The 52,146-nt window shown below is 63.2% G+C and carries 49 protein-coding genes and 2 pseudogenes; 21 read left to right on the top strand and 30 right to left on the bottom strand.

The window, feature by feature from the left end:
* Positions 1 to 823, top strand: an 823-nt coding sequence (locus tag ACZY0Y_RS14195; protein WP_463958633.1) for a transposase, incomplete at its 5' end; no start/stop codon positions are given.
* Between the two features lie 181 nt (positions 824 to 1,004).
* On the opposite strand, the gene ACZY0Y_RS14190 is transcribed toward ACZY0Y_RS14195, so the two are convergent.
* From ACZY0Y_RS14190 to ACZY0Y_RS14120, 15 genes are all read right to left on the bottom strand, one after another.
* A complete protein-coding gene (locus ACZY0Y_RS14190; RefSeq protein ID WP_463958631.1) occupies positions 1,005 to 1,724 on the bottom strand; it encodes a maleate cis-trans isomerase family protein in 720 nt (239 codons plus the stop codon).
* Between the two features lie 2 nt (positions 1,725 to 1,726).
* Positions 1,727 to 2,344: a cupin domain-containing protein gene (locus ACZY0Y_RS14185; RefSeq protein WP_463958630.1), complete on the bottom strand. Its 618-nt coding sequence runs from the start codon at positions 2,342 to 2,344 to the stop codon at positions 1,727 to 1,729.
* Positions 2,345 to 2,457: 113 nt separating this feature from the next.
* Positions 2,458 to 3,180, bottom strand: coding sequence for an aldolase/citrate lyase family protein (locus ACZY0Y_RS14180; RefSeq protein ID WP_463958628.1), 723 nt, complete (start codon positions 3,178 to 3,180; stop codon positions 2,458 to 2,460).
* A gap of 61 nt (positions 3,181 to 3,241) precedes the next feature.
* Positions 3,242 to 3,667 (bottom strand): cupin domain-containing protein, encoded by a 426-nt coding sequence (locus ACZY0Y_RS14175; protein WP_463958626.1) that lies wholly within the window; start codon positions 3,665 to 3,667, stop codon positions 3,242 to 3,244.
* Positions 3,664 to 4,611 carry a polysaccharide deacetylase family protein gene (locus ACZY0Y_RS14170; protein WP_463958624.1) on the bottom strand — a complete coding sequence of 316 codons (948 nt, stop codon included), beginning with the start codon at positions 4,609 to 4,611 and terminating at the stop codon, positions 3,664 to 3,666. The genes ACZY0Y_RS14175 and ACZY0Y_RS14170 overlap by 4 nt, the downstream gene beginning before the upstream one ends.
* Before the next feature lie 42 nt (positions 4,612 to 4,653).
* Positions 4,654 to 5,478 (bottom strand): MBL fold metallo-hydrolase, encoded by an 825-nt coding sequence (locus tag ACZY0Y_RS14165; protein ID WP_463958622.1) that lies wholly within the window; start codon positions 5,476 to 5,478, stop codon positions 4,654 to 4,656.
* The gene (locus tag ACZY0Y_RS14160) at positions 5,475 to 6,242 is read right to left on the bottom strand and encodes an MBL fold metallo-hydrolase (RefSeq protein ID WP_463958620.1); all 768 of its coding nucleotides are present in this window, start codon (positions 6,240 to 6,242) and stop codon (positions 5,475 to 5,477) included. Before ACZY0Y_RS14160 ends, ACZY0Y_RS14165 begins: the two co-directional genes overlap by 4 nt.
* A 34-nt stretch (positions 6,243 to 6,276) precedes the next feature.
* Positions 6,277 to 6,951 (bottom strand): cysteine hydrolase family protein, encoded by a 675-nt coding sequence (locus ACZY0Y_RS14155; protein ID WP_463958618.1) that lies wholly within the window; start codon positions 6,949 to 6,951, stop codon positions 6,277 to 6,279.
* 78 nt (positions 6,952 to 7,029) lie between these two features.
* Positions 7,030 to 8,622, bottom strand: coding sequence for an ABC transporter substrate-binding protein (locus tag ACZY0Y_RS14150; RefSeq protein ID WP_463958616.1), 1,593 nt, complete (start codon positions 8,620 to 8,622; stop codon positions 7,030 to 7,032).
* A gap of 27 nt (positions 8,623 to 8,649) precedes the next feature.
* Positions 8,650 to 9,480, bottom strand: coding sequence for an MBL fold metallo-hydrolase (locus tag ACZY0Y_RS14145; RefSeq protein ID WP_463958614.1), 831 nt, complete (start codon positions 9,478 to 9,480; stop codon positions 8,650 to 8,652).
* A 9-nt stretch (positions 9,481 to 9,489) separates the two neighbouring features.
* On the bottom strand, positions 9,490 to 10,317 hold the full coding sequence (locus ACZY0Y_RS14140) for an MBL fold metallo-hydrolase (RefSeq protein WP_463958612.1): 828 nt from the start codon (positions 10,315 to 10,317) through the stop codon (positions 9,490 to 9,492).
* A gap of 57 nt (positions 10,318 to 10,374) precedes the next feature.
* Positions 10,375 to 11,448, bottom strand: coding sequence for an ABC transporter permease (locus ACZY0Y_RS14135; protein ID WP_463958610.1), 1,074 nt, complete (start codon positions 11,446 to 11,448; stop codon positions 10,375 to 10,377).
* Positions 11,445 to 12,248, bottom strand: a complete 804-nt coding sequence (locus ACZY0Y_RS14130) for an ATP-binding cassette domain-containing protein (RefSeq protein WP_463958608.1) — start codon at positions 12,246 to 12,248, stop codon at positions 11,445 to 11,447. Before ACZY0Y_RS14130 ends, ACZY0Y_RS14135 begins: the two co-directional genes overlap by 4 nt.
* Positions 12,249 to 12,250: 2 nt before the next feature.
* Entirely contained in the window at positions 12,251 to 13,108 is an 858-nt protein-coding gene (locus ACZY0Y_RS14125) for an ABC transporter ATP-binding protein (RefSeq protein WP_463958607.1), read from the bottom strand.
* Positions 13,105 to 13,992, bottom strand: a complete 888-nt coding sequence (locus ACZY0Y_RS14120; protein ID WP_463958605.1) for an ABC transporter permease — start codon at positions 13,990 to 13,992, stop codon at positions 13,105 to 13,107. The genes ACZY0Y_RS14125 and ACZY0Y_RS14120 overlap by 4 nt, the downstream gene beginning before the upstream one ends.
* A gap of 459 nt (positions 13,993 to 14,451) precedes the next feature.
* Here ACZY0Y_RS14120 and ACZY0Y_RS14115 point away from each other — a divergent pair, with 459 nt between their 5' ends.
* The 3 genes from ACZY0Y_RS14115 to ACZY0Y_RS14105 are packed head-to-tail and all read left to right on the top strand — an operon-like array spanning position 14,452 to position 17,837.
* The gene (locus ACZY0Y_RS14115; protein ID WP_463958604.1) at positions 14,452 to 15,426 is read left to right on the top strand and encodes a branched-chain amino acid transaminase; all 975 of its coding nucleotides are present in this window, start codon (positions 14,452 to 14,454) and stop codon (positions 15,424 to 15,426) included.
* A 10-nt stretch (positions 15,427 to 15,436) separates the two neighbouring features.
* The gene (locus ACZY0Y_RS14110; protein WP_463958602.1) at positions 15,437 to 16,420 is read left to right on the top strand and encodes an acetamidase/formamidase family protein; all 984 of its coding nucleotides are present in this window, start codon (positions 15,437 to 15,439) and stop codon (positions 16,418 to 16,420) included.
* Positions 16,413 to 17,837: an amidohydrolase family protein gene (locus tag ACZY0Y_RS14105; RefSeq protein WP_463958600.1), complete on the top strand. Its 1,425-nt coding sequence runs from the start codon at positions 16,413 to 16,415 to the stop codon at positions 17,835 to 17,837. The genes ACZY0Y_RS14110 and ACZY0Y_RS14105 overlap by 8 nt, the downstream gene beginning before the upstream one ends.
* A 1,299-nt stretch (positions 17,838 to 19,136) precedes the next feature.
* On the opposite strand, the gene ACZY0Y_RS14100 is transcribed toward ACZY0Y_RS14105, so the two are convergent.
* The 3 genes and pseudogenes from ACZY0Y_RS14100 to ACZY0Y_RS14090 all read right to left on the bottom strand — a co-directional run.
* Positions 19,137 to 19,841, bottom strand: coding sequence for a phosphonatase-like hydrolase (locus ACZY0Y_RS14100; RefSeq protein WP_463958598.1), 705 nt, complete (start codon positions 19,839 to 19,841; stop codon positions 19,137 to 19,139).
* Positions 19,838 to 20,356, bottom strand: a complete 519-nt coding sequence (locus ACZY0Y_RS14095) for a GntR family transcriptional regulator (protein WP_463877747.1) — start codon at positions 20,354 to 20,356, stop codon at positions 19,838 to 19,840. Before ACZY0Y_RS14095 ends, ACZY0Y_RS14100 begins: the two co-directional genes overlap by 4 nt.
* Before the next feature lie 75 nt (positions 20,357 to 20,431).
* Positions 20,432 to 20,608, bottom strand: a pseudogene (locus tag ACZY0Y_RS14090) (GntR family transcriptional regulator); the annotation flags it as partial.
* Positions 20,609 to 20,773: 165 nt separating this feature from the next.
* On the opposite strand from ACZY0Y_RS14090, the gene ACZY0Y_RS14085 reads away from it, so the two are divergent.
* The 4 genes from ACZY0Y_RS14085 (at position 20,774) to phnE (ending at position 24,501) form a co-directional block, all read left to right on the top strand.
* Positions 20,774 to 21,967 (top strand): TIGR03364 family FAD-dependent oxidoreductase, encoded by a 1,194-nt coding sequence (locus ACZY0Y_RS14085; protein WP_463958597.1) that lies wholly within the window; start codon positions 20,774 to 20,776, stop codon positions 21,965 to 21,967.
* A 64-nt stretch (positions 21,968 to 22,031) separates the two neighbouring features.
* A complete protein-coding gene (locus ACZY0Y_RS14080; protein WP_463958595.1) occupies positions 22,032 to 22,949 on the top strand; it encodes a phosphate/phosphite/phosphonate ABC transporter substrate-binding protein in 918 nt (305 codons plus the stop codon).
* A complete protein-coding gene (locus ACZY0Y_RS14075; RefSeq protein ID WP_463958593.1) occupies positions 22,946 to 23,701 on the top strand; it encodes a phosphonate ABC transporter ATP-binding protein in 756 nt (251 codons plus the stop codon). Before ACZY0Y_RS14080 ends, ACZY0Y_RS14075 begins: the two co-directional genes overlap by 4 nt.
* Positions 23,698 to 24,501: a phosphonate ABC transporter, permease protein PhnE gene (gene phnE / locus ACZY0Y_RS14070; protein ID WP_463877637.1), complete on the top strand. Its 804-nt coding sequence runs from the start codon at positions 23,698 to 23,700 to the stop codon at positions 24,499 to 24,501. Before ACZY0Y_RS14075 ends, phnE begins: the two co-directional genes overlap by 4 nt.
* Before the next feature lie 198 nt (positions 24,502 to 24,699).
* Here phnE and ACZY0Y_RS14065 read toward each other — a convergent pair whose 3' ends face one another.
* The 5 genes from ACZY0Y_RS14065 to ACZY0Y_RS14045 all read right to left on the bottom strand — a co-directional run bounded on the left by ACZY0Y_RS14065 (position 24,700) and on the right by ACZY0Y_RS14045 (position 30,675).
* A complete protein-coding gene (locus ACZY0Y_RS14065; RefSeq protein WP_463958591.1) occupies positions 24,700 to 25,188 on the bottom strand; it encodes a hypothetical protein in 489 nt (162 codons plus the stop codon).
* Positions 25,189 to 25,341: 153 nt separating this feature from the next.
* Positions 25,342 to 25,818, bottom strand: coding sequence for an integrase core domain-containing protein (locus ACZY0Y_RS14060; RefSeq protein WP_463958590.1), 477 nt, complete (start codon positions 25,816 to 25,818; stop codon positions 25,342 to 25,344).
* A 286-nt stretch (positions 25,819 to 26,104) separates the two neighbouring features.
* On the bottom strand, positions 26,105 to 26,725 hold the full coding sequence (locus ACZY0Y_RS14055; protein WP_463958588.1) for an isochorismatase family protein: 621 nt from the start codon (positions 26,723 to 26,725) through the stop codon (positions 26,105 to 26,107).
* A complete protein-coding gene (locus tag ACZY0Y_RS14050; protein WP_463958586.1) occupies positions 26,722 to 28,593 on the bottom strand; it encodes a hydantoinase B/oxoprolinase family protein in 1,872 nt (623 codons plus the stop codon). Before ACZY0Y_RS14050 ends, ACZY0Y_RS14055 begins: the two co-directional genes overlap by 4 nt.
* 3 nt (positions 28,594 to 28,596) lie before the next feature.
* Positions 28,597 to 30,675 (bottom strand): hydantoinase/oxoprolinase family protein, encoded by a 2,079-nt coding sequence (locus tag ACZY0Y_RS14045; RefSeq protein WP_463958584.1) that lies wholly within the window; start codon positions 30,673 to 30,675, stop codon positions 28,597 to 28,599.
* Between the two features lie 353 nt (positions 30,676 to 31,028).
* Between ACZY0Y_RS14045 and ACZY0Y_RS14040 the strand changes: the two genes are divergently transcribed.
* From ACZY0Y_RS14040 to ACZY0Y_RS14030, 3 genes are all read left to right on the top strand, one after another.
* A complete protein-coding gene (locus ACZY0Y_RS14040) occupies positions 31,029 to 32,246 on the top strand; it encodes a CaiB/BaiF CoA transferase family protein (protein WP_463958582.1) in 1,218 nt (405 codons plus the stop codon).
* On the top strand, positions 32,243 to 33,193 hold the full coding sequence (locus tag ACZY0Y_RS14035; protein ID WP_463958580.1) for a hydroxymethylglutaryl-CoA lyase-like TIM-barrel protein: 951 nt from the start codon (positions 32,243 to 32,245) through the stop codon (positions 33,191 to 33,193). Before ACZY0Y_RS14040 ends, ACZY0Y_RS14035 begins: the two co-directional genes overlap by 4 nt.
* Before the next feature lie 206 nt (positions 33,194 to 33,399).
* Positions 33,400 to 34,083 (top strand): GntR family transcriptional regulator, encoded by a 684-nt coding sequence (locus ACZY0Y_RS14030; protein ID WP_463958578.1) that lies wholly within the window; start codon positions 33,400 to 33,402, stop codon positions 34,081 to 34,083.
* Positions 34,084 to 34,815: 732 nt separating this feature from the next.
* On the opposite strand, the gene ACZY0Y_RS14025 is transcribed toward ACZY0Y_RS14030, so the two are convergent.
* Positions 34,816 to 35,184: a hypothetical protein gene (locus ACZY0Y_RS14025; RefSeq protein WP_463958576.1), complete on the bottom strand. Its 369-nt coding sequence runs from the start codon at positions 35,182 to 35,184 to the stop codon at positions 34,816 to 34,818.
* 189 nt (positions 35,185 to 35,373) lie between these two features.
* On the opposite strand from ACZY0Y_RS14025, the gene ACZY0Y_RS14020 reads away from it, so the two are divergent.
* From ACZY0Y_RS14020 to ACZY0Y_RS14010, 3 genes are all read left to right on the top strand, one after another.
* Positions 35,374 to 35,889, top strand: coding sequence for a flavin reductase family protein (locus tag ACZY0Y_RS14020; RefSeq protein WP_463958574.1), 516 nt, complete (start codon positions 35,374 to 35,376; stop codon positions 35,887 to 35,889).
* A 64-nt stretch (positions 35,890 to 35,953) separates the two neighbouring features.
* A complete protein-coding gene (locus tag ACZY0Y_RS14015; protein ID WP_463958572.1) occupies positions 35,954 to 37,054 on the top strand; it encodes an LLM class flavin-dependent oxidoreductase in 1,101 nt (366 codons plus the stop codon).
* 88 nt (positions 37,055 to 37,142) lie between these two features.
* Positions 37,143 to 38,165 carry an AraC family transcriptional regulator gene (locus ACZY0Y_RS14010; protein ID WP_463958570.1) on the top strand — a complete coding sequence of 341 codons (1,023 nt, stop codon included), beginning with the start codon at positions 37,143 to 37,145 and terminating at the stop codon, positions 38,163 to 38,165.
* A gap of 116 nt (positions 38,166 to 38,281) precedes the next feature.
* Here the strand turns inward: ACZY0Y_RS14010 and ACZY0Y_RS14005 are convergent, their stop codons facing one another.
* The 3 genes from ACZY0Y_RS14005 to ACZY0Y_RS13995 all read right to left on the bottom strand — a co-directional run bounded on the left by ACZY0Y_RS14005 (position 38,282) and on the right by ACZY0Y_RS13995 (position 41,960).
* Positions 38,282 to 39,958 (bottom strand): thiamine pyrophosphate-binding protein, encoded by a 1,677-nt coding sequence (locus ACZY0Y_RS14005; protein ID WP_463958569.1) that lies wholly within the window; start codon positions 39,956 to 39,958, stop codon positions 38,282 to 38,284.
* Positions 39,955 to 40,731 carry a cyclase family protein gene (locus tag ACZY0Y_RS14000; protein WP_463958567.1) on the bottom strand — a complete coding sequence of 259 codons (777 nt, stop codon included), beginning with the start codon at positions 40,729 to 40,731 and terminating at the stop codon, positions 39,955 to 39,957. Before ACZY0Y_RS14000 ends, ACZY0Y_RS14005 begins: the two co-directional genes overlap by 4 nt.
* 266 nt (positions 40,732 to 40,997) lie before the next feature.
* Positions 40,998 to 41,960, bottom strand: a complete 963-nt coding sequence (locus tag ACZY0Y_RS13995; protein ID WP_463958565.1) for a PaaX family transcriptional regulator — start codon at positions 41,958 to 41,960, stop codon at positions 40,998 to 41,000.
* An 82-nt stretch (positions 41,961 to 42,042) separates the two neighbouring features.
* Between ACZY0Y_RS13995 and ACZY0Y_RS13990 the strand changes: the two genes are divergently transcribed.
* A complete protein-coding gene (locus tag ACZY0Y_RS13990) occupies positions 42,043 to 42,489 on the top strand; it encodes an acyl-CoA thioesterase (protein WP_463958563.1) in 447 nt (148 codons plus the stop codon).
* Between the two features lie 38 nt (positions 42,490 to 42,527).
* Here ACZY0Y_RS13990 and ACZY0Y_RS13985 read toward each other — a convergent pair whose 3' ends face one another.
* The gene (locus tag ACZY0Y_RS13985; RefSeq protein ID WP_463958634.1) at positions 42,528 to 42,926 is read right to left on the bottom strand and encodes a RidA family protein; all 399 of its coding nucleotides are present in this window, start codon (positions 42,924 to 42,926) and stop codon (positions 42,528 to 42,530) included.
* Positions 42,927 to 43,051: 125 nt separating this feature from the next.
* On the opposite strand from ACZY0Y_RS13985, the gene ACZY0Y_RS13980 reads away from it, so the two are divergent.
* The 6 genes from ACZY0Y_RS13980 to ACZY0Y_RS13955 all read left to right on the top strand — a co-directional run bounded on the left by ACZY0Y_RS13980 (position 43,052) and on the right by ACZY0Y_RS13955 (position 51,058).
* Positions 43,052 to 43,945, top strand: coding sequence for a fumarylacetoacetate hydrolase family protein (locus tag ACZY0Y_RS13980; RefSeq protein WP_463958562.1), 894 nt, complete (start codon positions 43,052 to 43,054; stop codon positions 43,943 to 43,945).
* Between the two features lie 5 nt (positions 43,946 to 43,950).
* The gene (locus tag ACZY0Y_RS13975) at positions 43,951 to 44,433 is read left to right on the top strand and encodes a cupin domain-containing protein (RefSeq protein ID WP_463958560.1); all 483 of its coding nucleotides are present in this window, start codon (positions 43,951 to 43,953) and stop codon (positions 44,431 to 44,433) included.
* Positions 44,434 to 44,439: 6 nt separating this feature from the next.
* On the top strand, positions 44,440 to 45,366 hold the full coding sequence (locus tag ACZY0Y_RS13970; RefSeq protein ID WP_463958559.1) for an acyl-CoA thioesterase: 927 nt from the start codon (positions 44,440 to 44,442) through the stop codon (positions 45,364 to 45,366).
* A gap of 19 nt (positions 45,367 to 45,385) precedes the next feature.
* A complete protein-coding gene (locus ACZY0Y_RS13965) occupies positions 45,386 to 47,044 on the top strand; it encodes an AMP-binding protein (protein ID WP_463958557.1) in 1,659 nt (552 codons plus the stop codon).
* A gap of 12 nt (positions 47,045 to 47,056) precedes the next feature.
* Positions 47,057 to 49,450 (top strand): bifunctional salicylyl-CoA 5-hydroxylase/oxidoreductase, encoded by a 2,394-nt coding sequence (locus ACZY0Y_RS13960; RefSeq protein ID WP_463958555.1) that lies wholly within the window; start codon positions 47,057 to 47,059, stop codon positions 49,448 to 49,450.
* Between the two features lie 237 nt (positions 49,451 to 49,687).
* A complete protein-coding gene (locus tag ACZY0Y_RS13955) occupies positions 49,688 to 51,058 on the top strand; it encodes an MFS transporter (protein ID WP_463958553.1) in 1,371 nt (456 codons plus the stop codon).
* Between the two features lie 105 nt (positions 51,059 to 51,163).
* Here ACZY0Y_RS13955 and ACZY0Y_RS13950 read toward each other — a convergent pair whose 3' ends face one another.
* Positions 51,164 to 51,610, bottom strand: coding sequence for an alpha/beta fold hydrolase (locus ACZY0Y_RS13950; RefSeq protein WP_463958551.1), 447 nt, complete (start codon positions 51,608 to 51,610; stop codon positions 51,164 to 51,166).
* 81 nt (positions 51,611 to 51,691) lie between these two features.
* A pseudogene (locus ACZY0Y_RS13945) lies at positions 51,692 to 52,146 on the bottom strand (hypothetical protein); the annotation flags it as partial.

The raw sequence follows: 52,146 nt of genomic DNA, 5'->3' as shown, positions 1-52,146 counted from the left end.
GGACGTGGAGCCAGCCGAGGACTCGGACGGCACGGACGGGAGGTGGCGGATCGCCCGCAAGGCCGCCCCGGACCGGCTGATCTCCACCGTTGACCCGGACACCCGGCACGCTCATAAGACCCAGTCCCGGCAGCAGGACGGATTCAAGGCACATATTGTCATCGAGCCCGACACCGGGCTGATCACCGCCGCGGAGCTGACCACGGCCTCCGGACCGGAGAACAGCGACGGGACCGTCGGTGCCCGGCTGATCGGCCTGGACCCCACGATCGCCGACACCAGCGTGGACGTCCTGGCCGACTCGGCCTACGGTTCCGGGGAAATGCTCGCCGCCCTCGCCCGCACCGCTCACACCCCAGTGATCAAACCCTGGCCGCTGCGCCCAGCCGTCGAAGGCGGATTCACCCTCGATGACTTCACCGTCGATGAGGCCGCCGGCACTGTGACTTGCCCGAACGGCATCACTAAGACCATCACCCCCAAACGCAATGTCACGTTCGGCGCAGCATGCACCGGCTGCCCCCTCCGGGACCGGTGCACCGCCTCAGCGCGGGGACGCAAGCTCGATCTCCACGAACACGACGCGCTACTGCGCGAACACCGCCACCGCGCCACGGACCCGGCCTTCCAAATCGACTACCGCACCCACCGGCCGATGGTTGAGCGGTCCATCGCCTGGCTCACCCGCGGCAACCGACGCGTTCCCCACCGCGGCATCAACCGAAACGATGCATGGCTGCAGATACGGGTCGCAGGACTAAACCTGCGACGAATGCTCGCCCTCGGACTGACCGTGAAGCAGGGAACATGGGCGCTGGGATAATCCACCGCTGAAACCCGGCGCATCCATAAAGCCACTGGATGACACCCCAAATCCGAGGCAGAATAAACGCAAGCGGGCGGAACGACCCCGTTGTCGCACCCAAGGTGCTGACCAGAACACGCCGCTAGACGGCCATTGGTGGCGCTCCGCCCGCCCCACAACCGCGTTGTTCAGCAGCCTCCTAGGTCGCCGCGAGCAGCGTACCCCACCCGGGGATCGGGCGTGAAACGCCCGCCAAGTGAAGCAGATGCCACAGGGTGGCGATGGCGCTGTCCACTACGGGGATGCCGAACTCCTGCTCAAACCCCTCCACCAGATAGCCCGAGCGCAGGTTTGTACCCACGCACACCACCGCATCAAGGCCGGGCACGAATGCCGGGCACATCATGGCATCGATGGCGGCGGTGTCTAAACGGGCGATCTCGGGGTTGCTCAAGGCCGCCAGTGGAACAGAAACGGACTGCACTTCGAGGCCGTGCCTGGAGAACTCCCTCTGGATCCCCGCAGCGATAAATCCGGGGCCGGGAAAAACGAGGCCGATCCGCGTTGCCGACAACGCGCCGAGGGCCTCGACGACGGCCACGGAAGCGGTGGTCGCGGGTGCGCCGCACATCGCCGCGAGCTCGGCACAGAGGGTCCGGTCGCTGGTGATCCCTGTCCACGAACCGGACGTGCCGTGGAACGCGATAGCGTGCGGATCGGCGTCGTTCAGCAATGCCGGGGCTTCGCCGAGAACACCCAGGTCCACCGGGTCATCAAGGCTCGGCGGAAGGCGGAACCGGCTGTAGTGGACACCCAGATCCGGCTGCCCCGCGAGGATCGACGCCGTCAGCGTCTCCGCATTCGAATTGCTCGACGGGACAAAGATCCCCAGCCGCGTCCCCGGCCCGGGAACGCCCACCCTTAGTGCGCCTTGCCGAGGGACGGCGGCGTGGAAATTGCCAACATGACGGCGGCCGAATTCGTCTGGTTGCTCCACCAGTGCGGCAAGGAAGCGTCGTAGGTCAGGCTGTCGCCGACTTCCAGCACAAAGTCCTGGCCGCCAACCGTCGCCACCAGCGTGCCAGCCTGAAGGATGACACATTCCTCGCCCTCATGGGAGTGCGGAACGTGGGCGCCGTCGAAGTTGGCGGGAATGGTCATGCTGATGACCCCCAGCTTGCGCTCCGAGTCGGGGACGATCAGCTCCATGATGATGCCCTGCGAGGGGATTTCGATGCGACGCCGGTCAGCCCGGCGGACCAGCATGTGGCCCTGGCCCTCATTCGGATCCGTGAACATGCTGGACAACGGCAGTTCGAGGGAGTTGGCCAAGCGCAGAAGCGTGGCAAACGACGGGTTGCCGATTCCGCGCTCGATCTGGCTGATGAGACCCGCGCTGACGCCCGCACGTTCGGCGAGCTCCTCCACAGTGAACCGGCCGAGACGCTGCTGCTTGATCATCGTGCCAAGATGGGCGATCCAGAAATCGCGTTCCAGGGACCCGGTTGCTTCGCTGCCGGCTGTGTCCGTGGCTTCCACAACGACTCCTTCATTAGTCCTAGGTTTTGCGTCAGTATATCGAAGATGATTTCGTGTTGGAGATCTTTTGGCCACCCTGGATTCGACCGGCGTTCCGTCCCTGCCAGCGGCGCTCATGGGGCCCTCAGATCGGCGTAGCCAGCCAACATGGAGGCCAGCTCTTTTTCCCAGTACACCGCGCAGCGGTCTGCCCCGCGGTCGAAAACGCCGGCCGCGGCGGCCATCCCGGGCGCCGGAAGTCCGATGCTGCAGCCGGCCTCCGCGAGCACATCCACAACCCGCTGGACTGACTCCTGCAAGGCTTCCGGCCGCCCATCCCCGTGCCGGAGGAGGTCGGCAGCGAGATCGGTGGGACCCACCCAGCCCCCGCCGAACGCGTGGCTGCCAACGAATTCCTTAACGCGTTCCACGGCTTTCGCCGTCTCGAACAACACGGAGATCACGGGGGCAAAGGAGTAGTCCCTGCCGAAGGAAGAGGCCGGCGTCACCTGCCTGGGCCGCGATCCTTCGGGGGCGTAGCGTGTGGCCGCGTAGGCGCGTTCCAGCTCGTCCACGGTCCGCACCTGCGGCAGCACGATCTCGGCCACGCCGGTGTTGGCGAAGGCCAGGAGCGTGTTCCTGTCCAAGTCGGGGACACGGACGGCCACCGTCACCCCGGAGCCGGCCAGCCGCTGCACCACGTCTCCGCATTGCTGGACGGTGATCCCGGTCTGCTCCGCGTCGAGGACCAGGAAGTCCACGGTGGCGTGAGCGAGCAGGGCCATCAACGTGGGGGTGGGATCGGCAGTGATGATGCCGACGCTGCGTTCACGGGCAGCGGCTGGTTCCTGGGTCATGGGGTCCTCCTGGAGGTGGTGGCGCGGAATGAAACAGCACAAAGGGCGGCCGGCGCTGCGGTTACTCGTCCGGGACGAACTGCCAGTCCGCGGGCTTGCTGACGCCGACAATGAGTTCCACGACGTCTTCACCGTCATTGGTGAGTCCATGGGTGGTTCCGCGGGGGATGTAGATGCCGTCGCCGGGTTTTGCCCGGTACCTGGTGTCGCCGAGGTGGACGATGGGAGCCCCGCTCAGGACCACGTAGAACTCCGATGCGTCGGGGTGGTGATGGCACAGGTGGTGCTGTCCGGGCAGGATCCTCCCCCAGCTGACGCACAGGTCATCTGAGCCGCTGAGGTCCTGGGAGATGAGCGTGCTCACCAGACCCTGGTCCCGCTGCCCCTTGAGACCCACCTTGTCCAGGGCCTTGAAGCCCTGACCGTGGACATTGTGCACCAGACGGGCGATATCCACCGTGGCCGTTCCGCCGTCGCCGGGGCTCATGCCGCACCTTCGAAGGCGGCCGCTGCCACGATGACGTCCGGCTGTACCGTGCCTGCTGGTATGGGCGGGTGCTCAATCCACCACCGCGCGATCTCCTCGCGGGTGGCGAACCACACCCCCTGCTTGGAAAGGGCGTATTCGAGGAACCGGCGCACCCCGTGAGCAACGCTGGGTCGGCCGCCGATCCTCAGGTGCAGTCCAACGGACATCATCTTCGGCACGGTTTCGCCTTCGATGAGGAGGCAGTCGAGGGAGTCCTTTAATACGTTGAAGAAATCCTCTCCCGTGCCCAGGCTGCCGTTGCCCCAGAAGCGGGCATCGTTGGTGTCGCCCGAATACGGAACCACCAGATGGCGGTGGGGTCCAGCTTCCACATAATAGGGAAGGTCGTCGGCGTAGGAATTTGAGTCGTATAGTACGCCTTCCTCGGCCAGGATGCTCCGGGTGTTTTCGGTGATGCCTTCACGGACGTACCAGCCCACCGGACGCACTCCGGAAACAGCCTCGAGGGCTGCCAGAGACTTTCGGATCTCTTGCCTTTCCTCCCCTGGTTCCATCCCTACGGTTCCACGCCACTTGTAGCCGTGGGCGCAGATCTCGTGGCCGTCGCGCACGATGGCCAGGGCGGCTTCCGGGTTCCGTTCAAGGGCGGCACCGCAGGCCATGACAGTTGCCTGGACGTTGTACTCTCGCAGCATCCCGAGATAGCGCCAGATGCCCACGCGGCTTCCGTACTCGAAGAATGACTCCTTCATCAAGCTGCGTCGCGAGGGGTCGGCGGACCAGCCGCCGAAGATCGAGACGTCCTCGTCCCGCTCGTCGCCGGCTTCAATGGAGCTCTCTGCGCCTTCCTCGTAATTCAGCACCACGGAGACGGCGACCTTCGCGCCGTGCGGCCACGTGACAACCGGAGGGTTTTCCCCATATCCAATCAGATCCCGCACTGGCTTCTCCCTATGTTTTCATTATATTGATGCAGATTCACTTTACAGCATCTGCCCTTCGTAGACTTTTCGGTGGGCGGCCAGTGACGTTTTGAGCATGCTGTCGACGTCGTCGATGACGTTTCCGTGGGCGGGCCCGATCATCAGGGCGGGATAGGACTCCAAAGTGTCTTCGATGGCCTGGAAGGCCGTGCCGACGTCCACAAATTTGGTCCAGTAGAGGGCCCGGCCTGTGCCGTAGGCCGCCTGTTCCACTGACGGTGGCGCCGGCATCTCGGTGGAAAGCAGGCGGCACTGCCCCGGAAGGTGCACCGGTTCATCGTCCTCCTCCGGGCCAGGGACGTCGTGGATGTATGAGAAGCCGTCGGAGACGAACATGATCCGTGCACCCGAGTCGTAGCCCCAGAGTGTGTTCTCCAGGTCCCGGATGTACGCCGGAAAGAAGCGGAACTCCCGGTCGCCGAGGTCCAATGACTCGCCCGCGGTCTTGGCCTGCAGCCGGTCCTTGTACTCCGGGAAGTGGAGGGCGTAGTCACGGACGTCGCCGACGACGACGGCCGAGGGGTAAGTGGCCAGCAGGGCCGGGAGGTTGCCCGCATGCGGTATTTCCGGATGGGTCGGGAAGACGTAGTCGAGCGTCCGCCCGCCCAGCGCATGCTCCAGTTGGGCGAGGACCTTGTCCCGGTGGGCAGGGTCCCCCGTGTCCACCAGGATCGACGCTTCGGAGCCGAGCACCAGATAGGACGAGACGTGATAGTGGACTTCCTGGCCTTCGGCGTTGGCCGACAGGCAGCCGCCCAGCCAGTGGACGCCGTCGGCGAGGACGCGGGCCGTGGTGGGCTCAATGCCCTGGTTGTCGGGACTCACTGGTTGCCCACCGTCCTGATGGCCGCGGCCAAAGCCGTGGCTTCCGCAGCCGATTCCACCAAGCCAATAAAGGGTTCGCCGTATCCCGGGCCGATGGCACTAACCCTGCGGTCGCGGATGACGTCTTCTACGTCCTGCGCAATGCCACGCGTGTCGGCCTCGGCAAACCACTGAAACTTGTGCAAACCTGCCGCCGCCTTCGATCTGCCGTACGAGCCGTGCGTGAAAGCATCCGAGGTCAGGAGCGCCCCGGAGACGGGATCGAAGATCCACAGGGTCGGAAGGAGACGCATCAGCGGTGACACGAACTCAAGCGTCAGCCCGTCCATGACCTCCAGCTCACACGACGTCCCCGGGTTGACCATGATGCGCCGCGGCGTCGCGGATGTCCTTGGAACCGTGATTCCGCCCGTGTACCAGACGGATTCGACGTCGAACCGCGCCTCGATGGCGGGAAGGTTCAGGCAGCATTCCATCTCGGTCCGCGTCAGCACGACGGCTAGCCGTTCCCCCGGTTCGAGCAGCGATTCGAGCTGGTGGATGATCTCCGCTTCGTGGAGTCGGATGCCTGTGTCCACGAGCACTGAGCCGGCGCTTCCCTTGATGAGGTAGCAGTTGACGGGCTGAGTGGTGCGGATGCCGGGCGGGCACCAGCTGACCTGCCCGTCCAGGGCGATGTCCGCCCCCAAGCGATGGATGCGGTCTCCGATGAGGCTGTGTGCGCCTTCGACGGCGGGCGCTGCCTGGGCTGTGTGCGGATTCAACGACTTTTCCTCTCTCTTCTCCGAACCGGTCCGCTTAGGAAGCGCTCGTCGAGTCCCAGACGGCGATGGCCTCGTCCACCGTGCAAACGTCGTGGCGGGCCCTCATGACCGTCAGTGCGGCGTCGTGGACCACCGTGTCGTAGGCGCCCACGGCGTCCTCGAGCAGCACGGCGTAGAAGTCGTTGTGGACGGCGTCCCGTAGTGTGGCCTCGACGCATCCTCCGGTGGAGACGCCCACCAGAGCCACGGATTCGATGCCCTGGCTACGCAGCAGGAGCGCCAGGTCCGTGCCCACGAACGCGCTGGGCCGGCGCTTGGTGATGATGACCTCGCCGTCCTCGGGTAGGCACTCGGCACAGAACTCCGTGGCCGGATCGCCCTTGAGACTGAGCTTGCCCAGATCAATGGGCCGCCCGTTGGCGGCCGTGTACAGAGCCCGCAGCCAAGCGGCAGGTGAGCTGCCGCCGTCGGGCAGGTTTTCGACCCGGATGTGGAAGACGGGAACGCCGTTCTTCCGGGCCGATTCGATGGCCCTTCCGCAGCGCTTGGCGATGTCGGGCATCATGCTTAGGTCGTGGCCAGAGTCACCGATGGCGCCGCCGGCGTACACGGCACCTTCCTGCATGTCGATCACCACAAGGGCGGTGGTGGCAGGGTCAAGCAGTTCCTGCAGGGTGTCGCGGACCTGCTTTCCGCAGATTTCAATCATTGGGAGTCTTCCTTCGGTGAGGTGGTGCCGGCCGGGTTTATAGGCGGCCGGCCGGCACCACCTGGGACGGCTGGCGGCCTAGCGGCCGAGGGCGTTGAAGTAGATCTGGCCGTTTGTCAATGGCACGGCCCCGGACAGTCCGGTCTTGGCGACCAGCACGCCCCTGGTTTCGACGAGCGACAGGATGGGTGCGCCGTCGTCCACAAGTGAGGCCATCTTCTTGAGCAGGGTGCTGCGCTTGTCTGCGTCCGTGTCAGGCGTGGCGGCCAGTTCGCTGCGTGCCTTGTCGAACTCAGGGTTGGACCAGCCGGTGCTGTTGCTCGGGGCGCCGGTTCCGTAGAAGGCGTAGCTGTAGAAAGCGGGGTCCGCGATCACGATCGGTTCGGAGTAGAGCACCGCCTGGTAGCGGCCTTCGATCAGCGCCGTGGAGAAGTCGGTGGAGCTCGCCACGTTCTGCAGTTGGACGTCGATCCCGACGTCCTTGAGCATGGACTGGATCAGGACTGCCGATTTGGCGGCTACCGGGCCCGGTCGGGTGGCGCTGTAGCTGAGCGTCATCGGGAACCCGTTGGCATAGCCGGCCTCGGCCAGGAGCTTTTTGGCTGCATCCTTGTTGAACTTGTAGATGGCGGAGTCCTCCACCATGGGGAAGATGGATCCGGCGGGTTCGCCGAAGCCGGCGTATGCGCCCTTTACCAGTGCGTCCCGGTCGATCGCCATGGAGACGGCGTGGCGGACCCTGGGGTCGGCCAGCGGGCCGGTCTTGGTGTTGATCATCATCGTGTCGCGGGTCTGGCTGGCGCAGTTGAGGACGGTCACGCCGGGTGACTTCTCCAGGGACTTGTACTGGTCGTACTCGAAGCCGTTGGCCACCTGGACCTCGCCGGATTCGACCAGTTGGCTGCGGGTGGCGGTGCTCTGGACGGCCTTGACGGCCACGCGCTTCACCGTCCCTCGGGTGCCCTCCCACGCCGGATCCGCTGTCACGGTCAGCGAGGCACCCGGCGTGAATTCCTCAAGCTTCCAGCCGCTGTAATCGGCCAGGTTCTTCGAAAGCCAGGCATTCGCCGTCGGGTCTTCCGCGGTGACGTGTTTCTTGGCCTCAGTGCTGTCGTGGACGTAGAACAGGTTGTTTTGCAGCGATTCTTCCGTGTACGAGGTCAGTGCCGTGGTGTTGAGCTGGACGGTCTTCTCGTCGATCACCTTCACCAAGTTGTCCACATTGAAACCGCTGCTCTTCAGTGTTCCCTTCATGACCGGCTGACGCTTCTGGCCGATTTCGAAGCTCCACCGGACGTCTTCGGCCGTAAGAGTGTTCCCGAACTGGCTGGTGAGCTTGCGGAGCGTGACCACAACGCCGGTGCCGTCTGGGCTGGGCTTGATGCTTTCCGCCAGGCGGCCGTTCAATTCCGTGGACGGCGCGGGGCACGACTTGTTGTCGCTGGCTCCCGTTTTGTACTCGAGGAGCTGCGAGCCAAATCCGCTCAGCACCACGTGCGAGGCACTGCCTCCCCAGGGCGACGGCGTGAGGCTGTCCGGCAGGGATCCGACCGCAACTACAACACTTTCGAGGGTCGGGTTGACTGCCGCCTGCGGCGAACCGCCGCAGGCGGCGAGGGATGTGGCAAGGGCGACAGTGGCGCCCACAGTGAGCAAACGCAGATGTTTCATAACAGTGACTCCGTTTATTGGGGGAAGCTACGGCTGAACAGTCTCGTAGCGGTAAGCCTGCTTGTGACCGGCCCGGATGATGGGCTCCACGTCGCGGATGTTGCTGATGAAGTTGCCGTGGGTGGGGGCCACGGATTTGACGCCGATCTCATCAATAAGATGAAGAACGCGGTCGTAGACTGCATCCGCGTCATTGGCGAAGCGGGCCCAGTACAGGGCGCTTCCGGTAAAGAAGGCAGCATTCTCGACGGCGATGGGCGCCTGCAGTTCGCCGGTGGTCAATCCGCATTCGCCCGGGAGGTGGACCGGGTCTTCGTCGTCGAGTTCGGGGCGGTGCATGTAGCAGAAGCCGTCGGCGGTGAAGAGTACGCCGGCGCCGGGTGCGAAACCCCACTGGGTGTTGGGCAGGTCCCGGATAAGGGCCTCCACCACCATGAACTCCTGCCCGCCCAGATCGATCCGGTCTCCGGGTACCTTTGCGTGGAGGTTGGGAACGATTTGCGGGTAGAAGAGGTGGTAGTCGCGGATGTCTCCCACCACCTGGATGTCCGGGTACTTCTCCACGAGCCGCGGCAGGTTTCCGGTGTGGGGAAGCTCGGGGTGGGTGGGAAAGACGTACGTCAGCTGGCGGCCGTCCAACAGCTCGTCGAGCGTGCTGGAAATGATGGGCCAACTGGAGGGGTTGCCCGTGTCCACCAGGATGGACGAGTGCTCGCCCTGGACCAGGTAGGTGGAGTTGTGGCCGTGGATCACACGGTCCGCCAGATGGAACGGGAGGCAAGAGCTCATCCAGGTGACGCCGCTCGCGACGCTGCGGGGGAGGTCGCTGCTCATCGTTTCTACAAGTTGTTCTTCCATGATGGTCTCCTAAACCAGCTGCGGGGTGAGCGCGTCGAGCATGAAATTGAGGTGGCGCCGCACCACGTCGCGCCCTTTCAGGACACAGCCGCGGGACGGGGCGATGACCTCGGGGTCCAGAGCGCCGAACTTGTCCTGGAGCCATTCCCGCAGGGGCTCGCAGGTGGAGCGCGGGATCCATTCGTACTTCGCGTAGAGGTGCCCGGCCACCTGTTCCACCGTGGTGGTGTCCTCCACCGTGGAGTCGATGATGCGCCGGCCGTCCGGCCGGTCCATGACGCCGTGGGTGAAAGTGTCCGAAGTGAAGAGCGTGCCGGTTTCGTTGTCCCAGCCCCAGAAGGTGGGCAGGAGGCGCAGCAGGGGCGATTCGACTTCCAGCACGCGGCCGGGAGCTATCTCTATCTCGGCTGCACGCGCCATGGAGTCGCCCTCCGCGGTGCGCTGGGCGTCGATCTGGTGGCGACGTCCCCTCAGGGCCAGGCGGCTCACGTCGTCGAAGGCATCGAAGGGGTTGATGACCCCGCCGGTGAAGAGCCGCTCGATGTCGAACCTGCCGGCGATGGGTTCAAGGTTGGAAACACAGTCCATCTCGCTCCGGGTGAAGAAGACGGACACTCCGCTCCCTTCACCGATGAGCCCTGCCAGGTCGTCCAGGATCTGCCCGCTGTGGACGGCCAATCCGGAATCGACCAGGAGCCTGGATGAGCCTTCGCTCAGGAGGTAAGCGTTGGACGGCTGGAATCCTGTTGCACCTTGCGGAACCCAGCTCACGCGGCCGTCAAGCGGAAAGCTTCCGCCGAGGACCGTCAACTTGTCTGAATGCAGTGAAGTGAACATATCTTCAATCTATTGAATATTGGGGGATTGTCAAGGACTTTCTTGCGGAGCGGGCTCTTAGTCCTTCTGCACGGCCGGTTCCGCCGCTGCGAGCAGCTTGGATGGGCTCTTCCCGCTACCGATGACGTTGTTGCGAGTGCGGGGGTCCAGGAGCGTGATGAGGGCGTCCAGCAGCACATAGCCCAGGAGGCTCGTGGCACCCATAATGAGGACGAACCCCTGGATGACGGGCACGTCGCCCTTGAGGACGCCGTCCAGGGACCAGCCGCCGACGCCGGGCCAGGAGAAGACGCTTTCGATGATCGCCGCGCCGCTGAGTGCTGCGGCAAACAGGAGGACCATGTACGTCATCAGGGCCCCGCGTACATCGCTCAGCGCGTAGCGGAACACTTGCAGCGGCCTCAGTCCGCAGGCCCTGGCGAATTCGATCTGCGGCGAATTCAGGACCTGGAGGAGCCCTGTCCGCACAGTCTTGCCGAACGGGGCCGCGAAGAACAGGCCCATGGTGATAATGGGCAGCACGGCCCTGCTGAGGATGGATTGCACAGTTGTCCATTGACCGGCAATCACTGCGTCCAGAGCAAGGGATCCGGTGACCTTGGGCGGCGGAATATCCGCGCTGGAAAGCATGCCCAGCGGGGCCGGGGCCAGATGGAGCTGCTGGTAGAAGATGAACAGAAGGAGGAGGGCAAGGACAAACTCCGGCATGGCCATAAGGACCGAGACGCCGGCGGTGAAGGCCTTGTCTGCCCCGCGTCCGTAGCGGTAGGCCGCGAGCGTCCCCACTCCCATGCCGATGAGCAGCGCCAAGACAAGGCCGGGAACCAGGTAGACCAGGGTGTTCGGCAGCCGGACCCAGATCTCCCCCGCGACTGGACTTCCCGTGAAGAACGAATTTCCCAGATCCCCTCTCAGGGTGCGGCCCATGTACTCCAGGTAGCGCTCCCAGAACGGCTTGTCCAGGCCCAGCTGGGCATTGATCCGGGCGATGTCCGCGGGGGTGGCATACTCGCCCAGCAACGCGATTGCAGGGTTGCCGGGAAGCAAGGAGACCAGGCCGAAGCTCAGGGTGATGAGGCCCAGGAGGAGCAGGAAGGCGATGACGAGCCGGGACAGGACGTAGCGGATCATGCCATGGCCGCCTTTTCTCCGGCGGTATAAGGAATGGGTGGCATGGCCGCGGACATCAGGACCTGCGTGTAGGGCTGCTGCGGACGTGAGAGAACATCGTCCGTGGTGCCCGTTTCAACAAATCGTCCCCTGTGCATCACGGCAACGTGGGAACAGAAGTGCCGCACCGTCTCGATGTCGTGCGAGACGAACACGTAGGTCAGCCCCCTGGCGAGCTGCAGCCTCGAGAGCATCCGCAGGATGGACGCCCTGATGGTCAGGTCCAGGGACGACGTCGGCTCATCCAGGACCACCAAGATGGGGTCCGTGACGAGGCACCTGGCAATGCCCACCCTTTGCTGCTGTCCCCCGCTGAGGTTGGCCGGGCGGCGGTTCAGGAAGTCCTGCGAGAGCCCCACTTCTTCCAGCGTGTCCATGACGCGATGCAGGCGTTCAGCCCTGGACCCGTAGCTCTTGGCGACAATCAGGGGTTCCTCGACGATCTGGCGGATGGTCAGGCGCGGATTCAGGGACGCGAACGGCTCCTGGAAGACAATCTGCCAGCGCCGCCGCCGCTTCCTCAGCTCCGCCTTGGACAACGCACGGATGTCTTCGCCTTCGAGGAGTATCATGCCGGAATCGGCCTCGCTGAGCCTGAGGATGAGGCGGCCAAGGGTTGATTTGCCGGAGCCGCTTTCGCCGATGATCCCCAAGGTCTCACCCGGTTCGACGGCAAGTGAAATACCGTCCACCGCCGTGACCGGCAGTCCTTGCGGCGTTCGAAACGTCTTCCGGACGTCCTTCAATTCAATGATGGGCATGGTCAGACGCTCCTGGATTCGAAGAGTTCAGTGGGAAGGGTGGAGCCGGCGGGTGCCGGGCCGGCTGAGGCAGCCTTCGGCTGGACGACGGAATTGAGCAGCGAGACGGTGTAGGGATCCTTGGGCCGGACAAACACCTCGGACACCGGGCCCTGCTCGACGATGCGGCCGCGGTACATCACCAGGACGCGGTCGCAGTAGTTGGCCACCACGCCGAGGTCATGGGTGACGATCAGCATCGAGCGGCCACTCTCCTTCGTCAGCCGGGTGAGGGTGTCCAGCACCTGCCGCTGCACGGTGAGGTCGAGCGCCGTCGTCGGTTCATCCGCGATGACCAAACGGGGGTTTAGGTACAAGGCCATGGCGATGACCACACGCTGGGCCATGCCACCGCTGAGCTCGTGCGCGTAGCCACGCATGACGCGTTCTGGATCGTTGACGCCGGAGGAGGCCAGAAGATCGAGGGCCAGGCCGCGCGATTCGGCATCGGCCTTGAGACCGTGCGCCTTGGCGATGTTCGCGAACTGCTTTTCGATGCGCACCACCGGGTTCAAAGCACTGAAGGGGTTCTGCGCCACGAAGCCGATTTCCTTGCCACGGATGTGGCGAAGCTCCCGTTCCGGCAGGCGGACCAGATCCTGGCCATGGAATTCGGCACTGCCCTCCATGATGCGCCCAGGCGGCATCAACAGCTTGACCACTGAGCGCACAACGGTGGACTTGCCCGATCCTGATTCACCCACGACGCCAACGATTTCATTGGCGCCGACCTCGAAGGAGATGCCATGGAGGACACGGGTGGTGCCTTCCCGGGAGTGGAACTCCGTCACGAGGTCCCGCACGTGAAGTCCTGTGGTCATTGTGCCCGCTCCACTCGCTCGATCTTGGTTTCGATTGCTCCGGCAATCACATTGAGTGAGCCGATGGCCAGCAGCATGGCGGCGGTCGGGAATGCCGCCGCCCACCATTCGCCGCGGATCAGCATGCTGACGCCGTCATTGATCATGGCCCCCCAGGTCGGTGTGGGCGGCTCGACACCTACGCCCAGGAAGTTCAGCGCGGCAATCGTCCCCAGTGCGTTGGCGGCTGTCAGCGTCGCCTGCACCAGGACCACGCCATAGGCGTTGCGGAAGATGTGGTTAAACGCGATCCGGATGGGCGAGCAGCCGATCGCCGCCGCGGCCTCCACGTAGCGCGCGGAGCGGAGAGCCATGGCCGCCGCCCGGGAAAGCCGTACGAACCGTGGCGCCGCAACGATGGCGATCGCCAGGACCACGTCCGTTGCCCCGCCGCCCATGAGCTTGATGGAGACGACGGCGATCACGATGATCGGTAGTGCGGCAAAGGCGTCAATGACGCGCATGATGGCCTCGCCCAGCCGGCCGCTGATGGCGAACAGTCCTAAGGGGACGCCCACCAGCAGGGACAGGGCCGTGGCGGCGAGGGCCACGGGCAGGTCCAGCTTGGCGGCCTCGATGGTCCGCGAGAAGATGTCCATCCCATTGCCATCCGTGCCGAACCAGTGCGTCCCGTTCGGCGCGATGCCGATCGCATCGGTGTCCGGACGCAGGGGGTCATACGGCAAAGGCGCCATCATCGCCAGGAGGGGCAGGCACACAATGACGGCCACCGCGATGACAACCATAATGGTGCTGGACCGGCCAACCAGGAGGGTCTGGCCGCGGCGGGCCCAGGCCGTGACCCGCAGGCCAGGCGAGGTGCGCGGAAGTCCTTGGATGCTCATGGGGCCGCCGCCTGGATTCGGCCGGCAACGGCATTGGGGGCGAGGTGGACGCGAGGGCTGTCCATGATGAGTCCACCCGCAATGTATTGAAGATCGTCCTGCTTCAGGACCAGTGGCTGTTGCATATTCAGCTCCCTGCTCGGACCATGATTGGCAACCGCCTCATATCAAAGTCTCATCACTTTATTGAAAGTGACTGTAGCGCCAAGTGTGACGAATTGCACGCTTTTTCTCAGGAATCAGGGAACCGTTCCGATGTGACTTCGGGAGTGCAGATTCCTTTCGCAGGCCATTCACGGAGGTGTGGAAAGGCCTGCACTTCTCCTTGAATGCCTAAAGCACACCATTGACACGGCCCAAAAGTTTCTTCAATATAGTGAGCAAGTGCCGATTGTGATGAAGCTCTGGTGCTATCGACGCCGCCAGCACCCACGGAACAGATGAGGAACGGAACCCGCGATGCCCAACTTTCAGGAAACAACAGCGACAGTAGCAACCCGACAGCCCGCAGCGGGCCAGCCGGTGAAATACCTCCTCCACGATGGCGAGCTAGTGGACCACGCCGACGCCCGCCTCCATGTGCTGAGCACCTCGCTTAAATACGGCGTTGGAGTCTTTGAGGGGTTCCGTGCGTACTGGAGCGAGGACGAGCATCAGCTGTACGCGTTCAGAATCGGCGACCACATGAAGCGCCTGATTGATTCCATGAGGGTCGTGGAGATTGACGGCCCGAAGGACATCGTCCAGCTCGGCGAGCAGCTGCTGGGACTGATCCGGGCCAACGGACTGCGCGGCAATCTGCACATGCGGGCCCAGGTGTTTGTCGATTCCAAGGACGGCAAGCCGGAGGACACCGGTCCCTCCACCGTGTTCATGGCAGCCATCCCCATGGGCAACTACTTCGGTTCCACGGGCCTGGATGTGCAGATCAGCAGCTGGGCACGGCTCTCGGACCGGTCCATGCCGCCCCGTGTGAAGTCGATCGCCAACTACCAGAACGGCAGGCTCGCCCTGCTGGAAGCCAAGCGCAACGGCTACAACGCGGCGCTGCTGCTCACGGAGAACGGACACGTCGCCGAGGGCGCCGGCTACAACGTCTTCATGGTCCGTCAGGGGAAGCTGTGCACTCCCCCGGTGACGGACAGCATCCTAGAGGGAATCACCCGGGACAGTGTCCTGCACCTCGCCCGCACGGAGCTGGGCATCGACGTCGACATCCGCCCCATCGACCGCACCGAGCTGTACTCGGCCGACGAAGTATTTGTCTGCGGCAGCGCGGCAGAGGTCAACCACGTCGCGTCGGTGGACCGCACCGCCATCGGCAAGGGAACGGCCGGAGACATCACCCGCAGTCTCCAGGATCTGTACCAGCAGGCCGTCCTCGGACGTGTGGCCGCGGACCAGAACTGGGTCACGCCCGTCTACTCGGCCTAGGAGGAAATCCATGCAAGACATCCAGACGCTCCAGGTGGTGTCGTCCGCGGAGCTGGCGCGTGCCGGCTACGAACACGCCTCGCTGTCCTTTGAGGCGAGCGCCGAACCGGTTCTCACCGTCAACCAGGGCGAGCATTTCTGGCTCGACGCCCGGAGCCTGCTCACCGGCGGTCTCTTCGAGGAGACCGGTGAGTACGAGAAGCTGTCCATTCCGGTCACCGGACCGGTGGCAATCCGTGGGGTGAATCCCGGCGACGCGTTGCGCGTAGACATCCACGAGATCAGAATCGCCGACCGCGGGGCCATGGTCACGCTGCCAGGACGCGGCGGCTTCACGGGGGGCCTCGGCAGGGCGGGCCACGTGGTGGAGATCGTGGACGGCCAGGTGGTGTTCGGCCACGGTATCTCCATCCCCGTTCGGCCAATGATCGGTAAGGTGGGGGTTGCGCCGGCGGGCGCCGGTCTCAATTCGAGCACCGTGGGAATCCACGGCGGCAACATGGACTGCAAGGACGTGACGGCGGCTTCCGCCGTCGTCCTCCCCGTGCAGGTGCCCGGAGCGATGCTGTACGCCGGGGATCTGCACGCGGCCCAGGGTGACGGCGAATGCTCACTGACCGCCGTCGAGGTCGAAGGCAGCGTGCGGCTCTCCTGCACGGTGGTCCCGGGGACTGCGGTTCCCAACGGCGGCGCCGGCATCCGGCGGCCGGTGGTCCTCAGCTGCGGTTCCGTCATCACCATCGGCGACGGCGACACCCTGGACGAGGCGGCGAGGCTCGCCTTGGACGACATGCTCGAACTGCTTCAAACGGACCGGAACTGGTCGCGGGAAAAGACCGCGATGCTCCTCAGCGCGGCCGCAGATGTGTCCGTCTCGCAGCTAGTCAACGCCCGCGTCTCGGCCAAGGTCACCCTAGCCTCACGCTATTTCAGCGCCGAACCTTTCACCCTTGATTCTTCCGACACCGTGAATGCGCAGGTCTCCGATGTTTGATCTCCTCCTGACCAACGGCTTGGTGGTTACACCCTCCGGTGCCGAGCGCCTGGACATCGGAATCGCGGAGGGCAAGATCGTGTCGCTCCGGGCCGCAGCGGTGGGCACACCCGACGAAGCCCGGCGTGTGGTGGACCTGAAGGGCCAGCTGGTGGTGCCGGGCGGCGTGGACCCCCATGTGCACACCAACTCGGTGCTACCGACCGCCGCGGAGAGTGGCATCATGTGCTTCGGGCCGGACCGCGTGAGCGAGGGCGCGATCTATGGCGGCACCACCACCCTCGTGGACTTTGCGCACTGGCAGCCGGGCGACGAACTGTCCGACTCGTTCGCACGGAAGTCGGCGGAGTGGGCCGGTTCCACTTACACGGATTACGCTCTGCACGGCACCTTCAAAGAGCCGGAGATCCCGTTCGAAGTCCTGGAGCAGGTCCCGGACGCTGTGGCCAACGGGCATGGCAGCTACAAGGTGTGGATGACGAACACGACACCGACGCGGCCCAAGCAGAAGACAGACCTGGGCAACATGTGGGGGCTGATGGAGCAGACGGCTGCCGCGGGCGCGATGCTTGCCGTGCACGCCGAGGACGATGACATTGTCATGTACTCGTACAAGAAGCTGCAGCGGCAGGGCAAGACCGCCCTTGAGTACATGCACCATGCCCACAACAACCTCTCCGAAAAGCTCTCCTTCCAGCGGGCCATCACCCTTGCCCACCATGTAGGGGCTCCCATCTACCTGATGCACGTCAGCGCCCGCGAGGGCGTGGATGCCATCCGCGAGGCACGGGGCCGCGGCCAGGCGGTGTACGGCGAGATCCTCCCGCACTACGCCTACTTCACAGCCGAGGACTACAAGCAGGAGAACGGCGCAATCTACCACACGTACCCGTCATTGAAGTCCGAGACCGACCGGGATTCGATGTGGGAATCGCTGCTGGACGGCTCGTTGAGCACCTTGGCCACCGACGGCGTGTGCACGGACCTGGACGTGAAGACGCGCGGCAAGACCATCCTCGACGCGACCGGCGGCCATGCCGGCGTCGAAATGCGTATGGCGGTGGCCTACACCGAAGGCGTCGCGAAGAGGGGCCTCGATCTGACCCGCTTCGTGGACATCACGTCTGCCAATGCCGCCAAGATCCTGGGCCTGTACCCGCAGAAGGGTGTGGTCGCCGTCGGCAGCGACGCGGACCTTGCCGTGCTGGACACAAACGTGGATCGCCGGATCAGCGCCTCGGATCTTCACGAGGCGGACTACACGCCGTGGGAGGGCTACCAGGTGGCGGCGTGGCCAAGCATGACCGTGCTGCGCGGGACCGTCATGGTGGAGGACCGGAAGTTGCTGACGGGCCCGGGCGGATCGCTGCTGAAGCAGCGAGTGTCCAGCGACGTCCTCAACCGGCCGGCCTGCTGAGCCAGCGGGCCGCGCATTCCGCTTGCCGCCGTACGCCAGTGGCCTCTGCGCGAATGATCTTTGGGCCACAAGAAAGGGCCGCCGATGCCCAGCCTGAGCAATGGTACGTCTACTTTCGGCGCAGCCAGAAGGCGAAGGCAGTAGGCGGCCGGCCGAAACGAGCAAGATGCGACTGCAGTCAGATCAGGGCGGCCACGGAAGCAGAGTCCGAGTCCCCCACATCTCGAATCTTCTGACCGTCCTGCCGCGGGCAATAGAGACCGTTCGGGACATCGGATCGCCAGGCCGCCACGAACATCAACAACTCGGAAGGACTGGGCCGCAAAGTATCCCCTGAAATCAGATAGCTGGAAGAAACGATGTCGGCAGAACCGGCCCACAAAGGACCAAATGCAGCCCGAACGCGTTGACAAGGTGTTGACACTGTCAACATCCCATTTGGGCGGACCATCGCGCCGTCAGCCGCTTTGCATGGTCCGCACGAGGGAGGTAGTGGAAGGAAATCCCCTTGGTCACGTCGTCAACAGAACCCTTAATCATGAATGAGTGTTGGCCAACAAGGGCCACCACAACAAGCCAGAGAAGAGGACCGATTAACCCCGCATCCCAGCAGGCGAACGGCCCACCGGCCAGGACCCTGAACCCGCCACCCCCATAACTTCAAAGGAAACCGCGGCGCCAGGCACAGACGGCGTCAGAAGGACCCGCGGAGGGTCAATGTACACACATTAAGGCAAAAACCCCTCTGACGAGGGGTCATGCTGTGCCCGAGGTGGGACTCGAACCGGGTTCCAGCCCTTGAATATCCGCCACTCCCCCGAAAACCTCCGCAATCCGGCCCAGTCCGCCACCAGTACGACCCGATCCGAAGCCCAGGGTGTGCACATTGTGCACACCCTCCCTTTTGTCCACTACGACTCCCCCAACCAGGCTGCTTAGAGGGCCGTCCGGGCGGGACATTTGTGTCTTGTGTGCGATTTCGCTCCGATATGAAGATTCGGCCTCCGAAACCGGACCGGCCCCGAACAAGCACCGCACCAGGGGGCGGCCCTCATGCTGGAAATCGACGAACATCATGGTGGCGGTTTCCTCCTTTCCGAACATCTCATGGAGAAGAGAACAGCAACCTACATGACCAACCGACAGGCTGGCCCTCCAGAAAGTGAACACGCACCACCAACGGCGCAGCAGCCGACCGCAACGTCCGCCTCTTCCCGGCAAAGAGAGCAGTACGACCTGAGGCCCCAGTTCCCTCTGCACTGGGTGCCGTTTGAGACCACTCCCCGGGCGCCATGCCTTTCAGCGGGCGATGGCGGCACTTCCGGCGGCAAATGAGCCCACCAGTTCGGGGAGGTCTTTTACCCCGGCGAGGATGCGCAGGTGCGGGTGCCTGCCCAGCTCCTCCGCGCCGAGTTTTCCGGTGAGGACACCGACGCCGGCAACGCCAGCGTTTGCGGCTGCCTGTAGGTCATTGACGGTATCGCCGGCGGCCAGCACGGCGGCAACGTTTAGGACGCCGGTGCGCTCCATGGCGCGGTGGATCATGTGGGGCGCCGGCCGGCCGCGGGGCACCTCGTCGGAGGTGACGACGGCGTCCAGCAGTTCGCCATCCCCCACGCGCCAGCCCAGGGTGGCCAGCAGCGGATCAGCCACATCCCGAGAGAAGCCCGTAGTCAGAGCCACCTTGACGCCCATGGATTTCAGGGTCCGCAGCGCGTCCTCCACGCCGTCCAGGGGCACGGGTGCGTTCGCAGCGTAGAGGGCCGCCAGGATCTCCCGGAAGCGGACGAAGGTCCGCGCAACGAGCCCGGGCTCGGCGGCACCGCCGCCAAGTTCCAGCAGCGCGGCGATAGCCTCGGTCTTGTCCGCTCCCATCCACGTCTGGAGGTTCGAGGGGGTCACGTCCGGGCCCGCCTCCCGGACGGATTCCTCAAGTGCGCGGTAGACATCCCCGTGTTCGTCGATGGTGGTTCCGGCCATGTCGAGGGCGACAAGTTCAATCATTGCGGTGCTCCTTGGGATGTCGGCACTCGGACCAGGTTGGCGCGGTGCTCGCTTGTGTTTTCGATGGTGAAGTTGGTCAGGCCGGGGATGTACCTGTCATCGGAGTATTCAATGGGCTCCCCGGCCGCGGATGACGTCAGGCGCCGTTCACGGAGCAAGGGTGCCCCGGGTTCGACGCCGAGTAATTCCGCATCCAGCCCCTGAGCTGCCACGGCGTCGATCGTGTGCCGGCCCCGGCTCAGGTCCACCCCATGGCTTTTTAGGAAGCTGAAAATGGAGCCGCTGTCCGTATCGAAGTCGAAAAGCAGCCGGCCGACGTCGAGGACGAAGCTTGTTCGCTCCACCATGGCCGGCGCATCCCCGAGAAGGCGCAACCGCAGGACTTCCACAACAGGCTCGCCGGCCCTGATTCCTAGCTGGGCAGCCACCTCGGGCGACGCTGGGCGACGGGCGATCTCGCGCGTCTTCTGGCCGGGGGTCTTGCCAATGGATCCCGCCCATTCCGTAAAGGACATGAACGTTGTGAACGGCTGGGACAACGCCGCCCGGCCGGCAACAGGCTGCTTGCCGCGCCCGCCCAAAATGAGACCCTCCGTGCGCAGAGCTGAGAGGGCCTGCCGGACGGTTCCCCGGGAGGCCTCTAATTCCCGGCAAAGCTCCGCCTCGCTGGGAATCTGGGATCCCTCGGCCCATAACCCAGACGTGATCCGCATACGAAGTTCGTCGGTCAGGCGCTGGTGGAGAGGCTGTAGCTGCGATAAGGACATGACTTGATCATACAAGTCGCATATGCGGGCTTCCCAGACATCCCGGCCTCTTTGGATGAACAAGGCCCTAACTCCGCGGAGCTTCAATGAACAACCCGTTAACTTGTACATACAACTGCCAATTTGGCTTGATTGCAGAAGCGCCCAGCAGCCACTATCGATCTTGTGAATACTGAAAACCTTCAAAGCCAAGCCGCCAGCAGCGTCCCTTCCTCCGTGGACGTGGTGGTGGTCGGGGCAGGCATCGTGGGACTGGCCCATGCCGCCCTTGCCAACGAACGCGGGCTCTCCGTGCTGGTCATCGAACGCGACCACCGAGCAGTGGGCGCCTCCATCCGGAACTTCGGGCACTGCTGCATTACCGCGCAGACCGGCGACTTGTATGAACTGGCCGTCACCGGCCGCAAGCACTGGCTGGCCTACTCGGAACGCGCCGGCTTCTGGGCTACAGAATCCGGCGCCGTAGTAGTTGCGCGAACCGAAACAGAACTCCGCGTCCTCCAGGAGCTGGCGGAACGCCGCGAACCCGGCCAGATCGTGTTGCTCAGCGCCGCGGAAACGTCCGCGCGGCTGGGCCGACCGGCTGTCGGGGTTGCGGACCCAACGGAAAGTCCCTTCGTCGGCGGCGCGTGGCTTCGCGATGACCTCCGCGTCGATCCCCGGACCACGGTGGCGAGCCTCGCCGCGTGGCTGGACTCCCGCACGGACGCGTCAGTGCGGTGGAACACATCCGCCCTCGGCTTCGCCGCCGGGACCGGGCGGACAGCCCTTGTCCGGACAAGCCGGGGCGATGTGGAAGCTGACCATGTGTTTGTGTGCGTGGGCCACGACGTGGACCTGCTCTTCCCCGAGGTTGCCGAAGGACACAAAATCCAACGCTGCTCACTCCAGATGGCAGCCGCGGCGGGCCCCGACGGATTGGACCTGGACCCCGCGGTCCTGACCGCCACCTCCATGCTCCGCTATGGCGCCTTTGTGGAAATGCCATCCGCGCCGGACCTCCTCGCGGAAGTCCAGGCGCAGGACCCTGCCCTCCTGGACATCGGAGCCAACGTGATGTTCACCCAGCGCCCTGACGGCACCCTGTTGCTGGGCGACTCCCACGCCTACCAAAAAACGGTTGAACCCTTCCTGGTGGAGCCCACCACAGCACTCCTGCTGGACCGCATCCAGGAGGTCCTGGGTGTCGACAGCCTCGACATCACGGAACGCTGGCAGGGCATTTACGCCTCGTCCGAGGTGGGTCCGCTGCTGATTGCCGGCGTTGCACCCGGCGTCACTGCCGTGTCTGTCACCGCGGGAATCGGCATGACCGTTTCCTTTGGGCTGGCAGCGCGCAACATCTCCGCCCTCCCCTGAAAATCGTCCTCTCCTTTCCCCAAAACTTCCTGCCCGTTCGCCTAAACCCCCTGAAGGATTCCCCATGAACACCCGTTACTTTGCCCTGATTCCCGCTGCCCTTCTGGCTGCTGCCGGGCTGTCCTCCTGTGCCAACACGGAAGCGCAGACCGCTTCAGCGAACGCGCCCGCCTATTGCGCCGATGGCCCCATTAAATTCGGCATCGAGCCCTTCGAAGACCCCACCAAACTCGAGCCTGCTTACCGCGTCCTCGCGGACGCCCTGGAGGACCGGCTCGGCTGCGAAGTGGAGGTCCAGGTAGTGGAGGACTACTCCGCCGAGGTGCTCGCCATGGCCAATAACCGCCTGGACATCGGACAGTTCGGACCCATGGGCTACGTCTTCGCCAGCACCAAGGCGGGAGCGGAACCTATCGCCTCCTTCGGGACGGCCCACGGCAAACTCAGCACGTACACGGCCGGCATGTGGGTGGCCAAGGACTCCGCCATCCAGTCCATCAACGACCTCAAGGGCAAGGATGTGGCACTCGGAAGCATCGGCTCCACCTCCGGAGATGTCCTCCCGCGCTACGGACTCAAGAAGGCCGGCATCAGCGAATCGGACCTGGACATCAGCTACTCAGGCGGGCACCCCGAAGCCCTCCTTGCCCTGACCAATGGGACAGTTGACGCCGCGCAGATCAACTCCCAGACCTTCGCCTCGGCAACCGCCGCCGGCACGTTCAAGGCTGAGGATTTCCGGCAGATCTGGACCTCGGACGCCATCCCCAACGATCCAATCACCATCCGTGGAAACGCCGATCCCGCCCTCAAGGAAGCCGTCCGCGACGCACTGGTGAACCTCCCCGCCGAAGCCATCGAAAAGGTGGGCGCGTTCCTGGACGTCACGCCCCCGGGCCCGCTGCTGGCCGTCACAAAAGACACCTACCAGCCGCTGTTCGATCTCGCCGCCACCATGGGACTCACTGAGGAGGACCTGTGACCGCCGTCGAAGTCGCGGGCCTGACCAAGGCTTATGCCGGCACCAAGGTACTGGACGGCGTCGATTTCACCGTCCGGGCAGGTGAACTGCTCGCGTTCCTGGGCGCCAACGGCTCGGGCAAATCCACCACCCTCAAGTGCGTCATCGGGCTGACCCGCCCGGACACCGGCACCATCCGGGTCCAAGGCAAGGACCTGGGTGCGCTTCAGGGTCGGGCCCGGATCCAGGCGCGCAGCGAGGCCGCCATGGTCTTCCAGAAAATCCATCTGGTCCCGCGGCGCACGGCCCTGGACAACGTCTGCTCCGGCGGACTCCTGCGGGTCCGCGGCCTTGCCTCGGCCAGTCCGGCGTTCTTTGCCAAAGGACTGAAGGAGGAAGCCATGGCCTGCCTGGACCGCGTAGGACTGGCAGGTGTTGCGCTGGAAAGGACGGGAAAACTCTCCGGCGGCCAGCAGCAGCGCGTCGCGATCGCCCGGGCCCTCTGCCAGCGCGCGTCGGTAGTGCTGGCGGACGAACCGGTCTCCGCCCTGGACCCCCACGCAGCTGAACAAGTCATGGCCCTCCTGGCCGAACTCGCCCACACCGAGAACCTCGCCGTAGCAGCGGTGCTGCACCAGCCGGACCTCGCGATCCGCCACGCGGACCGCGCCATAGGACTCCTCAAGGGAAAGATTGCGTTCGACGGCAGCATGGCCGGCCTGACGGACGAGGTCCTGGAGACGCTGTACGCACCGGACAGGGTTGCAGCATGAGCGCCCCTGCCCTCCCCCGCGCCCCGCGCCAAGGGACCCGCAGGGGAACCATCGCCGCCGCCGCAGTGGTCTTTGTTGTTCTGCACCTGATTGCATTCGAGAGCACCGAATTCAAACCGGCACTGCTGATTGACGGCGCCCAGGGCATGGGGCGGTTCCTCGCCGAGGCGTTCCCACCGGACCTGAACTGGGACAAGGTGCTCAAGCCCAGCCTCGAAGCCACCCTGGTGACGCTCTGGATCGGGCTGCTGGGAACCACACTCTCCATACCGACCGCCCTCCTGCTCGCCGCACTGGCCTCTGAGACCACCTCACCGCATCCCGTGGTGTACCAGGCAGCGCGCGCCATACTGTCCTTCTTCCGGGCCGTTCCTGACGTAGTTTTCGCCTTGATCTTCGTCACCGCAGTGGGTCTTGGACCCTTCGCAGGCGTACTCGCCCTCATCTGCCACAACACCGGGGTGATGGGCAAACTCTGGGCCGAAGCCATGGAAGAGAGCGACCAAGGACCAGTCCAGGCACTTGCCTCAGCCGGTGCCAGCAAACTGCAACAGACGTTCCACGCGAGCATCCCACTGGTGGTCCCACAGTTCGTGGGACTGCTCCTATACCGGTTCGACGTGAACGTGCGATCCTCCCTGGTGCTCGGACTGGTGGGCGCCGGCGGCGTGGGCCTGCTCATCAACCAGGCCATCAAATCATTCCAGTTCGATCAAATGCTCACTCACATCATCGTCGTGCTCGTCCTGATCGTCGCAGTTGACCGGGCGTCGGCCATGATCCGACGCAAGCTCGCCTGACTGAAGGTAAGGACACGTGGACGACGGTGGGACCTCCCGTCGTCGTCCACTCTGTCTGCGCGGACCTCTGACGCGGAGGTTCAGTCTCTCCGTGAGGCGCAGCAGGGTCTTGGGTGGAAACCACTCGGAACGATCCAGAGAGCAGACGGCAGCATCGATCACGCCGACGTCGGCGGAGAGACGATATTGGCCGTTACGTCAGCCCCGACCCGGTCTGGAGGGTCGGGCCAGGTGGCCTGGGCAGGACCAGAAAGAGCTCCTGATTAACGGCCTCCAGGTCCAGGAAGCCGGATCGAAGGGCTCATGGGCGCCGGTCATCTCCATGTAGTCGTCGACATAGCTGATGGTGGCCGAGTTCCCGGACCATTCCACTGAGTATTGCCCGTCCTTGAACGGGTCGTAGCCGTTATTGGTGCTGATCGCGGCGCGGAAATCGAGGAGCGGGCCGCAGGCGGGATCGTAGATGGGGTGTCTGCCGACCAGGAGGCAGCTGCTGTCGAGGATAAGGAGCCGGTGGGCACCGTTCGGTGTTTGGATGCTGCGGTAGGTCGTGTCCGCCACGATCGTCATGAACGCACCGAAGAGGGAGAACGCGGTCAGGGCAGAGGCGGTCAGGGCAGAGTCGGTCAGGGACCAGAGGATGGTTGCCGCCGCGGTCCGCAGCCGGCCCGGGGGAATCATGCTCACGGTGATGCCCCGTGTGTTGCAACGACCGCTAGACGCCAAGCCCACGAAACGGCTCAACTTTCGACCAGCGCTGACAAAAACGACAGTACAGCTAGCTGCTGGCCTAAGGTGCGCACGTCAGGTTTCTGAGACAGTTTTATCGTTGTTTTTCGGTTACGCAGCCAGGGAGTCCTGGTCGCCGGTCTGGTGGGCGGTGAGGGCTGCCGCCGGGGGACGGTGACCCGCTCTGGCATTTGGCCGTTTGCGGTTGTACCAGGACTCGATATAGTCCATGACCGAGGTGCGGGCCGCGAGCCGGCTGGTGAAGCTGTGGTGTTGGTAGAACTCGGTCTTCAGATGCGAGAAGAAATTTTCGGCGACGGCATTATCCCAGCACACGCCGACCTTGCCCATGGACTGGGTAACGTTGTTCCCGGCGCACCAGCCCTGGAATTTGGCAGAGGTGTACTGGGCGCCGCGGTCCGAATGGAAGACCGCCCCGTCCGCATGCAGGTAGCCGTGATCGCGGGCCATGGCCAGCGCCCCCGCGCATAGCTCCGTGCGCATGTGGCCGTTGTTAACGCCAACCGAAAATCGGGCCAGAAACGCCAACTGAAAATGAGACCACTGACCAATACGGAAGGTGATCACAATTGGATGTTTGGGCGCAGAGACGCCACCGATTCGCGACGGGGAAGATCTCCAAGGGGTAGCTGGCCAGGAGCTTGGGGTTTCCCTGGGGATCCGAGGTCGGCTACCTCGATGAGCTCGCCCGGCTGATCGGCCAAGACGCTGCCTGAGTAAATCGACCCGGGGTTTCGTCGCGATTGGTCATCCCCATTTGGAATGATCGGGCACGACTGAGCCGGCGCCTCCGGCCCCTTCTGCCTGAACGACGCCGGCTCAACAACGCTTTAAGGCCACCCAGATTAACGCTTCAGCGGTCCTGAAGATAGCGAATTGCGGTTCGGCTGTCTAGCACTTCGGCATACTTGGCTTGGAGATCGAAGAGCGAAGCCTGATGCACCGGCTCGTTTCGGTCTCCCACACCGTCGCTGACGACGATGGGGATGAAGCCGTGCTGAATGGCATCCACGGCCGTCGCCCGGACGCACCCGCTGGTGCTGGTCCCAACAATGACGACCGTATCCACACCCTGTGCGTGAAGCAGCGAGCCAAGGCTCGTGCCGAAGAATGCGCTGGCATATTGCTTGACGATCACTGTTTCGTCCGGCAAGGGGCTAACTTCGGGCATGATCCGGCCATCGGGGGTTTCGCCGATAAGCCGCCGCAGCGCGGGGACCTTCTTGATAAATACGCCTCCGTCCGCACCCTCAGGCCCATATCGGACTTTGGTGTGTATCACGGGTACTGAATTCAGGCGGGCTGCAGCGATCACCTCGGCGGCTACTGGCAGGCAGGACCCGGAGGGCAGACACAGAGGGCTTTCCGCATCGAAGTATGCCTGCATCAGGTCGATTGAGAGCACAGCGGGCTTCTTCCCCGGCGTTAGGGATCCGTTAAAGCCGTCGGTGAATCCCTCCACGGTTTCGCTCACACTGCCAGAGGCGGCGTCGGTGCAGGCAACCCGGTTTCGACCAGACTGTTGGCCAGCAGCGTTGCCATGTCACCACCCCGGTTGAAGAGGGGCAGTGGCTCTTCGCGGATCGACCGCAGCTCGGACCGCAGCGCGTCGGTTGCACCGGCGTCGAGCTCCCCGTCCTCGTTGCAGGCCACGCCGTAGCGGCGGGCCCCGGCAGCAGACACCAGGCCGCGGCGCACTTCCTTGCAGACCAGTTCGGGATCTCGGGCAAGCGGGTCGCCCCATCCGCCGCCGCCCCAGGTGACGAAGTGGAGGACATCGTCCTTGCCGACGGCGACATCATGTATCTTGCTGGGCAGCACCTCCGTGGTGCCATTGGCCCTATCGATCCACTTGCGGCCCCGGGATCCCGGTTCCCCGCCTTTGACTCCCCAGGGGTAGGTCAGCCAGCGGTCATCGTGGATTGCGATGGTGCCCGGCTCCAGGAAGCGGTAGGCAACGTCCACTCCATTGCCGCCCCGGTGGAGTCCCGGGCCGCCGGAGTCCGGGATGGTTTCCCAGCGGTCCACGATCAACGGGTAGTAGGACTCCAGGTATTCGCAGGGGATGTTGACAAAGGAGGGCCACAGCGAATGACCGTCGGGGCCGTCGCCGACCGGCCGGCCGGGGATGCCGCCGAAACCGATGGAATAGAGCTGGAACCATTCGCCCTTCCGTTCCCCTTCGCTGTAGTTGCCGGAATACATAAAGTGCGGGGACGATGAGAACCCTGCAGCGTTCAGCAGGTCCGGGTTGGCCTGCCCCAACAACCCGCCAAAGAGGTCGAAGAGCCGGCCGATGCCGTGGTTGCGGCCGTTCAGGGCCGCCGGGTACTTGGGTTTCCAGAATGAATTCTCCGGGATTTCAACGTCCACCAGCGGATAAAAGCCGTCGTTCCAAAGGATTTGCGGATCCGCGACGGTGATCATGTAGATGCCGAAGAACATGCGGATCAGATTCTCGTTGATGTAGTAGTTGATCGGCCCCTGAGCTTGAGGACTGCTGCCCGTGAGGTCAATCAGCACCTTCTCGCCGGTGCGCGTGATGGTCATCGTCAGCTCGTAGGGCCCGAACCCGCGTCCGTCATCGTCAATGTAGTCCGTGAAGGAAAGCGGCTTGTTCTCTTCAAATACAAGTGCGAGCAGGACTTTCATGGCGCGGTAGTTACGGTCGAGCAGCGCATTCAGGGCCGAGGTGTAGGTGTCCACACCGAAGCGGGCGCACATCTCCTGGACCCGCCGCGACGCCGTGCTGCAGCCCGCAACGATACCGTTGAGGTCGGCCCGGTTCCAGTCCGGTTTGCGGACCTGGTTCAGGATGATGCCCAGCGACGTTTCGTCGCGTTCGCCCTTCCTATACAGCTTGAAGGGCGGGATGATTACGCCTTCTTCGAAGATTGTGCGGGCGTCCGTGGGCATAGAGGCCGGGGTCTTGCCGCCGACGTCGGTCATGTGCCCGAACTGGGATGCCCAGCCGACGATGCGTCCCTCGAAGAAGATGGGCATGACGACGAGCCAGTCGTTCGCGTGGCTGATAGCGGCGCCGCAAGAGTACGGGTCCGATGTCATCAGCACATCACCTTCCTCGATGGTGCCGCTGAAGTTTTCGAGGAAATCCGGGATGGACAGGCCAAACTGGCCCACGATCATCTTTCCGGCTGGATCAGCGATCAAGGGGAACTCGTCGTGCTGTTCACGGATGCCAGGGCTCAGTGCCGTGCGGAAAAGCGTTTCGTCCATTTCGTAGCGGGCGCTGCGGAGAGCATTTTCGATGAGGTCGAGGGTCACAACGTCCACGTCCACCGTGTTGAGGGGTCGCGTGGCGGTTTCAACTATCTTTGCCATGGGTCAGTCCTTTGCGGTGGCGGGGTCGGCAGTGGGTCGGATGAGCAGGCTGCCGTGCGGGTGGACGGTCGCCGAGTGCCCGGGAAGAACCAGTGTTGTGGAGTCCATTTCGGTGATGACCGCGGGGCCGGTGACCACATTGCCGGCCTTGAGCCGGTTGCGGTCATAAATGATGGCCTCGATGTTCTCTCCGTCAACGAAAATCGTGTGTTTGCTGCGTTCAGCCTCGGAGGGATCAATTCCGCCCTCTTCAAGGGTGATGGACGCTACCTCGGGCCGGGGTCCACTGACGGTGGCGCGGGCGGTGACGAGTTCGTGTTCGTTGTCGAGCAGGAAGGCGAAGAGCCGCTCGTGCTCTTTGTCGAATTGGGCGCGTAGCTGGGTGAGCCCGTCGCCTTGGCCGAAAGTATCGAGATTTACCGTGATAGGAATTTCAAATCCCTGGCCGTGGTATCGCAGGTCCGCCGAGTACGTGACGGTGAGGTCTTTCTCGTCCAGGCCGGCCGCCAGGAGCGATTCGCGGGCGGTGGCCTCCAAGTCCTCCATAACGCCGCGGACTTGCACGTCGTTGAGTTCACTGAAGCGCCGGACCAGTGTGCGGGCAGACTCATCGCGAAGGCTTGTTGTTGCGTCGCCGTACGCGCAAAGCACTCCTGGTGAGGGCGGAATGATCACCGGCCAGGCTCCGGTCAACTTACCCAGGGCATTGGCGTGCAGGGGGCCGGCACCGCCGAACGCGACCAGCGCGAAATCCCTGGGATCGAATCCCTGCTGCGTTGAAACGAGTTTCAGGGCACCGTAGATGTTCTCGTTGACGATGTCGATGATGCCCTCGGCTGCGTTTTCCACCCCGTCCAGTCCGACGGCTTCGGCGATCATCTTCACTGCAGTGCCGGCAGCCTCGGCGTCGAGGCCTATCTCACCGCCGGCGAGCTGCGAGGGAAGGTAGCCCAGGACCACGTTCGCGTCGGTGACGGTGGGATCCAACCCCCCTCGGCCGTAAGAGGCAGGTCCGGGAGATGCGCCCGCCGACTGGGGACCCACCCGCAGGGCCTGGGTAAGTTGAGGGACGTGTGCGATGGAGCCGCCGCCTGCACCTACTGTGCGGACATCGACGGAGGTTGCACGGACTGTCAGGTCACCGACAGTGGTTTCGCGGCCGATGCGCGGTGTCAGGTTCTGCACGAGCGCGACGTCGGTGGACGTGCCGCCCATGTCAAAGGTCAACAGGTCCGAGAAGCCCGCCTGTTCCGCGGCCCATACCGCGCCGGTGACACCGCCTGCAGGTCCCGAGAGCAAGAGGGACACGGGGTTGCCCGAAGCCACCCGGCCCGAAACCAGTCCACCGTCACTGCGCAGGATGGACAGTTGCGCGTCGACGCCCGCCTCGCCAAGCTTGCTCTCCAGATTGCCAACATATCGGGACACCTGGCCCTGCACATAGGCGTTCGCGACGGTTGTGATGGTGCGCTCGTACTCGCGGAGCTCGGGGAGAACAATGGAGGACCGCGAAACGGGGATGCCCGGGAGTTCTTCGGCTGCGATCTCGGCGATGCGCTGCTCGTGCTCGCCGTTGGCGTAGGAGTTGATCAGGCTGATGCTAAGCGCCTCAATACCTTTTTTCTTCAGTTTTCGCAGCTGAATCCGGACGTCTTGCTCGTCCAGTGCCGTGATTACTTCACCGCTGGTGGTGATCCGTCCAATCACCTCGACCGTGTCTTCGAGGTCGGCGAGCGGCTCAGGTTTGGGCCAGATGATCCAGCCAGCCAAACCACCAGGAACGAATGACCGCGCGATCTGCAACACCTGGCGGAAACCCTTTGTTGTGACGAGTCCAACACGGGCACCCTTATGTTCCAGAATGGCGTTAGTCGCGACAGTCGTGCCATGAAGAACTTCCCGTACCTCCGACATGGCAATGCCGGCAGCCATACACACCTGTTCAATGCCATGCAACACCGCGATGGACTGGTCCTCAGGCGTGGACGACGTCTTGTATCGGTGCGTCTTCCCTGTCTCCTCATCTATCAGCAGAATGTCCGTGAATGTACCGCCGACATCTACACCAAGCCGAAACGCCATCAGTTCTCCTCAAATAGGAACAGCTCAATACCGGGCGCTTCCGCGCCATGGGCGGGTAATGCAAGACGTCAACCGACGCATCCGGGAACAGCCAACGTCCGACCCCGGAGGATAAGAGCCGCTCGGACTCCCCCGGACCGCATCTCGGTGTAATCCACCTCACATCTACTGAGCCTCAGGCTAAAGGCCCACAAACATCCATGTCAACCAATCTGCATACAATTCCGCCGAGAACTTTTCATGATCCTTGACGAACAGGGGGCTGGTCTGCCAAGTTGTATACAGATTCGATGTCCGCTGTCACTGAATGGGCAACTTCGCACGGCATCACAGGGTAATTCCAGGAGGCCCGCATGACGACAAATATTCAAACCACGACCGGTTCAGGACCACTTGCAGGACTCCGCGTGGTCGAGATGGGCCAATTGCTGGCCGGCCCCTTCTGCGGTCAGATGCTGGGCGACATGGGAGCGGACGTCGTCAAGATTGAAGATCCTGCCAATGGCGATCCGCTTCGCCAGTGGGGCCGTCAACTGCCAAAGGGACAGTCGCTGTGGTGGTCCGTCGTGGGGCGCAACAAGCGCTCTGTCACCTTGAACCTGCGCGAGCCCGAGGCCCAGGACCTCGCGCGGAAGCTCCTGTCTTCAGCCGATGTGCTGATCGAGAACTTCCGGCCCGGAACCATGGAACGATGGGGTTTGGGCTACGACGAACTGCAGCAACTTAACCCCCGGCTCATCATGGTGCGGGTTTCCGGTTTCGGTCAGGACGGCCCTTACTCCCAGCGGGCCGGGTACGGGGCCATCGGTGAGGCAATGGGTGGACTTCGGTATGTCGTGGGAGACCCGTCAACGCCGCCGTCGCGGGTCGGTATCTCAATCGGTGACACGCTCGCCGCCCTCTTCGCGACCATCGGGGCGCTGGCGGCCCTCCGGGAACGCGAGACCAGCGGCCGCGGGCAGATCGTGGATTCCTCCATCTACGAGGCGGTCCTCGGCGTGATGGAATCGTTGGTGCCGGAGTGGCAGATCTCCGGCTATCAGCGCGAACGCACCGGGGCCATTCTCCCCAACGTCGCGCCAAGCAACATCTACCCCACCAGCGACGGCAAATGGGTGCTCATCGCGGCCAACCAGGATACGGTCTTCGGGCGGCTGGCGACAGCGATCGGCCGGCCCGAACTTGCTTCCGATCCTCGCTATGCCTCGCACGGGGCACGCGGGGAGCATCAGGCAGAACTCGACGGGATCGTCGCTGAGTACACGTCAACACAGACCGCCGAGGATCTCGAAGCCTCACTGGAGAAACATGGCGTTCCCGCGGGCAAAATATTCCGGCCCGTGGACATGCTCGCCGACCCGCAGTACCAGGCCCGCGAGTCGATCATCTCCGTGGACCACCCGGTGCTCGGCCCCGTCTCCATGCAGAACGTCTTCCCGAAGTTGAGCCGGACCGCGGGCACGGTCCGGTGGCCGGGCCCGGAATTGGGCCAACACACGGAGGAAGTTCTGGCCGGGATCGGTATCACCGGCACCGAACTGTCGAGGCTTCGCGAGAAGGGGCTGGCATGAGTATCCCAAACCTGCCCTCCTCCATACGACTTGTAGAGGTTGGCTTGCGCGATGGGCTGCAGTCCGTCACTGAGACTATCCGCACCGAGGACAAAGTCGAACTTATCCACATGCTGATCGACGCAGGGGTCAGGGAGATCGAAGCCGTGTCTTTCGCCCACCCTAAGGTGCTTCCACAACTCGCCGACGCGGAAGACGTTATGGCACGAGTGCCGCGTCTTCCCGGCATTACCTACCGAGGACTGGCCCCAAACCTCCGGGGGGCCCAACGCGCGGCAGACTGCGGGCTGGACGAACTTGTTGTCGTCGTTTCCGCGGACAACGAGGTCAGTTTGCGAAATCAGGGCCTTTCGACAGACGAAATGCTGATTGACCTCGCGAAGATCGGGGAACTGACAAAGTCAGCGGGCACCCGCCTAGTGGTCGCCGTAGCGTGCGCGTTTTTTGCACCGGCACGCGGTCAGGTCGATCGGGAGGACCGACTACGCGTCGTAGAGGCCGCGGCCGGCGCGGGAGCAGGCGGGGTCTACCTTGCGGCGACGTCCGGAGAAGAAACGCCTGCGGAAATGTTCGACGGCGTTGCCGAGGTGCGGCAGATGTATCCGCAACTAGGCCTGGGGGTGCACCTGCACAACCGCAACGGTTTCGCTCCGGCTAACGCACTGGTATCCATGATGGCCGGAGCAACTTGGCTGGAAGGTTCCTTCGGAGGACTCGGCGGGGACATGTGGTTCCCCGGCGACCCGGCAGTCCTCGGCAACGCTGCATTGGAGGACCTAATCCACCTGTGCCAAGGCCTCGAGATCGAGACCGGCATCGATCTGGTGAAATACATGCGGGTTTGCGCCCGGATGACAGAGCTCACCGGCCGCCCGTCCGCATCATTCGTCTCCCGCGGAGGGTCCCGCGCCGACCTTGCATCGGCCAGATGGCCCGAGGATAGCTGAGTTCCCAGTGCACAACGTTGTTCCCGGCCCAACTGTCCTGACGCTTCAACTGCCCTGAGCCGCGTTGACTCCGCCTTGATTCGATATCGACGACGGCGACCGCGGCAACTGCAGACGCGGCCGGGGTGAATGACCGCGCGAAACCAGATTGCATAGAATCAATGGATGCTGACTCGACAAGCCCAATCCCTCATCGCGGCGGGAAGATGACGACCACCCAAGGGGCCGGCCCCGACCTCGGACCCGCGGCCGACATCGCATACCAGTCCATCCGGCTACAAATTCTTTCCGGCGAACGACCGGGCGGCGAATGGCTCCGGGAGGACGAACTGGCCGCCGTCCTCGGAGTATCCCGGACCCCCGTCCGGGAGGCGCTCCGGAGACTCGCAACCGAGGGTTTGGTAACGCACGAGCCCAACCGTGGCGTCCAAGTCCACAACTGGACCATCGAAGACCTGCAGGAGGTCTTCGGCCTCCGCTCACTACTCGAGCCGTGGGCCTGCGCACAGGCTGCCGCTCGTGGACTGGTCGACCTGTCCGCGCTCCAAGACCTGGCCGACAGGATGGATGCCGCAGTCGACACAGCAAATCCTGACTTCGAGGCCCTAACCGACCTCAACAACCGCTTCCACAGCACCATCCTTGCAGCGTCAGGCAGCCGGCGCGTGCAGTCATTGGTCAGTTCCATGGTGGACGTCCCTTTGGTGTGGCGGACCTTCGCCCGCTACAGCTCCAAGGAGCTTCGCCGCAGCCTGGCACACCACCACGAAATGATCGACGCCCTCCGAGCAAACGACCCGGCATGGGCCGAATCAATAATGCGCGCCCATGTCCAGTCCGCTTGGACCTCCACGCGACGTCATGCAGAAAAGGCCGCAGGTACTGCTTGAGCGGGCCGGTGGCGTGACGTCCCGACGCGGCTACACTCCGAGTCCTGTTGTGGTCGGAGCCGACAGCCGTGACTGCGTGAAGCTGGCTTCCAGTAATGGCGACGGTCATGCACTGACTTCGGAACGCCGCCATGAACAGTCGTGAGATCAGAAGTGGGCACCAGCCTAGGCAACGCCGCTGCCCCGTCACCGGTCAGGTCATGCCGTCCCGCGCGCCCCACGCAACGAACTACTAACGGGATAACGTGAAACCAAGGGAGAAGGAGCCACCGGCCACAGCAACCTCCACCAACCCAAGGTCAATCTAAAGAAAAATCAGCAAATCATGTTGTATGCGGCCCTAGTCACCATGAAGCAGTGAACGAGAAAACCAAACGAAAAGACAAACAAGGATGAACACCCAATAGAGACCCCACAGGGCGGCACCCGGTCCGCCGTAATCAGCCGCTCCCCCACACAACCGAATAGGCCGTTCCGGCACCCCACACACCCGGAACATCAGGTCAGAGGCGAGAGTGTGCACAATGTGCACACGAAGAAACACCAAAAAAGCCCCTGACCTGCGGAAACACTGTGCCCGAGGTGGGACTCGAACCGGGTTCCAGTCCCTGAATATCCGCGACTCCCCCGAAACCCTCCGCAATCCGGCCCAATCCGGCACCAGTACGACCCGATCCGAAGCCCAAGGTGTGCACATTGTGCACACCCTCCTTTTTGCCCACTTCGGCGCCCCTAACCGGGGCTGCCTAAACGGCCGTCCGGGCGGGACATTTGTGTCTTGTGTGCGATTTCGCTCCGATATGAAGAGTCGGCCTCCGGAACCGGACCGGGCCCGAACAAGCACCGCACCAGGGTGCGGCCCTCATGCTGGAAATCGACGAACATCATGGCGGTGGTCTCCACCTTTCCGAACATCTCATGGAGAAGAGAACAGCGACCTGCATGACCGACCAACAACATGACCCTCCACTCCATGGAATCACCATCAAGAAGGAGTCCTTCCTCAAGGAAAGAATCTCCTTCACCGGAAAAAATCGGCGGCCCCGGCAGGGCTGGCCTAGGCTTCTTCGCTCTGGCCTTTGAGCCGTCTACTGTCGTCATCCGCGACACGATTTTCGAGTTCGCGTCCATGGCTGTGACGACGGCGAAGATTTTAGCTTCGGCGCATCACCATAGTGCCGTGATCTGCGTCACCAAAAATGGCCAAAGGTCCGCGCAAACTGGATAGTTCGAGTCCGCTGCCACCCTCAGAATTGAGGAACGTTAGCAGCACTGACTGGAGGTGTACGAATGTTGGTTGACAGCAAGCCGGGTCGAATGACCAGGGCAGATGTACAAAGGGTCCCGGTTGCGGCACCCCAACTCCGATCGGTCATGAGGCACTGGGCAACCGGGATCTGCGTCGTGACTACGGCGACAGCCGGCCGGCAGGCCGGGCTGGTGATGAACAGTTTCGCCTCGGTCTCCTTGGAGCCGGCACTCGTCTCCTGGTGCGTTGACAAGGCATCTACGAGCTTTGACATCTGGATGGAGACAGACAACTTCTCAATCCACGTTCTCGACCAGGCCAATGCCCACTATGTTCCCCGGTTCGCACAGCGTGGCGTAGACAAGTTTGACGGTCTCCAGACGCAAGTGGGCGCTACCGGCGCTCCCGCATTGCCCGAGGTAAAACTCCGGCTGGATTGCCAATTGTGGAGCCGGTACGAGGGTGGAGACCACATCATTCTGCTGGGCCGGGTTGACCACATAACCGAGCCTAAGTCGATCGATCCCCTGCTGTTGCAGCAGCTGCGGAAACCCTGAGCCTTCGCCAGTTCCTCCTTGCCAGAGCATCGTTAATGAACCAGAAAGAGGCATCATGCACCCCATGAACAGAAAAGACCACTTCAAGCTCGGGCTGTTTTCACCAAATTGCTCCGGCGGCCTGGCAGTGACCAAGATCCCGGAACGTTGGGGCGCCACTTGGGAGGAGAATCTCCGGATGGCCCGCATCGCAGATAAAGCGGGCATCGACTTTCTTCTCCCCATTGCACGGTGGATCGGATACAAAGGCGACACGAACTTTCACGGTTCCGTGCTTGAGCCCATACCGTGGGCAGCTGCCCTGCTGGCGTCCACGGAGCGGATCTCCGTTTTTTCCACGGTTCATACGGCGTTCAACCATCCGTTGGTGACTGCAAAGCAGATTGCTACACTGGATGCCATTGGCGGCGGCCGGGCCGGATTGAACATCGTTGCTGGTTGGAACCAGCCGGAATACGAAACCATGGGCGTGGACATGGCTGACGCCCATGATGATCGATACGGATTCGCCCAGGAGTGGTGGGACGTCGTGCGGGAAGCGTGGGATCGTGACGAGATCTTTGATTTTGACGGTAAGTTCTTCTCGCTGAAGCACGTTGAGTCCTTGCCGAAACCCGCCGGGGGGAGAGTCCCGATCCTGAACGCCGGGTCCTCGGTGCAGGGCCGCAACTTCGCCGGTCGGAATTCGGACTTCGTGTTCACGATCGTGGGCGGGCCCGAAGACGGAGAGGATATTGTCCGTTCAGTCAAAACCAAAGCCATGGAGGACTATCAGCGCGACGTTGGCGTGCTCACTCTCAGCCACGTCGTTTGCCGGCCCACTCGCCAGGAGGCTACTGACTACTTGCATTACTATGCCGAGGAAAACGCGGATTGGGGCGCTGTGGACTACCTCATGAATCTGCAGGGGCTCCACGCAGAGTCCTTTACCAAGGACATGCTGGCCACCATGAGAACCAGGTTCGCAGCCGGTCACGGCTCCTGCCCAATGATCGGAACCCCGGATGATGTAGCCGACGAGATCGCCCGGTTCGCAAAAGCCGGCTTCGATGGCATGACTTTGGCATTCGTCGACTACGCGGGCGAGCTTGAGTACTTCGCGCAAGAAGTATTGCCCCGCCTCGAGCGCCTGGGCGTGCGGCAGCCACTGCTCGAAAACGTATAGAAGTGAATTTCCTACCGTCAGAAGAGCTCTATACAGGTGGTGGGTGCCTGAACTAGAATTGGGTCCTAGGCTTTGAGAGGACATTTGCATGGACACTTCCCGTGGCGCAGATGTTTCCCTGAGCGTGGCGACCGCGCAGCCCCTGGCGGCATATCCACTGACGCGAAGCAGGTCCGCGGCCGTCGTCCGGGATTCAGTCAACAGCCTGACCGCCGAGGAACACTTGCTGGTCCCTCACCGCGGAAGAAGCATTGACGGAACAGTCAACGGGCTCAACGTCGGCGCCGTAAGCCTGGTCTTTGTGGCTTACGGCGCCGGCGTGACCGTTGTCAGCCCGCCCTCCGGCCGGCGGGCACTGCTTGTCATCCCGCGAGGACCCATGCTGGTGGAGTCCTGCGGTAACCAGTGGGTGGCCACCACCCCGTTCGCACTGAGCTCTCATCATCAGACCAAGATGGTCCCCGACCCCGATCGGGGAGCACTGATCGGCGGAGTAGACGCCGACATACTCGAACGCCATCTGGCTTCGACTTCCGGCCGACTCCTGATTAAGCCGATATCGCTGTCCAGCGGCGTCCCGCTCCAGCTCAGCAGCCCCGCCATGGTGACGCACACCTGGCTTGATGCATGCCATGAGCTGGACCACGGCATCCCGCCACAAGCAATAGGATGGCTTGAAAACATTCTGTTAGCCACCATGTCCGCGGGCCTTGCCCCTTTTCTGGAGACGTCCTTTGCCCCACTGCCAGAGTCCGGCATCCCACCATACGTAGAGTTGGCGTGTCGGTACTTTGACCAGAACCTCAGGGGAAATATCCGGATCGACGACGTGGCTACCGCCGTCGGTATCAGCACTCGGCAGCTGCATTCGGCATTTAAGGACCACCTCGGACGGACCCCCGCCCAGGTTCTGCGGGACATGAGACTGGCCAAGGCACGGCAAATACTGGAGACCCTGGGCCCGTCCATGAAGATTTCCGTGGCAGGGGCCGCCTATGATTCCGGGTTCTCGCACCTGGGGCGATTTTCTGCCTACTACACGCAGCGATACCAGGAGTCACCGTCTGCGACGGTACAGAGGCTGCGCGCCGAAGCGAAGAGCGTCATTTAACTGAGAACGGCCGGCGTCCTGCGCCAGAGTCCGGCTCTTCCGGAGCACCATATTTGGGGTACCGCCACTGTCCGGCCGGCGGGACCGGCCGGACAGCCTTGGCGTACGCCGGACGGTCAGTGACCCTGGAAGGCTTCGGCCAGCCACCAGGATCCGCCGTCGGATGCAATTTTCGCATCGATCACCAGCGGGCGGTTCTGGGATCCGGCATTGTACGCAGCCACCCATTCCTTCACTGGATTCAGATCTTCCAGGCTACGTACCGTAATTCCCACAGCCCCGAATCCCCGGGCAATCGCAGCAATGTCAGTGTCCGGAAAGGTCACACTGCTAAGGTCAACGGATCCGTCGTTCTGGGCGAAATGGTGCACTTCCGCCCCGTAGGCGGAATCGTTGTAGACGATGCACACGAGCGGCAAATTCAGGCGGACGGCTGTTTCCAGCTCGCTGATGCCCATGAGGAACCCGCCGTCACCAGCACCCAGAACAGGGAGCCGATCCGGCTGAGCCAGCGCCGCCCCGATGGCGGTGTACAGCCCAAGACCAATGGCCTGGAACGCCTGGGTGAAGCAGAACCCGAATTCATCCGGTACCGCCAAGTACTGGCTGGGATAGCCCATGAAATTTCCGGAGTCCACAGAGACAATGCGGTTCGCCGGGAGGATCGAGTCGAGTTCCCGGCTGAGAACACGGGGATCAATCGACGCCGTTGTGGACAGGTCAGGCGTTTCCACGTCACGCCACCGCGAAGCCTGCTTGATGAGCACAGCATTCGCCTCCGTGCGGTACTTTTCCGTTGGCACCGGCCGCAGGTCTTTCATAAGGACCAGGGCATCGTCCGCGGTGAGGGCCGAGTCGCCAAGCACTCCCAGCGAAATTGGCCTGTTGGCTCCGAGGGAGGAGTCTTCGATGTCTACCTGGACAACTTTGGCATCCGGCGATATCAGCCGGCCGTGCCGCATGGTCCACATGTTCAAGGTGCAGCCCCAACCGATGATCAGGTCCGCCCCGGCGATGAGCTCGGCAGTCAGCGGAGACGAGAAACCTCCGGAGATGCCCAGGTTGAAGGTCTCACCGTTGAAGAGCCCGTTGGCTACTGCGGAGGTAGCCACGAGTGCGCCGCTGAACTCTGCAAGAGCAAGAATCGAGTCGCGCGCGCTTCGTCCCCCACGTCCGGCCACAAACACAGGACGTTCTGCTTGCCGGAGGAGCTGAACGAGCTGCTCGACTGCCGCGGGATCGGGACGCAGGCGGGCGGATGGCTGGAGGGCTACGTCGTCAACGGACCCCACCGCCAACGCCTGTTGAACATCCAGGGGAAGGCTCAGGACAACGGTTCGCCGTTCGTTGACCGCTGTGCGGAAGGCCCGAACGGTGTCCGCCACGGCGGACTCAGCGGAGTGGATCCGCTCGGCTACGGCCCCGACACTTCGGGCAAGTCCGTCCTGGTCAATCTTGAAGTTCGATCGCACAGCCGCGCCTTGCGTATCAGCTGTCAGGACGATCATGGGCGTGCGGCTCTTTGCCGCCTCCCCAATCCCCGTGGTGGCATTGCTCAGGCCACAACCCTGGTGCGTACTTACCACGCCGACCTTGTCTGACATCCGGGAGTAGGCGTCCGCCATAGTCGCGGCGCCGCCTTCATGCCGGGCGGCGGTGAAAGGCACCCCTTCGCGGATAAGAGTGTTAGTGACGTCGAAGTTACCGCTTCCGACAACACCGAAAACGTGGCCGACGCCGAGCTTCGCCAACGTCTGCCCGACCAGAGTGGAGATCCGGGTCGTCTCGCTCACCGTGCTTCCACCAGTGCGTAGACGCGGGCCGGGCTTCCGGTTCCACCGACAATGGGCAACGGCGCAACAATAAGAGTGGCACCGAGCACGGGGAGCCTGTCGACCTGGCAGAGGGATGTCACTCCATACTTGTCCGCACCCAGAAGGAATGAGTGAACGGGAAACATGGGGTCAAAAGTTCCGGCCTGTCCTGCATCTATGCCTACAGTCTCCACCCCGAACCCGCTGATGCTGGCGTTCCCAGCAATCCACCGGGCACCAGCGGCGGAGACTCCCGGCGTGTGCGGTCCGGCTTCGTCCGCGTTGACGAAGTCAGCGGCATTGCCGCCTCTGGCAGACCAGCCAGTTCGGAAGATGATCCAGCAGTTGTCGGGGAGCATGCCGTGGTCCTCCTGCCATTGCCGCAGATGCTCGGGCTCCAGAAGGAAGTCCGGATCCTCGAGAACCTCCGCCGTTTTGTCGATCACAACGAGAGGTCCGATAAGGCGGGACGGTTCGATCTGATCCACTGATTTGCCGTCACGGCCGGAGATCCAATGAACCGGTGCGTCCAGATGCGTGCCCGCGTGCTCCCCGACGGAGACATCGTTCCACGCCCAGGCCGGCCCCGCGTCGTCGAAGTTGCTCACGGGGGAAAGGCTCAGGCCCACGGTGTTGGCGAAAGGCGCCGGCAGGTTGAGTATCGGGGTATCTCTGCTCAGCGGAGTCGTGAGGTCGAGGACTTCCACGGAACCGTCCCCGAGGGCCGCAATCAATGCTTCTATTACAGACATTGCTCTCCTATCCAGTTTGCTTCATCAGTCAAACGGGCCTGGCCGGGCCGGGATTATCCATAAAGCTTCCGGCCAGACCGAGCACACCAGCCCGGCGCATTCACGGGGGCTGGTTGGTTCCGGTTGATCAGCGGGTCGCTCCGGCGCATCCGGGTTGAACTGAGTCTAACCGCACCCGGCTGCATTTGTATCGTTTTATTTGCGATCGGAATCACTTCACTACATTTTCCACCGCGCCCGGCAAGGACACCCGTCAGCATCTCCGCTTAATCCGGACGTTCAGGAGCGAGCACCGACCGGGCGTAGCGCTGGGCTTTGGGACCCAACAGGGCATGCACGTCGGCGAAGAGAGCCTCTGCCGCAATTCCCGACCAACCCTCAGGAAGATACTCCACCGGCAATCCCGGGTCCAGGTACGGGAGGCGGCGCCACTGGGTCACCGTGGGCACATAGTCGATGAACGACTGCCTCAACTGTTCCGGCGTCTCGGCTTGCTCGGCCCGCCCTTCAGACCAGCGCGTGAGTACGTCCTCGTGGCGCACCAAAAAGTCCGAATAGAGGGCGTCAAGGGCTGGCAGGTCCCACCATTGGCCGACCTTTGCCCTGACGTTTGATTCGCCCAGGTGAGCTGCCTTGAATAGGTCCACATACTCCATTAGCCCTGCGCGGTCCAATTGTTGGGCGATTTCGCCCGCAAGGCTGCCCGGGGCGATCCACAGCCCCGGGGAAACCTGTCCGCAGCCCATGCGGGTCAGTATGGTGCGCAACTTATGGCGCAGGTGCCGCTGTGACTCAGGCACCGAGAACGATGTCAGTATCCAGTCGTCGCCTTCCTCGGCCCGGCGGGGAGAGAAGATGCGTTCGTCGCCGGCCTTGAACACTTCTTCCAGTCCCGGAGCGAGACTGTACGCTGCAGAACCGCCGTGTTTAAGGCTGACCAGCACCCCGCGTTTTTTGAGCCTCGACACCGAAGACCGCACACCAGCCGACTCGACTCCCAGGTCACTCAGCAGGCGGATCAGGTCCGAGACGGCGAGGACGCCGCCTTGCTCCCTGGCATACAGTCCATAGACGGTCACGATGAGGTGTTGATGCCGTGGCATGGGGGCCATATCGGGGACAGTTTCGGTGTACGCCATGTGGCACCTCGGGTTGGTCGGAGTTCGGCCCTTGACCACCAGCAATTCGAAGGCTTGGAAGTTGCGGCCTTTTGTTTCAGCTGGAGTCACGGCTGTGGCACCATAGGAACGGTCGTCAGACACTTTACATAATAAACCGGAGGGGCCAAACCTCCACGGGTCCGGGAGCGCCATGACAGCACAAACTCCACGGGTCGGGCACGCAAGCATCGACAAAGTCGTCGAGTGGGTTGATACCGATGCCTCAGGTCACCAGCACAACTCCGCGATCATGCGGTGGGTTGAAGCGGCAGAGGCCGAACTCATGCGGACCCTCGACCTGCCTGATTACTTTCCCAGCGCGCCGCGGGTCCACCAGGAAATCTCCTACAGGTCCAAACTCTGGTTCGGTCAACTCATCACGGCAACCGTTGAAGTCCAGAAGCTCGGCCGTACATCCCTGACCTATGCGTTCGAAGTCCGCGGCCACGCGCACCCCAAGTCCACCGGGGGCACCGCCGCCTTTGGAACCGTGACGGTTGCCCACGTGCCCCCGGGCTTCGACACATCGCTGCCCTGGCCCGGTGACCTGACTGAAGCCATCACCCGACTGATGGCAGAGGACACCGACGCCGCATAGAAGCCGTGGGCGGCATGAAACCGGTCAGCCGGCAGAGGTCAGCGGTCCCCCAACACCGCCATGCCCTGGATTTCGATCAGCGCTTCCTTCTGCCATAGCCGCGTCACGCCGATCCCGGCCATGGCAGGGTATTCGGTGCCCGCCATTTCCCGCCAGATCCGGCCTATCTCCCGGCCGTTGGCCATGTAGTCATCGACGTCGGTGAGATAGATCGTGACGCTGACCAGGTCCCGCGCGTCGCCTCCCGCAGCGGTCAGCGTCGTCAGCACGTTGGAAAACGCTTGCCTGAACTGCTCGACAATCCCTCCCTCAACAATCTGCATGTCCTTGTCGAGCGCTGTCTGCCCGCCCAAGAAAACCATGTTTCCGGAAAGGATGCCGTGGGCGTATCCCGACGGTTTGGGCAGTGAATCGGGGTTGATGGTCCTGTTCACGATGTTCTCCTGAGTCGGCGTTGTCGCTGGTGCGTGAAAAGCACTATTCAGATCTTCTCTGTCGTGCTACCTTGAGCATATGTGACGATCGTAACAAAGTCGATATATGGATTGAAGGTACCTGGCAGATGAAACTGGCCACTCTGAGAACCGGCGAAAACAGCACGACGGCGGCCCTTGCCGTGGGCACTGAGACCTACCTGCCGCTGCCGTACTCCAACGTCGGGACGCTCCTCGCAGACTCCGGTTGGCGGAAGGTTGTCAAGGCAGCCGTTAATGCCGCCCCCACCGGGGACGGCGCCGTCACAGCTTCTGCGGACTGCCTTGCTCCACTCCTGCCTACGGCCGGGAAGGTTATCTGCTGCGGCCTCAACTACGGGGACCACATCCTGGAGATGGGCCGTGATCTTCCCGAATACCCGACGCTTTTCGCCAAGTATGCAGATACGCTGACCGGCGCTACCGACACCATCGACGTTTACGGCAGCGAGCGGGTCGACTGGGAGGCAGAGCTCGCCGTCGTCGTGGGCTCTCGCCTCTTCCAGGCGGATGAGTCGCAGGCACAGGCGGCGATCGCCGGCTATACCGTGGCCAACGATGTCTCCATGCGTGACTGGCAAAACCGGACCCTGCAGTGGTTCCAAGGTAAGGCCTTTGACGCCACCACCCCGGTGGGCCCGGTAATGCTCACCTCCGACGAAGCCGGCAGTTCTTTTGAGGTGAAGGGCTATGTAAACGGGGAGCTGGTCCAAAGCGGAAACACTGCAACCCTGGTGTTTGGGCCGGCGCAGCTCCTCTCCTATATTTCACAATTCACCGTGCTCCGGCCCGGAGACCTGGTACTCACAGGGACACCTGGCGGGGTGGGAATGGGCATGAAACCCCCACGGTTCCTTCGTGACGGTGATGTCCTCACCACGGAGATTGCGGGCATCGGAAGCCTGCAGAACATCGTCCACATCCACCAGCCCGGCGCCAGCGAATCCCGCACGCCAGCCGCAGCCACCAGCACCAAGGAGTGAAAACCATGACCGATACAACCACCGAATACCTGACCGAGGGTGACAACTCGATCTATGCCGGAGCCGACGGACGCGTAGTTCCCGTGGTCACGAGGGCCGGCCAGGAAGACACCAACACCGCCCAATCCGGGGACTGCGTCCGCGTTTCGGGCGTCTCCATCCAGCACACTCCGGCCACTAAGATCTGGTTCGGACAGGTATCCAATGTTCCCGGCTACCGTTCCCTGCCCCACCACCACGGCGAGGCAGAGACCGGCGGTTACGTATTGCGCGGCCACGGCCGAATTTATTTCGGCGAAAACTTCTCCGAGTTTCAGGACATGAAAGCCGGAGACTGGGTCTTCGTTCCCCCGTTCATGCCCCACGTGGAGGCGAACATGTCAGTGACCGAGGAACTGGTGTGGCTCACCGCCCGCACTCCGGAGAACATAGTCGTCAACCTGGAAGACGTCGCCGACGACACGCTCGACGGCTACCGCAGGGCATAGGCGACAATGATTCCAGCATCCCCGGCAGTCAAAGCCCCCACATCGGAGAACTTTCTCCGCGCCATCAACCTCACGTCCGTTCCAGCCCAGCATGCGGACGAGGCCTACGAGGCACAGACGCAGTATGTGCCGTGGCCCAAATCCTACGGCGGCGACATGGTGGCCCAATCAGCGGCGGCGATGATGCGCTCCGTGGAATCGGACCGCAGCCTGCATTCGATGCACAGCTACTTCATGCGGCCCGTGGACGTGGAGTCGAGCGTCAGATACGAAGTGGAACGCCTGCGCGATGGCCGCGGCTACTCCACGCGCAGCGTCCGCGGCTACCAGAACGGCAAAACCGTGTTCGCAGCGATGGGATCCTTCCACGTGCGGGAAAACGGCCCGGACTTCCAACCAGACACCCCTGCAGGGGTGGAGCCCGAATCTCTTCGTTCAGCCGCCGATGCGCTTGAGGGTACACCGGGCGCAGCCGCGGCCTACTGGTCTGCCGGGCGCAGCTTCGACATGCGCCACGTTCCGGGTCCTCTCTACGTCCAGGTCGAGGGCGAAAGCCAGCCCCATCAAGCAGTCTGGGTGAAGGCCTTTGACCTGTTACCCGACGCCGAGGACGCTCACGCCACAGCAGACTTACACCGCACCGCCCTGGCCTACGTGTGCGACTACACCATCCTGGAGCCGCTGCTGCGGGTAAATGACCTGCACTGGTCCTCGCCAGGACTGAGCACGGCAAGCCTTGACCATTCCATGTGGTTCCACCGTGACGGCCGCGCCGACGACTGGATTCTTTACGCGCAGGAAGCCGTTTCGGTCCAGAACAACCGCGGGTTGGCACTGGGTCGCTTCTTCGACAAAAACGGCCGCCTCCTCGCGACCGTGGCCCAAGAGGGCATGATCCGGCACGCTTCCGGGTCACCAACCCCCAACATCTGACGTACTGAAAGGAGTGACCATGGCACCAGTTTCCTCAGCCCATGTGGACACCTTTACCCGTGACCACCTGCCGCCCGCCGAGATGTGGCCGACGCTGGAGTTCACCCTGCCGGAACTCCAGTACCCCGGGATGCTCAATGCCGGCGCTGTACTTATTGACGGTGCTGTGGCCGATTACGGACCCGCCCGCCCCGCGCTGCACACCCCGGACGGGACAACCTGGAGCTACGGCGAGCTCCAGAAGCACGCCAATCAGGCGGCCCAGGTCCTCACGGAGGACTTTGGCGTCATACCCGGCAACCGCGTCATGCTTCGCGGTCCCAACAACCCTTGGATCGTCGCGGCCTGGCTGGGAGTCCTGAAAGCCGGCGCCGTGGTTGTCACCACGATGCCGATCCTGCGCTCTTCCGAAGTTGCCACGCTGCTCCGGCTGACCACGCCCGTTCTGGCGATCTCGGACCACCGCTTTATGGACGAAATGGTTCTCGCCGCAGGCGACGACGTCCCGGTGGTGCCGTACGGCGGCTCTGGTGCAGATGACTTCATTGCCCGGTGCGCCACCAAGAGCGGCCACTTCACCAATGTCGAAACCGCAGCCGATGACGTTGCACTGCTGGGACCGACGTCGGGAACCACCGGCACGCCCAAGGTCACCATGCACTTCCACCGCGACATCCTTGCAAATGCGGACACCTTCGCGCGCCATATCCTCCAGCCCACACCTGACGATGTTTTCGCCGGGTCCCCGCCAATCTCCTTCACGTTCGGCCTCGGCGGACTTGTCGTCTTCCCGTTGCGGTTCGGCGCTTCATCACTCCTGACCGAGCGAGCCGGCCCGGTAGAGCTTGCGGAGCACGCCGCAGCCGCCGGCGTCACCATCCTGTTCACAGCACCTACGGCATACCGGGCAATTCTCAAAGCCGGCCGCGGCGATCTGCTCACCCGTCTCAGGATTGCTGTCTCCGCTGGGGAACACCTGCCCAAGGAAACATGGGAGGCCGTTTACAACGCCACCGGCGTCCGCCTGGTCAACGGCATCGGCTCCACGGAGCTGCTCCATGTGTTCATTTCCGCCTCCGGGGACGACATCCGGCCTGGCACTACTGGACTGGTGGTCCCCGGGTACCGCGCCACCATCCTGGACGAGGATGGTAACGAAGTCGGTCCCAACCAGGCCGGCAGGCTCGCAGTAATCGGTCCGACGGGCTGCCGCTACCTGGATGACCAACGGCAAGCCAACTACGTCGTCAACGGCTGGAACGTCACCGGTGACACGTTCATCCGGGACGAGGACGGGTACTTCACCTACCAGGCCCGCTCAGACAACATGATCATCTCCTCCGGCTACAACATCGGCGCCCCCGAAGTTGAAGCGGCCATCGACCAGCACCCCGACGTCGTCGAGAGCGCTGTCATTGCCCGCCCCGATCCTGAACGCGGCAGCGTGGTCTGCGCCTTCATCGTCCTGCGCGAAGGCGTCGATGCGGACGATGCTAAACGCAAGGAGATCCAGGACTTCGTCAAAGCCACCATCGCGCCATACAAGTACCCGCGGGATGTCCGCTTCGCCAGTGAACTCCCACGCAACCCCAGCGGCAAGCTGCAGCACTTCAAGCTGCGCGACCGCCTCGAACTCGAAAACGACCAACTGGCCGGCGCAGCCGCCACCCAGCCGTAGAAGGAGCAGACCATGAAGATCGCTATCGTCGGAGGCGGCCCCGGAGGCCTGTACTTCGCAGCACTGATGAAACAGCTGGATCGCTCCCACGACATCACCCTCTGGGAACGCAATGCCGCCTCAGACACCTTCGGTTTCGGCGTCGTATTCTCCGACGAAACCCTCGGGGGCATCGGCAACGCCGACCCCGTGGTTGCCGAATACATGAGCCGGCGGTTTGCCCGTTGGTCCGACATTGACATCCATTTCCGCGACGAAATCCTCACTGTCGGCGGCCAGGGCTTCGCAGCGATGAGCCGCAAGGAGCTGCTTGAACTGCTGCAGCGCCGCTGCGCCGAACTGGGCGTGGACGTTCGGTTCAGCACCCCCGCACCGCCCATCGCCGAGCTCGAGGCCGGCTACGACCTGGTGCTCGCCTCCGACGGCATCAACTCACAGATCCGCGCAACCTATGCGAAGTCATTCGGTCCCAGCCTTGACCCCCGGCCCAACAAATTCATGTGGCTGGGCACCGACCAGGTATTCGAGGCGTTCAAGTTCTTCGTCAAAGACACCGAATACGGCACCATGCAGATCCACGGATACCCCTACTCCGACGAAGGCTCCACCTTCATCGTGGAAATGTCACCCGAGGTGTGGGATGCCGCCGGCTTTGGCGAGACAGCTGCCGAGGTGTTCGCCCCCGGCGTCTCCGATGAGAAAGCCATCAGCAAAATCCGCGCCATCTTCGCCGACGAACTGGCCGGACACGAGGTATTGTCCAACAACTCCAAGTGGCTGAACTTCACAACAGTCAAGAACCGCAGCTGGCGCCACGGGAACATCGTGCTGCTGGGCGACGCCGCGCACACCGCCCACTTTTCCATCGGCTCCGGCACCAAGCTCGCCATGGAAGACTCCCTCGCCCTGGCCGCCTGCCTCCACGAGCACCCGGACCTCGAAACCGCCCTTGCGGCCTATGAGACCGAGCGCCGTCCCGTCGTCGAATCCACCCAGCGGGCCGCCCAGGCTTCGCTTGAATGGTTTGAACGGATCGGGCAATACAAGGGCCAGGAGCCCACGCAGTTCGCGTTTAACCTGCTCACCCGCTCACGCCGGATCACGCAGGAGAACCTGCGCCTGCGGGATCCCGAATTCGCTGAAACCGTGGACCGCCACTTCGCCGAATCCCAGGGATTGCCGGACATCGCTCCCGCGATGTTCCAGCCCTACCGCATCGGGGAACTGGAGCTCAAGAACCGCGTGATCGTCTCCCCCATGGACATGTACTCCGCCGTTGACGGCATGCCCGGGGACTTCCATCTGGTCCACCTCGGGTCCAAGGCACTCGGCGGTGCGGGCCTGGTCATGACCGAAATGGTCTGCGTCTCAGCCGAAGGGCGCATCACCCCCGGGTGCTCGGGTCTCTACACCGACGGGCAACGTGACAACTGGAAATCAGTTGTCGACTTCGTCCACACACGCTCGACGGCGAAAATCGGCGTCCAGATCGGCCACTCCGGCCGCAAAGGCTCCACCCGGCTCATGTGGGACGGTATCGACGAACCTCTCGAGGAAGGGAACTGGGTAACCGTTGGCCCGTCAGCCCTCCCCTACGGCCCGGGAAACCAGGTGCCCCGCGAAATCAACCGGACCGGGATGGACAGCGTCACAGCTGATTTCGTCAGCTCAGCACGGCGGGCAGCAGAAGCGGGGTTCGACCTGCTTGAGGTCCACGCCGCCCACGGGTACTTGCTCTCCTCGTTCCTCTCCCCCATCTCCAACCAGCGCACCGACGAGTACGGCGGCAGTCTGGAGAACAGGCTGCGGTTCCCGCTCGAGGTCTTCGACGCCGTCCGTGCCGCCTGGCCCGCCCACAAGCCGTTGACGGTGCGCATCTCGGCGACTGACTGGATCGAGGGCGGAAACTCCTCAGACGACGCGATCGTGATCGCCAAGGCGTTCATTGATCATGGCGCGGCGGGCATCGATGTCTCCACGGGTCAGGTCGGCAAGGAGGAAAAGCCCGCCTTCGGCCGGAGTTACCAGACGCCGTTTGCCGACAGGATCCGGCAGGAAGTAGCCGCCCCGGCCGGCGTCGCCGTGATTGCCGTCGGAGCCATCTCAACTTACGACGACGTCAATTCCGTTCTGCTCGCAGGCCGGGCCGACCTCGTTGCCCTGGGCCGCACCCATCTGTACGACCCGCAATGGACACTCCACGCCGCCGCAGAACAGGAATACCAGGGCCGAGGCTCCCAATGGATCCCCCAGTTCAGGGCCGGCCGCCGAAAGCCGCCGAGCGGCCGGACCGACGCCGTTCGTCCCCGGCTGTCCCTGCTCAAGGAACCGGAGTCGATCACGCCGGACAGTCACCTGCGCTGGACGCCCGGGATCTCTGCCGCAGAGCCGATTCTCACCCAGTAGGACCAGACGGAATTTTCGACCCATGGATGCGGGGACCTGCGGCGGCGCGATGGCCTTGTTTCCGGATGATTGCCGCGCTGGAAAATTTGTAAGTCTTTCAGCCGATGGTCTATCGCAGTTCCGTGACGTCCGTTATGTTTTTACTATAAAGATGACGGCATCAGACCGTCCCCGGCTTCAGTCTCGAAGCTTCCCAGCGCCACCAGTCACCATTTCCCACCTCACCGAAGGACCATAATGGCTGCGTCGAACCACACCCAATGGCCAGTTCCACCGAAGACCACCAACCGCGTACTGCTCGCATGCTGGCTAGCCATCCTTGCGGAGGGCTACGACGTCGGCGTCCTGGGCGCCATCATCCCCGCTCTCGCCGAATACAAGGAATGGGATCTAAGCCCGCTGGAGCTCGGCGGGCTCGGTTCCTACGCCCTGATCGGGATGCTGGTCGGAGCCATGACGATCGGAACCCTCTCAGACCGCGTCGGCCGCAAGAACATGCTGCTGCTGTCCATCCTGATCTTCACCTCCACACAGCTGGGCGCAGCCTTGGCGCCCACCCCCGAAATCTTCGGGGTGTTCCGCTTCCTGGGAGGCCTGGGCATGGGTGGCATCATCCCGGTGGCAGCTGCCCTCACCATCGAGTACTCAGCTCCCAAACGCAGGTCGTTCAACTATGGCGTCATGTATTCCGGGTACTCGTTCGGAATTCTCGCAGCAGCCCTGGTGGCCCTCGCACTGCTTCCGACGCTGGGATGGCGCTGGGTGGTTGGCGTGGGGTTCATCCCGATCCTCCTTATCCCGCTGCTGGCATGGCTACTCCCCGAGTCCCTTGAATTCCTGATGAGCAAGGGACGCCGCGCTGAGGCCCAGCGCCTCGCGGGCAAGCTGGGCGTCACACCATTTGTCGACAACCACTGGGCTCCAGCGCCCGTCGCCGGCGAGGCACTGAAGCCCGTGGGGTGGAAACAGTCCTTGATGGCTCTCTTCTCCCGCGACTACCTCAGGCCCACCGTCTTCTTCTGGATCTCCCTGTTCTGCGGCATGGTCCTCGTCTACGGCCTCAACACGTGGCTGCCGACCATCATGCGGAAGGCCGGTTACGACCTGGGCTCGTCCCTGACGTTCCTGGCAGTCTTCAGCCTCGCCTCCGCCATCGGCGGCATGGTGCTCGGCCGCGCCGCCGATGTCTACGGCAAGAAGCTCATCCTCGTGCTCTTCTACGCCGTCGGCGGCGTCGGAATCCTGATGCTGATGTTCCCGAACAATATCTTCATCAACTACGCCTTCGTCGCCCTGGCCGGGGTGGGCTCGATCTCAACATCCCTCGTCCTTACAGGTTGGGTGGCCGACTATTACCCGTCCTACGCCCGGGCGACAGCTACAGGCTGGGCACTGTCCTTCGCCCGCATCGGAGCGATTTCCGGCCCACTCATCGGCGGCTGGATCGGATCGGCACAGCTTCCGTTCCAGTGGAACTTCATCGTCTTCTCGTTCGTGGCGCTCCTGGCCGCCGGCGCGGTAGCGCTGATCCCCCGGAAACCAGGCTCAACGAACGTCATCGCCACGGATGCCCCCGAGAAGCTGGAGTCATCCAGCCAACGGCAGTGACGATCCTGTTCTAGAAGGCTGCCTGCAGCCGGATCGGACGATGCGCCCAGTGGCGCATCGTCCGATTCTTTTTTCGCCCCTAGGCGATCGTCACAGTTGGGTCCGCTACTCTCCGAGGAACGGACCCAAGAAGGGGACGGTGGCGTGCAACGTGCGCAGGTCCCCTCCGCTGGCGGCCTGCTCGCCGAGGTAGTCGCCATGGCCGCCGGGGACGATCAGCAGGCGGACGCCCGGGATGGCACCGGCCATCCGCGCGGCATACCCGGCGGTGACGACATCGCGGTCGGTGCTCATCACCAGCGTTGCGGCGGTGATGGTGCCCAGCACTTCGTCGGACCATGCGGGGAAGTCCAGGATGCGCTGTTTGTCCAGCTCGAAGAGCCGCTCCAGATGGTCGGGTTCCGGGTTGAGGCGGCGGCCGGAGGCCTTGTATGTCTCCGGCACGTCATCGAGGGTGGCCTTTACCATGGCGCCCCAGAACTCGTCCGGCACGGCATCACGGCTCGCAAAGGTGGAAACGGCGATGAGGCGTCGTACCAGGATTAGTTGCATGGCCCGGTCACAACAAGAGACTCCGTTGAGGAAAATATCTGCGAAAGCTCTCCCCTATGCCTTTGCCGCACGGATGGCTGATCAGATGAGTTTCTGAGCCACCAAGTGGCCGGACCCTCCGGACAATCCAGGGCCAGGGTGGGTGGACGCGCCGATGTGCCACAGGCCCTTGATGGCCGTTTGATGGTGGGCGGCCTGCGGGAAAGGGCGCCAGAGGAGGTTCTGGAAAAGTTCAGCTGAACCGCCGTAGGGATCTCCCTTGACCGCGTTTACATTCTCGCGGAGCAGGTCAGTGGGTGCCAGAAGGTCCCAAGCCAGCACGGACGCCCGTGTGCCGGGTGCAAACCGTTCAAGCCTTTCAAGAACTCGTTCCATGAACTGCTCCTTCAGCACTTCGGACCAGCCGCCTGACACGCTCAGCAGACTGAGGTGTGTCAAGGATGTGAGACAGTCGGGTGGTTTCTTGTCAGTTAGGCAGCCACGGTTTGCGGCTGGTTTTTTGTCTTGAAATTGGCCATCGCGGTGGCCGGCGGCAA

The organism is Pseudarthrobacter kochi (assembly GCF_055412805.1).
Note: the sequence above shows the minus strand (reverse complement) of the source record. Positions and strands in the feature narration are given on the sequence as shown.

What these genes read in the sequence shown, in the direction of transcription:
- ACZY0Y_RS14180 (WP_463958628.1), bottom strand. Translation starts at nt 3,180, where the DNA reads ATGACCCAGGAACCAGCCGCTGCCCGTGAACGCAGCGTCGGCATCATC.
- ACZY0Y_RS14175 (WP_463958626.1), bottom strand. Translation starts at nt 3,667, where the DNA reads ATGAGCCCCGGCGACGGCGGAACGGCCACGGTGGATATCGCCCGTCTG.
- ACZY0Y_RS14155 (WP_463958618.1), bottom strand. Translation starts at nt 6,951, where the DNA reads ATGATTGAAATCTGCGGAAAGCAGGTCCGCGACACCCTGCAGGAACTG.
- ACZY0Y_RS14150 (WP_463958616.1), bottom strand. Translation starts at nt 8,622, where the DNA reads ATGAAACATCTGCGTTTGCTCACTGTGGGCGCCACTGTCGCCCTTGCC.
- ACZY0Y_RS14145 (WP_463958614.1), bottom strand. Translation starts at nt 9,480, where the DNA reads ATGGAAGAACAACTTGTAGAAACGATGAGCAGCGACCTCCCCCGCAGC.
- ACZY0Y_RS14140 (WP_463958612.1), bottom strand. Translation starts at nt 10,317, where the DNA reads ATGTTCACTTCACTGCATTCAGACAAGTTGACGGTCCTCGGCGGAAGC.
- ACZY0Y_RS14135 (WP_463958610.1), bottom strand. Translation starts at nt 11,448, where the DNA reads ATGATCCGCTACGTCCTGTCCCGGCTCGTCATCGCCTTCCTGCTCCTC.
- ACZY0Y_RS14130 (WP_463958608.1), bottom strand. Translation starts at nt 12,248, where the DNA reads ATGCCCATCATTGAATTGAAGGACGTCCGGAAGACGTTTCGAACGCCG.
- ACZY0Y_RS14125 (WP_463958607.1), bottom strand. Translation starts at nt 13,108, where the DNA reads ATGACCACAGGACTTCACGTGCGGGACCTCGTGACGGAGTTCCACTCC.
- ACZY0Y_RS14120 (WP_463958605.1), bottom strand. Translation starts at nt 13,992, where the DNA reads ATGAGCATCCAAGGACTTCCGCGCACCTCGCCTGGCCTGCGGGTCACG.
- ACZY0Y_RS14115 (WP_463958604.1), top strand. Translation starts at nt 14,452, where the DNA reads ATGCCCAACTTTCAGGAAACAACAGCGACAGTAGCAACCCGACAGCCC.
- ACZY0Y_RS14110 (WP_463958602.1), top strand. Translation starts at nt 15,437, where the DNA reads ATGCAAGACATCCAGACGCTCCAGGTGGTGTCGTCCGCGGAGCTGGCG.
- ACZY0Y_RS14105 (WP_463958600.1), top strand. Translation starts at nt 16,413, where the DNA reads ATGTTTGATCTCCTCCTGACCAACGGCTTGGTGGTTACACCCTCCGGT.
- ACZY0Y_RS14100 (WP_463958598.1), bottom strand. Translation starts at nt 19,841, where the DNA reads ATGATTGAACTTGTCGCCCTCGACATGGCCGGAACCACCATCGACGAA.
- ACZY0Y_RS14095 (WP_463877747.1), bottom strand. Translation starts at nt 20,356, where the DNA reads ATGTCCTTTACGGAATGGGCGGGATCCATTGGCAAGACCCCCGGCCAG.
- ACZY0Y_RS14080 (WP_463958595.1), top strand. Translation starts at nt 22,032, where the DNA reads ATGAACACCCGTTACTTTGCCCTGATTCCCGCTGCCCTTCTGGCTGCT.
- phnE (WP_463877637.1), top strand. Translation starts at nt 23,698, where the DNA reads ATGAGCGCCCCTGCCCTCCCCCGCGCCCCGCGCCAAGGGACCCGCAGG.
- ACZY0Y_RS14050 (WP_463958586.1), bottom strand. Translation starts at nt 28,593, where the DNA reads ATGGCAAAGATAGTTGAAACCGCCACGCGACCCCTCAACACGGTGGAC.
- ACZY0Y_RS14045 (WP_463958584.1), bottom strand. Translation starts at nt 30,675, where the DNA reads ATGGCGTTTCGGCTTGGTGTAGATGTCGGCGGTACATTCACGGACATT.
- ACZY0Y_RS14040 (WP_463958582.1), top strand. Translation starts at nt 31,029, where the DNA reads ATGACGACAAATATTCAAACCACGACCGGTTCAGGACCACTTGCAGGA.
- ACZY0Y_RS14035 (WP_463958580.1), top strand. Translation starts at nt 32,243, where the DNA reads ATGAGTATCCCAAACCTGCCCTCCTCCATACGACTTGTAGAGGTTGGC.
- ACZY0Y_RS14030 (WP_463958578.1), top strand. Translation starts at nt 33,400, where the DNA reads ATGACGACCACCCAAGGGGCCGGCCCCGACCTCGGACCCGCGGCCGAC.
- ACZY0Y_RS14025 (WP_463958576.1), bottom strand. Translation starts at nt 35,184, where the DNA reads ATGACGACAGTAGACGGCTCAAAGGCCAGAGCGAAGAAGCCTAGGCCA.
- ACZY0Y_RS14020 (WP_463958574.1), top strand. Translation starts at nt 35,374, where the DNA reads ATGTTGGTTGACAGCAAGCCGGGTCGAATGACCAGGGCAGATGTACAA.
- ACZY0Y_RS14015 (WP_463958572.1), top strand. Translation starts at nt 35,954, where the DNA reads ATGAACAGAAAAGACCACTTCAAGCTCGGGCTGTTTTCACCAAATTGC.
- ACZY0Y_RS14010 (WP_463958570.1), top strand. Translation starts at nt 37,143, where the DNA reads ATGGACACTTCCCGTGGCGCAGATGTTTCCCTGAGCGTGGCGACCGCG.
- ACZY0Y_RS14000 (WP_463958567.1), bottom strand. Translation starts at nt 40,731, where the DNA reads ATGTCTGTAATAGAAGCATTGATTGCGGCCCTCGGGGACGGTTCCGTG.
- ACZY0Y_RS13990 (WP_463958563.1), top strand. Translation starts at nt 42,043, where the DNA reads ATGACAGCACAAACTCCACGGGTCGGGCACGCAAGCATCGACAAAGTC.
- ACZY0Y_RS13980 (WP_463958562.1), top strand. Translation starts at nt 43,052, where the DNA reads ATGAAACTGGCCACTCTGAGAACCGGCGAAAACAGCACGACGGCGGCC.
- ACZY0Y_RS13975 (WP_463958560.1), top strand. Translation starts at nt 43,951, where the DNA reads ATGACCGATACAACCACCGAATACCTGACCGAGGGTGACAACTCGATC.
- ACZY0Y_RS13970 (WP_463958559.1), top strand. Translation starts at nt 44,440, where the DNA reads ATGATTCCAGCATCCCCGGCAGTCAAAGCCCCCACATCGGAGAACTTT.
- ACZY0Y_RS13965 (WP_463958557.1), top strand. Translation starts at nt 45,386, where the DNA reads ATGGCACCAGTTTCCTCAGCCCATGTGGACACCTTTACCCGTGACCAC.
- ACZY0Y_RS13960 (WP_463958555.1), top strand. Translation starts at nt 47,057, where the DNA reads ATGAAGATCGCTATCGTCGGAGGCGGCCCCGGAGGCCTGTACTTCGCA.
- ACZY0Y_RS13955 (WP_463958553.1), top strand. Translation starts at nt 49,688, where the DNA reads ATGGCTGCGTCGAACCACACCCAATGGCCAGTTCCACCGAAGACCACC.
- ACZY0Y_RS13950 (WP_463958551.1), bottom strand. Translation starts at nt 51,610, where the DNA reads ATGCAACTAATCCTGGTACGACGCCTCATCGCCGTTTCCACCTTTGCG.